Annotated in this window: 44 protein-coding genes and 3 pseudogenes (2 of these 47 cut by a window edge); 18 read left to right on the top strand and 29 right to left on the bottom strand. The window is 53.4% G+C overall.

Translation table 11 applies throughout. The annotated features are described in order from the left end of the window. Nucleotides 1-1234, bottom strand: partial view of an alpha-glucosidase/alpha-galactosidase gene (locus tag KI367_RS10405; protein WP_212949463.1) — the 5' portion only. 65 nt of this gene lie to the left of the window's left edge; 1234 of the gene's 1299 nt are visible here — the first part of the coding sequence; it begins with the start codon at nt 1232-1234; its stop codon lies beyond the left edge, outside the window. Between the two features lie 197 nt (nt 1235-1431). On the opposite strand from KI367_RS10405, the gene KI367_RS10400 reads away from it, so the two are divergent. Then, nucleotides 1432-2265, top strand: coding sequence for an AraC family transcriptional regulator (locus KI367_RS10400; protein WP_212949461.1), 834 nt, complete (start codon nt 1432-1434; stop codon nt 2263-2265). Nucleotides 2266-2328: 63 nt separating this feature from the next. On the opposite strand, the gene KI367_RS10395 is transcribed toward KI367_RS10400, so the two are convergent. The 3 genes from KI367_RS10395 to KI367_RS10385 all read right to left on the bottom strand — a co-directional run bounded on the left by KI367_RS10395 (nt 2329) and on the right by KI367_RS10385 (nt 3881). After that, the gene (locus tag KI367_RS10395; protein ID WP_036715146.1) at nt 2329-2676 is read right to left on the bottom strand and encodes a hypothetical protein; all 348 of its coding nucleotides are present in this window, start codon (nt 2674-2676) and stop codon (nt 2329-2331) included. Continuing rightward, a complete protein-coding gene (locus KI367_RS10390; protein WP_036715152.1) occupies nt 2673-3101 on the bottom strand; it encodes a DUF4257 domain-containing protein in 429 nt (142 codons plus the stop codon). The genes KI367_RS10395 and KI367_RS10390 overlap by 4 nt, the downstream gene beginning before the upstream one ends. 327 nt (nt 3102-3428) lie before the next feature. Then, nucleotides 3429-3881: an SRPBCC family protein gene (locus KI367_RS10385; protein ID WP_212949459.1), complete on the bottom strand. Its 453-nt coding sequence runs from the start codon at nt 3879-3881 to the stop codon at nt 3429-3431. Nucleotides 3882-4043: 162 nt separating this feature from the next. Here KI367_RS10385 and KI367_RS10380 point away from each other — a divergent pair, with 162 nt between their 5' ends. Beyond that, on the top strand, nt 4044-4853 hold the full coding sequence (locus tag KI367_RS10380) for an AraC family transcriptional regulator (protein WP_212949457.1): 810 nt from the start codon (nt 4044-4046) through the stop codon (nt 4851-4853). 9 nt (nt 4854-4862) lie between these two features. Here the strand turns inward: KI367_RS10380 and KI367_RS10375 are convergent, their stop codons facing one another. Both KI367_RS10375 and KI367_RS10370 read right to left on the bottom strand, forming a co-directional pair. Beyond that, nucleotides 4863-5117, bottom strand: coding sequence for a hypothetical protein (locus KI367_RS10375; RefSeq protein WP_212949455.1), 255 nt, complete (start codon nt 5115-5117; stop codon nt 4863-4865). Nucleotides 5118-5224: 107 nt separating this feature from the next. Then, nucleotides 5225-6823 (bottom strand): ATP-binding protein, encoded by a 1599-nt coding sequence (locus tag KI367_RS10370; RefSeq protein ID WP_212949453.1) that lies wholly within the window; start codon nt 6821-6823, stop codon nt 5225-5227. A gap of 201 nt (nt 6824-7024) precedes the next feature. Between KI367_RS10370 and KI367_RS10365 the strand changes: the two genes are divergently transcribed. Beyond that, on the top strand, nt 7025-7324 hold the full coding sequence (locus tag KI367_RS10365; RefSeq protein WP_212949451.1) for an MGMT family protein: 300 nt from the start codon (nt 7025-7027) through the stop codon (nt 7322-7324). Nucleotides 7325-7555: 231 nt separating this feature from the next. Here KI367_RS10365 and KI367_RS10360 read toward each other — a convergent pair whose 3' ends face one another. The 3 genes from KI367_RS10360 to KI367_RS10350 form a co-directional block, all read right to left on the bottom strand. Further along, nucleotides 7556-11371 carry a glycosyl hydrolase family 18 protein gene (locus KI367_RS10360; RefSeq protein ID WP_212949449.1) on the bottom strand — a complete coding sequence of 1272 codons (3816 nt, stop codon included), beginning with the start codon at nt 11369-11371 and terminating at the stop codon, nt 7556-7558. Between the two features lie 509 nt (nt 11372-11880). Beyond that, the gene (locus tag KI367_RS10355) at nt 11881-13353 is read right to left on the bottom strand and encodes a chitinase (RefSeq protein ID WP_212949447.1); all 1473 of its coding nucleotides are present in this window, start codon (nt 13351-13353) and stop codon (nt 11881-11883) included. A 638-nt stretch (nt 13354-13991) separates the two neighbouring features. Continuing rightward, a complete protein-coding gene (locus tag KI367_RS10350) occupies nt 13992-14624 on the bottom strand; it encodes a LysE family translocator (protein WP_036715158.1) in 633 nt (210 codons plus the stop codon). A 108-nt stretch (nt 14625-14732) separates the two neighbouring features. Here KI367_RS10350 and pdxR point away from each other — a divergent pair, with 108 nt between their 5' ends. Beyond that, nucleotides 14733-16127, top strand: coding sequence for a MocR-like pyridoxine biosynthesis transcription factor PdxR (gene pdxR / locus KI367_RS10345; RefSeq protein ID WP_212949445.1), 1395 nt, complete (start codon nt 14733-14735; stop codon nt 16125-16127). A 7-nt stretch (nt 16128-16134) separates the two neighbouring features. On the opposite strand, the gene msrA is transcribed toward pdxR, so the two are convergent. The 6 genes and pseudogenes from msrA to KI367_RS10315 form a co-directional block, all read right to left on the bottom strand. Next, nucleotides 16135-16770 (bottom strand): peptide-methionine (S)-S-oxide reductase MsrA, encoded by a 636-nt coding sequence (msrA, locus tag KI367_RS10340; RefSeq protein ID WP_036715159.1) that lies wholly within the window; start codon nt 16768-16770, stop codon nt 16135-16137. Nucleotides 16771-16847: 77 nt separating this feature from the next. Continuing rightward, nucleotides 16848-17363, bottom strand: a pseudogene (locus KI367_RS10335) (carbohydrate ABC transporter permease); the annotation flags it as partial. A 178-nt stretch (nt 17364-17541) separates the two neighbouring features. Further along, nucleotides 17542-18159 (bottom strand): hypothetical protein, encoded by a 618-nt coding sequence (locus KI367_RS10330; protein WP_036715160.1) that lies wholly within the window; start codon nt 18157-18159, stop codon nt 17542-17544. 168 nt (nt 18160-18327) lie between these two features. Continuing rightward, nucleotides 18328-19716, bottom strand: coding sequence for a hypothetical protein (locus KI367_RS10325; RefSeq protein WP_212949443.1), 1389 nt, complete (start codon nt 19714-19716; stop codon nt 18328-18330). 243 nt (nt 19717-19959) lie between these two features. Continuing rightward, entirely contained in the window at nt 19960-21057 is a 1098-nt protein-coding gene (locus KI367_RS10320) for a threonine aldolase family protein (RefSeq protein ID WP_212949442.1), read from the bottom strand. 245 nt (nt 21058-21302) lie between these two features. Beyond that, complete coding sequence (locus KI367_RS10315; RefSeq protein ID WP_212949440.1) at nt 21303-23579, bottom strand: Yip1 family protein; 2277 nt, start codon at nt 23577-23579, stop codon at nt 21303-21305. A gap of 164 nt (nt 23580-23743) precedes the next feature. Between KI367_RS10315 and KI367_RS10310 the strand changes: the two genes are divergently transcribed. Then, the gene (locus tag KI367_RS10310; RefSeq protein WP_036715623.1) at nt 23744-24472 is read left to right on the top strand and encodes a response regulator transcription factor; all 729 of its coding nucleotides are present in this window, start codon (nt 23744-23746) and stop codon (nt 24470-24472) included. Beyond that, a complete protein-coding gene (locus KI367_RS10305; protein WP_212949438.1) occupies nt 24462-25880 on the top strand; it encodes a sensor histidine kinase in 1419 nt (472 codons plus the stop codon). The genes KI367_RS10310 and KI367_RS10305 overlap by 11 nt, the downstream gene beginning before the upstream one ends. 178 nt (nt 25881-26058) lie before the next feature. Here the strand turns inward: KI367_RS10305 and KI367_RS10300 are convergent, their stop codons facing one another. Beyond that, entirely contained in the window at nt 26059-26772 is a 714-nt protein-coding gene (locus KI367_RS10300) for a hypothetical protein (RefSeq protein WP_212949437.1), read from the bottom strand. Between the two features lie 149 nt (nt 26773-26921). On the opposite strand from KI367_RS10300, the gene KI367_RS10295 reads away from it, so the two are divergent. Beyond that, on the top strand, nt 26922-27635 hold the full coding sequence (locus KI367_RS10295; protein ID WP_212949435.1) for a response regulator transcription factor: 714 nt from the start codon (nt 26922-26924) through the stop codon (nt 27633-27635). After that, nucleotides 27632-28993 carry a sensor histidine kinase gene (locus KI367_RS10290; RefSeq protein ID WP_212949433.1) on the top strand — a complete coding sequence of 454 codons (1362 nt, stop codon included), beginning with the start codon at nt 27632-27634 and terminating at the stop codon, nt 28991-28993. Before KI367_RS10295 ends, KI367_RS10290 begins: the two co-directional genes overlap by 4 nt. Before the next feature lie 107 nt (nt 28994-29100). Here the strand turns inward: KI367_RS10290 and KI367_RS10285 are convergent, their stop codons facing one another. Both KI367_RS10285 and KI367_RS10280 read right to left on the bottom strand, forming a co-directional pair. Further along, nucleotides 29101-30009: a polysaccharide deacetylase family protein gene (locus KI367_RS10285; RefSeq protein ID WP_036713326.1), complete on the bottom strand. Its 909-nt coding sequence runs from the start codon at nt 30007-30009 to the stop codon at nt 29101-29103. After that, nucleotides 29981-31303 (bottom strand): MFS transporter, encoded by a 1323-nt coding sequence (locus tag KI367_RS10280; protein WP_212949431.1) that lies wholly within the window; start codon nt 31301-31303, stop codon nt 29981-29983. Before KI367_RS10280 ends, KI367_RS10285 begins: the two co-directional genes overlap by 29 nt. Before the next feature lie 322 nt (nt 31304-31625). Here KI367_RS10280 and KI367_RS10275 point away from each other — a divergent pair, with 322 nt between their 5' ends. Continuing rightward, complete coding sequence (locus KI367_RS10275; protein ID WP_212949430.1) at nt 31626-35129, top strand: discoidin domain-containing protein; 3504 nt, start codon at nt 31626-31628, stop codon at nt 35127-35129. 143 nt (nt 35130-35272) lie between these two features. On the opposite strand, the gene KI367_RS10270 is transcribed toward KI367_RS10275, so the two are convergent. After that, nucleotides 35273-36907, bottom strand: a complete 1635-nt coding sequence (locus KI367_RS10270) for a putative polysaccharide biosynthesis protein (RefSeq protein WP_212949428.1) — start codon at nt 36905-36907, stop codon at nt 35273-35275. Nucleotides 36908-37099: 192 nt separating this feature from the next. On the opposite strand from KI367_RS10270, the pseudogene KI367_RS27820 reads away from it, so the two are divergent. After that, a pseudogene (locus tag KI367_RS27820) lies at nt 37100-37296 on the top strand (transposase); the annotation flags it as partial. A 2-nt stretch (nt 37297-37298) separates the two neighbouring features. Further along, nucleotides 37299-37615: pseudogene (locus KI367_RS27585) on the top strand (transposase); the annotation flags it as partial. Nucleotides 37616-38241: 626 nt separating this feature from the next. Here the strand turns inward: KI367_RS27585 and KI367_RS10260 are convergent. Further along, nucleotides 38242-39204: an acetylxylan esterase gene (locus tag KI367_RS10260; RefSeq protein WP_212949426.1), complete on the bottom strand. Its 963-nt coding sequence runs from the start codon at nt 39202-39204 to the stop codon at nt 38242-38244. Nucleotides 39205-39423: 219 nt separating this feature from the next. Between KI367_RS10260 and KI367_RS10255 the strand changes: the two genes are divergently transcribed. After that, the gene (locus tag KI367_RS10255) at nt 39424-40356 is read left to right on the top strand and encodes a hypothetical protein (RefSeq protein ID WP_212949425.1); all 933 of its coding nucleotides are present in this window, start codon (nt 39424-39426) and stop codon (nt 40354-40356) included. 118 nt (nt 40357-40474) lie between these two features. Here the strand turns inward: KI367_RS10255 and KI367_RS10250 are convergent, their stop codons facing one another. Then, complete coding sequence (locus tag KI367_RS10250) at nt 40475-41836, bottom strand: FAD-dependent oxidoreductase (protein WP_212949423.1); 1362 nt, start codon at nt 41834-41836, stop codon at nt 40475-40477. A 336-nt stretch (nt 41837-42172) separates the two neighbouring features. Between KI367_RS10250 and KI367_RS10245 the strand changes: the two genes are divergently transcribed. The 4 genes from KI367_RS10245 (at nt 42173) to KI367_RS10230 (ending at nt 45784) form a co-directional block, all read left to right on the top strand. After that, nucleotides 42173-43048 (top strand): CPBP family glutamic-type intramembrane protease, encoded by an 876-nt coding sequence (locus KI367_RS10245; protein WP_212949421.1) that lies wholly within the window; start codon nt 42173-42175, stop codon nt 43046-43048. Between the two features lie 11 nt (nt 43049-43059). Beyond that, nucleotides 43060-43821 carry a MerR family transcriptional regulator gene (locus KI367_RS10240; RefSeq protein WP_036713332.1) on the top strand — a complete coding sequence of 254 codons (762 nt, stop codon included), beginning with the start codon at nt 43060-43062 and terminating at the stop codon, nt 43819-43821. 99 nt (nt 43822-43920) lie between these two features. Then, a complete protein-coding gene (locus KI367_RS10235; RefSeq protein ID WP_212949419.1) occupies nt 43921-44733 on the top strand; it encodes an AraC family transcriptional regulator in 813 nt (270 codons plus the stop codon). A gap of 73 nt (nt 44734-44806) precedes the next feature. Continuing rightward, nucleotides 44807-45784 carry a proline dehydrogenase family protein gene (locus tag KI367_RS10230; protein WP_212949418.1) on the top strand — a complete coding sequence of 326 codons (978 nt, stop codon included), beginning with the start codon at nt 44807-44809 and terminating at the stop codon, nt 45782-45784. 202 nt (nt 45785-45986) lie between these two features. Here the strand turns inward: KI367_RS10230 and KI367_RS10225 are convergent, their stop codons facing one another. Then, nucleotides 45987-47657, bottom strand: a complete 1671-nt coding sequence (locus KI367_RS10225; protein ID WP_212949416.1) for a DUF4091 domain-containing protein — start codon at nt 47655-47657, stop codon at nt 45987-45989. A 632-nt stretch (nt 47658-48289) separates the two neighbouring features. On the opposite strand from KI367_RS10225, the gene KI367_RS10220 reads away from it, so the two are divergent. Next, nucleotides 48290-48691: a hypothetical protein gene (locus tag KI367_RS10220; RefSeq protein ID WP_212949414.1), complete on the top strand. Its 402-nt coding sequence runs from the start codon at nt 48290-48292 to the stop codon at nt 48689-48691. Between the two features lie 386 nt (nt 48692-49077). Here the strand turns inward: KI367_RS10220 and KI367_RS10215 are convergent, their stop codons facing one another. From KI367_RS10215 to KI367_RS10200, 4 genes are all read right to left on the bottom strand, one after another. Beyond that, nucleotides 49078-51300: an ABC transporter ATP-binding protein gene (locus KI367_RS10215; RefSeq protein ID WP_212949412.1), complete on the bottom strand. Its 2223-nt coding sequence runs from the start codon at nt 51298-51300 to the stop codon at nt 49078-49080. A gap of 46 nt (nt 51301-51346) precedes the next feature. Further along, on the bottom strand, nt 51347-51898 hold the full coding sequence (locus KI367_RS10210; protein ID WP_212949411.1) for a DUF1854 domain-containing protein: 552 nt from the start codon (nt 51896-51898) through the stop codon (nt 51347-51349). After that, nucleotides 51895-54189, bottom strand: a complete 2295-nt coding sequence (locus KI367_RS10205) for an ABC transporter ATP-binding protein (RefSeq protein WP_212949409.1) — start codon at nt 54187-54189, stop codon at nt 51895-51897. The genes KI367_RS10210 and KI367_RS10205 overlap by 4 nt, the downstream gene beginning before the upstream one ends. A 256-nt stretch (nt 54190-54445) precedes the next feature. Continuing rightward, complete coding sequence (locus tag KI367_RS10200; RefSeq protein WP_212949407.1) at nt 54446-55036, bottom strand: TetR/AcrR family transcriptional regulator; 591 nt, start codon at nt 55034-55036, stop codon at nt 54446-54448. 183 nt (nt 55037-55219) lie between these two features. Here KI367_RS10200 and KI367_RS10195 point away from each other — a divergent pair, with 183 nt between their 5' ends. After that, a complete protein-coding gene (locus tag KI367_RS10195; RefSeq protein WP_212949405.1) occupies nt 55220-55783 on the top strand; it encodes a hypothetical protein in 564 nt (187 codons plus the stop codon). Between the two features lie 135 nt (nt 55784-55918). Here KI367_RS10195 and fsa read toward each other — a convergent pair whose 3' ends face one another. The 3 genes from fsa to zwf form a co-directional block, all read right to left on the bottom strand. Beyond that, entirely contained in the window at nt 55919-56584 is a 666-nt protein-coding gene (fsa, locus tag KI367_RS10190; RefSeq protein ID WP_212949403.1) for a fructose-6-phosphate aldolase, read from the bottom strand. A 42-nt stretch (nt 56585-56626) separates the two neighbouring features. Next, complete coding sequence (gene gnd, locus KI367_RS10185) at nt 56627-57520, bottom strand: phosphogluconate dehydrogenase (NAD(+)-dependent, decarboxylating) (RefSeq protein ID WP_212949401.1); 894 nt, start codon at nt 57518-57520, stop codon at nt 56627-56629. Nucleotides 57521-57655: 135 nt separating this feature from the next. Next, nucleotides 57656-57671, bottom strand: partial view of a glucose-6-phosphate dehydrogenase gene (gene zwf / locus KI367_RS10180; protein WP_212949399.1) — the final stretch only. The gene runs 1487 nt beyond the window's last position; the window shows 16 of its 1503 coding nt (coding positions 1488-1503); the start codon falls outside the window, past its right edge — the gene reads right to left on this strand; the stop codon is at nt 57656-57658.

Raw genomic sequence — 57671 nt, 5'->3', positions numbered from 1 at the left:
CATCCAGCGACAGCTCGGCGGAGGTGTGCGGATCCAGCATCGCGGCATGGTAGATATGCTCCTTTTTGCCGGTTACGGCCGCTTCGATCGTGAGCAGCTGCGTATTGATGTTGGTCCGGTTCAGCGCCGCCAGCTGCGGAGGCAAATCGCCGACGTACGTCGGGTTGATGCCGGAACGGTCGACGAGGCACGGCACTTCGACGCAGGCTTCCTTCGGCAGGTTCGTGATGAGCCCGGTGTTCATGACGTTGCCGCCGATTTTGAACGGCACGTCGGTTTCGATCGCTTCCATGATGTAGGACGCATACTCTTTGGAACGTTTGTGCTCGATGTTTTCGCTGGCGAAAATTTTCTCGCGCATCTCTTTCCAGCCGTTGATCTGGTTGACGCAGCGGCGCGGGTATTCGTCGAGCGGAATGTTGTATTTTTCGATCAATTCGGGATACGTCTTTTTGATGAAATACGGATGGTATTCGGCGTTATGCTCGGAGGATTCCGTCACGTAGTAGCCGAAACGGTTCATGAGTTCGAAACGCACCATGTCGTGATGTTTTTCCTTTTGCTTCTCGGCGGCGCGGCGTTTGATTTCCGGATACAGGTCGACCCCGTCCTTCGATACTTCGAGCAGCCATGCCATATGGTTGATCCCGGCAATTTTTGCCTTCACCCCGGTCGGGTCCATGCCAAGCGATTCGAACAAGTGAGGCACGCACACCTGCACGCTGTGGCAAAGGCCGACGGTTTGGATGCCGCCCACCGTGTTCATGACGTTGGTGAGCACCGCCATCGGATTCGTATAGTTCAGGAACAGCGCGTCCGGGCACACTTCCTGCATGTCCTTCGCAAAATCGAGCATGACCGGGATCGTGCGCAGATTGCGGAAAATGCCGCCGATTCCGACCGTGTCGGCAATCGTTTGGCGAAGGCCGTATTTTTTCGGAATCTCGAAATCCGTGATCGTACATGGATCATAGCCGCCGACCTGGATGGCGTTGATGACGTATTTGGCGCCCTTCAGCGCGGCTTTGCGGTCGGAGTAGGCTTTGATGACGCAGGTGCTGCCAAGCGTGGCTTTGATGCTGTTCAGCAAGCGCTCGGAATCCTGGAGACGCTCCGGATCGATATCGAACAAGGCGAGCTCGAAGCCCTGAAGCGCCGGCGTCGTCATGACGTCGCCAAGCACGTTTTTGACGAAAACGGTACTGCCCGCACCGATGAACGTAATTTTGGACATGGAATGATTCCTCCCTTTCGCGATTCGCTTCAACTTGGTTTTAACTATACCTCTCCGCCCGCGGAAGCGACATGGAGCAAACAAAGCAAAACATGTCATAATCCCACTTCTGTATCCGTTTACAAAGTGAAAATAAAACGTTTGACCTGTTATAATATAAAGAGACAACGCATCTGAGATAAAGGAGAAGCTTTCTCATGACCCGTATCAACGACAACTGCACCGTCCCCGCGATCCAGGGGCAAATGGATTTGAATCTGCAGTTTTTCGGTTTGGAGGAATGTTTGCCGGGGCATACCTGGGGGCCGGGGCTCCGGGACGCGTATATTTTGCATTACGTCCATAGCGGCTGCGGCGTCTTCCGTACGCATGATACGGCATACGAGCTGCGGGCGGGACAGGGTTTCGTCATTTTCCCGGATACGCTTGTCCATTACAGCGCCGACGAAGCGAACCCCTGGACGTATTCCTGGATCGGCTTCACCGGACTGAACGCCAAATCGCTGCTGCAGCGGGCGCAAATCCATGCCGCGCATCCGGTGTTTGCGGAGCTTTCCGACAACGGCCTCGGCAGCTTCTATCGCGATCTGAAGGCCGCCGAAGGCGAGCGGGGCGGCGACGTCGCAAGCCACAGCATTTTATACCGCGTCCTTGCCGATCTGATCCGCTGCTCGCCCCAACCGGACGACGGACTGAAAACGCGCCACTCCCGCGAAGGTTACATCCGCAAAGCGATCGAATATATCGAAAGCAGCTACAGCCAAAAAATATCCGTGCTGGACATCGCCCGCTCGGTCGGTCTCGACCGGACGTATCTGTCAGGCTTGTTCAAGGAACAGTACGGCGTGTCGCTGCAGGCTTTTCTGCTGGAATACCGGATGAACCGGGCGGCCGACCTGCTGCGCAACCCCGAACTGTCCGTCAGCGACGTATCGCGTTCCGTCGGGTATATCGATCCGTTCCTGTTCTCGAAAATGTTCAAAAAGGTGACCGGCTCCTCCCCGCGGCAGTACCGGGAAACGAGATTGTAGTCCGGCCGTCGTCATGCTTTCCCCAATCCGGATTTTGCAACCATCTTCAAAATAAAAAGAGCCTTACCGGCCCGAATTCGATTTCACCAATTTCCCCATAAACGCGGTACGTCTGATGCTTTGCGGGAGGGCATAACTCTGATTTGCCGCCGTGTACGCCGAAAGCTTCGCTTTTTTTTCCTGGGGTTGGTTTTTTACCTGAGGTTTGCTTTTTTCCTGGATGCCTTTGATTTGCGGCTTATTCTGCTCGAGCTTGCTGACGTAACGAAGACGCCCTCTTTCAAGGATTTGCTCTGCCTGCTTCGTGTACAACGAGACTTCCAGCCTTGTTCTGGCATCCCTGATTTTTTTCTTCAGCCTGTTGTACTCGTTGATTTCGTCGTTCGTTAACGTGATCTTACCAAGGGTCATGTCAACTTCTCTCCTTTACGGTCTGGGATAGCAAGTTCAAACGTCATTTCATCGGAACCGTCCGTATCAGGAGCGCTGGACGCAATGATCGTCGGCAGCTTATCCTGGGAGGATATTTTTTCTTCGGCCGTCAGCTTGGCTTGTTTCGCGATAAAGCTGCCGCCGCCGAAGCCGGCGATCATCGCCACGTAAATATATTTCGGGAACTCGAGTCCAAGCGGAAGTGCCGAAATCAAGCCTGCGCCAGCCCCCAAAATGATATCCGATAGAAAGCCGATATGATAATTTTTCCTTCTGGATCCGTCGCTGAGTTCCAGTTCGATGATTTTGGGCAGTATAAGGGATCCGTCGTGGATATACAAACTTGACAAAAGACCGCCGAATGAACCTGACGCTATGATCACCGCGAAATCAGTCCAATGCATGATTGGATTCCCCCATATACCATTCTAATATGTAATGAGAAGCTGATTTGTGATAACGAGATGTGAAAATTGGCTGACATATCAGAAGGCGTCCTTAGTTCTGCTATTTTATGCACGGTTTTGCTTCAACTTGCAAGTTTTTTAGGTTTGTACCCATTTTTTGGATTGTTTTACTAAATTATTTAGATCTTTCTCTACACCTTATATGATCCAGGGCCTAGTTGCTATGCATAAAAATGCAAAACACCTCCCGAAGCGGGACATGCTTGTAAATCAAAAAAAAGCGGCTGCCATCCGCAGCCACCCTTGTCCGATTCGCTATTCGTTTTACCAGCCAAAATCAAGCGTATTTCCCGTTTCCGCCACCGTTTTGATGTTGCTCAGAATCATCCACCAATGGCCTTCGGCGTTTTGGAAGGATGGATGGTCGTCCGACCACTGATCGTTCACGAGCGTTAACTTCGTGCATTTGCCCACCTTGTCCAGCGTAAAGGTCACCCGCGAAGTCAGCTCCTCATGATTGGCATGATACGACGGCCCCGGATGCTCAAGATAACTCAACGTTTTGTTCGGCTCATATGCCAAAATATCCCCGTACACATGCACCGTTTCATCGCCGTCATTGCCCGGTCCGACGTAAGCAAAAGGCTCCCCGGCTTTAAAGCTGGACTGGAGCACGCAGTTAAAAAACGTTTTTTTCGTTCCTTCCGGCGCCACCAGCAGATCCCACACTTTTTCCGGCTCGGCTCCGATATAAAATTCATATTTCAGGCTGTTCATGCGTTCACGCTCCCTTGGAATTCGTATTCGTTATTCATTTGCCGCAAAATTCCCCAAACGGAAATTGTATGCTAAACTCATGATACCTTTGATAGAATGCCACGTATTGTAAAAACACGACAGGAACGCCTGTTCCATAAATTTTTTCAGGAGCTGATCGACATGTCTTCCGGTGCAATCAAACCAAGCATGGGAATTCTGAACCCGCAGGGCGGCGAAAAAAGGTTTGCGTTGTCCCGCCACGCCGCTTCGGAAGCGCTGGGCTTTTTCGTTAAACACTACTGGATCATCCGCTGGGATTGCCGGGACGAGGAGCCGTACATGCAGCACGTCGTCCCGAATCCCTGCGTCAATCTGGTCGTCGAGCCCGGTAAAACGCTTATTTATGCCCCGTCTCCCGGAAAATTTTCTTACCCGATCCACGGAAAAGGCGTCGTTTTTGGCATCAAATTCAGGCCCGGCGGTTTTTACCCTTTCCTGCGGCGGCCCGTGTCCAGCCTGCTGGATCAGCCGCTTGGGGTACGAGGCATTTTGGGCGCGGACGGATCCGAACTCGAAAAAACGATTCTATCCATGGACGACGATCAGGATATGGTCCGTACTATGGAAAAGCTGCTGCTGCCCAAACTTCCTCCGCTGGACGACGAGGTGCTGCGGATCAACCGCATCATCGACTTTATCGCGGACGAACGGGAAATTTCCAAGGTAGACCAGGTATGCGAGCATTTTCAGATTCATATCCGCAAGCTGCAGCGGCTGTTCGACCAATACGTCGGCATCAGTCCGAAATGGGTCATCCGCCTTTATCGCCTGCAAAATGCCGCCGAAACGATGGACCGAAGCCTTCCCGTTGATTTGTCCCGGCTCGCCGCGAAGCTTGGATACCATGACCAGCCCCATTTTATTAAAGATTTTAAAGCGGTCGTCGGCTGCACGCCCGATGAATACCGGCGGATGGTGCAGGATAGCTGAGGCTCCCGTTCAGTCCATGCTGATCCGCAACCGTTCTGCTTCGTCATGAAGGCCGATGCCGGCCAGCACATGCCCCAGCCTGTGTTGCAAGTCCGTCATGCCGTTCAGCGCATGCAGCTGCAAATCCCGCACGAGCGCCATCACGGCCGGAGGTTCGGCATCGTCCAAAAAACGGAAAATTTCCTCAGTCTCGAACCTTCCTTCAGGATCGACGTGAAACCGTTCCCCGGAAAACGGGGCATGCCGTCCCGGGGGCCGAAGCACATGCAGCCCGCCTCGAACACGAATCCAGGCATCGCGGTCCCGCTTTGCCTGCAGCTCCCGGACATATCGGTAGTTGCCCGTGGGAAGCCCCTATTCGACTTTCTGCATTAGTCCTCGCTCAGCGGCAAGTAAATATCCACGATCGTCCCTTTCCCCACTTCGCTGGCAATGTCCATCCGTCCATGGTGGGCATCGATGATTTTTTTGACGATCATCATGCCCAGGCCGTTGCCCTCCGATTTGGTGGTATGGAAGGGCTCGCCGATCCGCTGCAGCATCTCTTCGCTCATGCCGACGCCGTTGTCGGCGAAACGTATCCGTTGGTATCCCTCGCGGGTTTCAAGGAGTATATGTATTTTCCCGGCGTGAGGCAGAGCCTCGATCGCATTTTTTACGATGTTCATGAATACTTGCTTGATCTGATTTCGGTCGCAGCGGATGGGATGATCGGCGTGGACGACGCAGTCGACCGTGATGCAGTTCAAAGCGGCCTGAATTTCAAACAGGTTGAGCACTTCCTGAAGAACCGGGAAGCAACGATCCTTCCGGAAATGCACCGCTTGAGGTTTGCCCAGAATCAAAAATTCGCTCACGATCATGTTCATCCGCTCCAGCTCCGACATGATCAGGTTATAATGGCGCAGGCAGTTGTCCTTGCCGAGGAGCTGCAGCATGCCTTTGACCGTGGTCAGCGGGTTGCGGATTTCATGGGCGATGCCCACCGCGATCTGACCGGCGAATACAAGCTTTTCGGTATTGCGGAGGATTTCCTCCGTTTTCTTCATTTCGGTGATGTCGCGGATGCTGCCGACCACGCGGACGATCGTCCGGTCCGTGTCGTACACCGGAAGCACGTCCAGCATGTAACGGTGTTCGTCGTCCTTTACCGCCAGGCTCAGCTCGACCCCGATGGTTTCCTCATGACGCCTGATCGCTCTTTGAAAATAAGGGCTTATCAAATCGATGTTGAATACCGACGTCCCTGCATAATCGGTTTGCCCGTCCAAAAGCAGCATCGAGCGGCAGCGTTCGTTCATTTCGAGGATATTGCCCAGGCTGTTGGTTATGACGACACCGTAAAAATTCGTATCCAGCAAAAACTGGTTCAGCATTTGCAGCTGGGTGTTTTGCCTTCGCAGCAAAAGCTCGCGCTCCACGGAATCGGCCATCGTGCAGAGAAGCGCGAGTAAATGCGGATGGGCGAACCCGAGTTCCGTCATCAGCGAAATCGTCCCGACGATACGGCCGTCTTCGCTGCGGAATCCCGTGGAGTAACAAGCCAGCCTGTGCAATATGGTATGGTAATGATCCTGCCCCAGCAGCTGAAACGGCCGGCCATGGGTCAGGCACAGGTCAATGGAATTGGTGCCCGCATCTTTGTTGAACCGGACGCCTTCCTCGATCCCTAATTGTTTAACCGTTTTAATAATCGTCTCATCCCCGGCAAACTCCAGCACATATCCCTGATCGTCCGTTACGGTGATTGTGATGGGACTGCCTGAAATGGAAGATAAAAATTTGCCTATGAAAAAATGAATGACTTCGATGTACTCCTTGTACTTTACCAGCTTGGCGGCCAGCTCCGCTGGACTGTATCTCTGATTGAACCTCGGAGGCTCGCTCGGATCAAGTCCCGTATGTATGCAATATTGTTTGGACACCTCGATGGCGTGTGCATCATTCAATTGATATAAGGGCTCGCCCATGCAGCACACCTCATTTTGTTATATACTTTACCTAGTGATTGGATCGTTTGGAAGCGGATCATTTATTATAGTAAGAATTATTTGCCCACCCCTATATCATACCATTCAAAATGAATCCTTCACTAGAGGTTTTTTGATGTTGTCATAAGCATGTTATATTTTTGGAAGACGGGCCGGAGCTCCGGCTACAAAGGAGGAACGATGCAGCCATTTACAAAGGCCGTGATCGAGCAGATCCAATCCATACCGCCGGGCAAAGTCATGACTTACGGCGGCGTCGCCGCCGCTGCGGGCAGTCCGCGCGCCGCCCGGCAGGTCGTCCGAATTTTGCATTCCATGAGCGCCAAATACGATCTTCCGTGGCACAGGGTGGTCAATGCCAAAGGCGAGATCGCCTTGCGCGACGACGAGTCCCGCTTTTTGCAGCAGGCCCTGCTGGAAGACGAAGGGGTCGAAGTCGGGATCGGCGGCCGGATCGATTTGTCTGTATATGGAGCATAAAAGAATTCCTGAAGCGGCTTTATGTACGATCATGCAACGATAAAGCGTCAACCTGTCCCTACTGTACCGCAACGCGCGGTCTGTTTCGTATACTAGATTCCGGTCGATGAGCGATATGCCAAAACCGTTAATGTTAGGCGTCCGGCGATCCAATGAAAAACCCCCGCAAAGCGGGCATGACCAGCATGCCATTTCAAACTGCTTTACGGGGGACTTGCTGAATTATTTAGCTTAGGGTTCGTTTATAACCGGCTCGACGGGAACCGCCGCTGCATCCGTTTCATAAGGAATGCCTTTGAGCCCGTTCGAAAGCGCGGCCAGCAAACTTCCCGACGCATCTTGGCTGTATTCCCAGAACATCGCCCCTGCGAGTCCGCGGTCGAGAACGTATTTGGCCTTCGCCGCGATAGACTGGGGGTCGTCATAGGAAATGAAGGTGCTGCCGTCAAACAGATAAGGTGCATGGGCAGTCTCATCCCAATAGCGCGTATACCCGGTTTGCGCGTTGTATTTGGCCAAAATGTCCGTATAAGTCGGCGTGTCGGGCGAACCTTTCGCCTGTTGGCCCAGGCCGCCGGAACCGGCGTTTTCGACGTCGGTCCAAACATGCCCGTAAAACGCGGCCGCGATCACAAGCTTATCCGCAGGAATGCCGCTGTTCAAATACAGCTGAATGGACGCATCCACGCTAAAATTGCCGCCGTACAGATTCGTATGGTGTTCCGTGGACGCGCTCCAGCCTCCGGCAAAATCGAACGTCATCACGTTGATATTGTCCACGTATTTGGCCACTTCCCCGATCTCGACGCCGTTAAGATAAGATGGGCCCGCCCCGGCGGCGATCGTCAGCTCGTAATACCTTCCGTTTTCGGCACCCAATTGGTTCAGCTTCTCCCGCAGCAGCTTGAGGATCAGCGTGAAGTTTTGTTTGTCTTCGGGCCTTGCCTTCATGACGCCGTCCGCGCTTTGGGTCGGATACTCCCAATCCAGGTCGATGCCGTCCAAATCGTAACGTTTGATATAGTCTATTATGCTGGAGGCGAAAATCTCCCGGCTCTCTTCCGTCAGTACGGCGTCCGAAAAACCGTCCGCTCCCCAACCGCCGACCGAGTTCAAAATTTTAAGATGCGGATATTCCGCTCTCAAACGCTGCAGATAAGCATAGTTCTCCTCGTCGAAAGATCCCGCCATCGGCACGATTTGGTTATCCCGGATATGGGTGAAGGCATAATTGATATGAGTCAGCTTGCCTGCATCGATCGGGTTGGCCTCGGACCAGGCGACCCAGCCCGGTACGTAGGCGATCAGCTTCGGCCCGGCAGGCGGCTGTTCTTTGCTTTTGACTGTAAAATGAACGGTTGTTTTGGCGGTTTTCATGCTTTTGCCATGCGCCGCAATCACGGTCAGCGTGTAGCTTCCGGCTTTCGTGATCGGGGTTCCTTTTTCGTAGACGGCTTCGTTCAGGAAAGCTGCGCTAGCGGTTCCGGGCGCATCGTTCCAGTCTGCCGCGACGCCCGGATCATACTCCCCGCCTTCCGTAATGGGGCGAATGACCGGTGCATCCGGAACGGAGGTCGTGTCTTTTTCGTAAGGTTTGCCCTTCAAGCCGTCCGCCAGAGCTGTAAGCAGCGCGCCCGTCGTATCCTGGCTGTATTCCCAGAACATCGCTCCTGCCAGTCCGCGGTCCAGCACGTATTTTGCCTTTTCCGCCAAGGATTCCGGATCGTCATAGGACAGGAACGTGCTGCCGTCGAACAGGTAAGGCGCCTTGGCGTTTTCGTCCCAGTACCGGGTAAATCCGGTTTCCTCGTTATAGGCCGCAATCGTTGCGCTGTACGACGGCGTGTCTTCGCTGCCTTTGGCGCTGCGTCCCACCATCGGCCCGTCGCCGGTCACGTCCGTCCACTTGTGGCTGTAAAAAGCGCCGCCAATCACGATCTTATGGGCAGGCACTCCGTTTTTCAGCAAAACGTCGACGGATAAATCCGTGCTGATGTTCGTTCCGTACAGATGCGTATGATGGGCCGTATTTTGCACCCAGCCTCCGGCGAAGTCATACGTCATCACGTTGATGTTGTCGAGCAGCGGAGTGATTTTGCCGATCTCGACGCCGTTCAAATACCCCCAGCCCGCTCCGGCCGCGATGGTCAGCTCGTAATACTTGTTGTTCTCCAGCCCCAGCGCGTTCAGCTTCTCGCGGATCAGCTTGAGCACGAGCGTAAAGTTCTCTTTGTCTTCAGGCCTTCCCGTCACGATCCCGCCTGCATCTTGGGTCGGATACTCCCAGTCGAGGTCAATGCCGTCCAGGCCGTATTTTTTGACGTATTCGATGATGCTGTCCGCAAAGGCGTTCCGCGAAGCTTCGGTCATGGCCGCATCCGAAAATCCGTCCGCCCCCCAGCCGCCGACCGAGTTCAAAATTTTGAGGTTCGGGTTTTGGGCTTTCAGGCTTTGCAGGTACGCATAGTTCGCGTCATCGTTTTGGCCTTCGATCGGAATGATTTTATTGTCTTTGATATGCGTAAAAGCATAATTGATGTGCGTCAGCTTGGCGGCGTCCACCGGCTGCGCCGATGACCAATCCTTCCAGCCCGCCACGTAGCCGATCAGCTTAACCTCCGGCTTCATGGTGAAGTTGACCGTCGTGCTTGCTTTTTTGCCGCTGTTCTTGTGGACGGCGGTGACGACCAGCGTGTATTGTCCCGCCTCGATAATGCCGGTGCCTTTGACGTAGGCCGCTCCGTTCAGCGTGGCGCTGCTGGTCGTATCCGCGGCGTCGGTCCAGTTCGGAAGCACGCCCGAAGTATAGATCTCGCCATTGGCGACTCCGGTGACGACGGGCGCCTGCGGAACGGTCGAATCGCCGCCGGGGCTGCCCCCGCTTCCGCCGCCGCTGCCCGATCCCCCGCCGGAGCCGCCGGAACTTCCTCCGGAGCTGCCGCCGGGGGTGCTGCTGCCGGGTACACCCGTCTGGATAGATCCGGCCTGCGGACCGTCGACGCTTTGCGGAGCGGTTTGGAAGGAGGAACCTTTAGCCCCTTCGTTAAGGGTTGCTTTTTGGATTTTGCCGGAGCCAAGAACCTTGGCCTTCGCATTCAGCACCAAATGGGCGATGCCCGCATCGCTGCCGAGCTGCAGCGTATTGCCTTGTCCGTCCACGACGACGGAATCCAGCCGGCTTCCCTGGATGACCAGCTCCACCCCCTCTGCCAAAATGACCAATTTCCCTTCCACCTTCACGTTTTTCAGCGTTACGGTGCCGGGACCGGCTCCCTTTTCGAGGATAAGGTTCCCGCGGATGACCATATTTTGCAGGGTAATGCCGGAGGCGGATATGGCGGCATCCCCGCCAACCGTTTCGGTTCCCGATGCGGGACCGTAGGTGCCGGCTTTGTTATAGGTTTGGAGCGTCTTAGGCACGCTCACCTGCATACGGCTGATCAGCACCGCCCCTTCGGCCCGGGTCAGCGCCGATTGAGGGCGAATCGTGCCGTCGGGGTATCCGCCAAGCTTGCCCTTCAGAACCAGATAAGCGAGCGCCTGTCGGCTCCAATCGGCAATGTTACCGGCATCCTTGAACGCTTTGAGGACGCCCGGATCGCTGTCCGCTTCGGCCTTCAAAACCTTAAACAGCATCACGGCCGCCTCTTCCCGTGTAACCGGCTGATCCGGGCGGACGGAACCGTCGGCGTAACCGGAGACATAACCCGCCTCCAAAGCTTTTGCGGCTTCCGCATACTGCCACTGCCCGGATTTCAAATCGGGGAAGGAGGCCGCTTTCTCGGCCGTCAAATGAAAATACCGGTTGATCATGGCCATCAGCTCGATTCGGGTCAGCGCCCGATCCGGCTTCATGGAGCCGTCGGGATACCCTTTAAGCAGGCCTTGATCCTGCCATCCGGCAAGAAGCTGTTCCGCCCAATGGCCCTTGACGTCGGACGAGGCGGCTGCAGCCCGTCCCGCAAAAGCGAATGAAGATACGATGACGGCTGCGCAGACGAAGCAAATAAACCACTTCCATTCCATCCTGTTATGAAGCGCTTTCATAATGCACCCCTATCTATCCTTTTTTGGCCACGCGCCCTTTCTCCCCTCCTTCGTCAAACGCATATTCCACCTCCTTCGGCTTCGGAACGGGGGCGTATGGCATGAGTATTAAACCCGGCCGTTGGACCGGACTTAATCGCAGACGGTATGTTCCCTATCGGGCCGGCCCGACGGGAAAACTGCAGCAAGCAAAAAGTTTTGAGATTTTTCGTTGAAGTCACTTCGGCAATGGTGATTGCCCGTTAGGAAATATGCAAAACCGCCATAAAGATTTGTCAAGGAAAAACGGGATCGGCCGTCTTATGGCAGGCGGCGCAGCATTACGCGGCGTATAAGCTGTTCTCCGGGGAAGTTCTGCGGATCGCGAATGAAGATCGTTGCAGCCTCATCATACCACCCCGGTTCCAGCGCGAAAATCGGTTTCGGGATAAGTATCTTATTTCGTTGATTTGTATCTTCCTCATGCCGCAACCCCCGGCCTGTGCGGCCGAGGGTTGTCGGAAAAGGAACTAGGGCATGGAAACGAGGAATGGCTTCACCGTGCCCGCGAAGTTGTAATTGCTCGTTTTATCCCAGTTGATCGACCACGTCATGGCGCCGCGGATGTCGGGGTATTTTGCGACGGGTTTGTAGCTTCCGCAGCCCGTGCCGGTCGCCAGACAGTTAAGCGCATTGTTGACGACGGACGGGGATACATAGCCGCCGCCCGCGGCAGCCGGAACGGCGGGCACCCCGATGCCGAGCTGCGACGGGGCCACCCACTGGAGGGACAGATCGGAGAGCGCCGTCAGGAAATCGACCGTGCCCTGGGAATAACATTTGCCGTCCCGGCCCAGCATGCAGCCCGAATTGTAATACTGAACGTTAATGACGGTCGTGATGTCCTTCAAGTTGTTATACAGCTGCATATAAGTCGTATTCGGGCTCTGCATATCGATCGTCTGCGGTGCCATCGTCAAAATAAAACCGGAGCCGAACCGCTGCTGCAGCTGCTTGACGGCCGTGGTCAGGTTGGCCACGTTCATGCCGTTCTCCAAATCGATATCGATCCCGTCAAGGCCGTACGTCGTGATGATGTTGGACATGCTGTCGACGAAGTTGGCGATGTTCGGCGATGCGCTGCCAAGATTGACGTTTCCTTTTTCCCCGCCGATGGAGATGATGACCTTTTTGCCTTTCGCGTGTTTCGCCTGGATGTCGTTGATCAGGTCGGCGTTGGTATATCCGCCGAGGGCGTTCGACAGCGAGGAATCCACGTTAAACGTAACGCCCCCGGGCTTGGAAGGGTCCATATCGGCAAAAGCCAGCACGATGATATCGTATTGGTCCGGCACGTCGCCCAGCTTCAAATTGGAAGATCCGTTGATGAAATTATGCCAGTAACCGGTAAGCACATGCTTCGGAAGCTGACCGCCTCCGCCGCCGCTGCCGCTTTGCGTCGTTGCCGTCACCGCGGCGCTTTGCGGGGATACGTTGCCGGCGGCGTCTTTGGCGGCAACCCGGAACGTATAAGCCGTGCTTGCCGACAAGCCGGTCACCGTCGCCGTCGTGCCCGCAACCGTCATGACCTTCGACGTGCCCTGATAAACATCGTAGCCCGTGACGCCGACATTATCGGTCGAGGCCGTCCAGGATAGGGACACGCTTGAGGATGTCGTGCCCGTGACGGCAAGGTTCGTCGGCATCGTCGGCGCCTGGGTATCCGTCGTGCCTCCTCCCCCGCCTCCGGCCACAAACTGCCACAGCGCCGGCACGTTCGGCGGTTCCCAGCCGACCAAGGAAGTATGCGGCTGGATGGCTTTGTACGTGCTTCCGCTATACGTCACCGTATCATTAACCGCATAAGCGACATTGGGCGCCCAAGCCCCGCGGTCGGCCGCTGCGGCGATGGACGGCGCCAATCCGACGACGAGCACCACCATCATCAGCAGCGGCAAAAATTTGCGAATCAGCTTGCTTTTCGGGGAACATGCATTTCTCATCGATACGCCTCCTTCATTGGTTTAACTCCTGCTTCTCATGCTTCCGGTCGAACCGTCCTGAATTTGCTCCGGCCACCTCCTTTTCCTTAAACTCCTGGCTTTATGTCAAAGGGATGTAAGTAACCATGTCGGCACGGCAAAACCACGGAAAAACCCGGCCTGACCTGCATAAACGAAGGAAGAAACGCCGATTCCGTTTGCGGGCTGGAATGTAGATCCGCTAAAAAGTCGGGAAAACCAAGCTTGTCTCTCCTCTATGTTAGCGTTTTCAATTATGATGGAGACTTCGGAAACGTTGCTGGGATTCAGTAGAAGAACGTTGGGAGAGCATTGCTGCAAGCAGAAAAATGTCACATCGGGAGCAGAAAACCGGTATGATCGAGCTCAAGGGCTCGTGAGGATTTTTGAATAGTGTAGGTGAAAATTGGCATAACCATCATACCATTCCGTTCCGAAGATGAAAATCGTATCCGGAATATGTATCTGATTTCGTTGAATTGTATCATAATCATCTGCAGCTTGGCGTTCGCCTCGTTCATGCAGCCGCTTGCTGCGGTCCGACGGAGATTGGCGCGAGCATCCCGGCGAAACGCAAAAAGGCTCCGCCCTTCTTGGGGCCGGAAGCCTCTTGTTCAAAACTACAGCTGCAGGGACTGCACAAACCGCCAAACGAACATGCCCCCGAAATACATCAACGCCAGGCCCGCGCCAATCGAAACCCGCTTCATCCACTTCCCGTCGATCAGCCTCCGCGCATGCGTCACAAGCAGCATCAAAACCACGTCATGGATCGCAATGCCGCAAATGACGCCCGCGGCCATGGTCCAGAAATGGGCTTGCCCCGTGCTTCCCAGCCTGTCGGCCAGCAGCGTGCCGAATACGCTCAGCCAGAACACGATATTCCCCGGCGATACGGCGACCATAAAACCGTTCCCGTAGGAAGATAACCAGGTTTTGTCAGGGGACGCTCCTTCTCCGCCGGCATGAAAAGCCGATGCTTCCTTGATGCTGCCGTATCCGACAACAAACAAAAAGACCGCCCCGACGATCCACATCGCTTGCTGAATGACCGGAGCCGTCAAAAACGCCGATGCGCCGCAATACAGGAGGATCATCAAAAGCACATCCACCGTCATCCCGCCGAGTCCCACGCTCCAGCCATGGAAAAAGCCCTTTTTTAATCCTTGCCGAATCATCTCGATCGTGATGGGTCCAACCGGAATCGCTACCGACAGGCCCAACATGACGCTACTCCACCACAGCAGTTCCATGCACCCCTCGTTCATTGTTCAAGTATAGACCTACCATACCCGACAATTGTCATTTCAAAAAGGTATAGTTTATACTTTTCAAAAATGACAGATGAGGTGCAACGCTTTATGCAAGAGCTGATTTTCCACATCGACCCCGACAGCCCGGTTCCCCGGTACGTCCAGGTGTATCGGCATTTGAAAAACGAAATCATGCAGGGCCGGCTGCTTCCCGACGCCCGTCTGCCTTCCATCCGGAATCTGGCCGCTTCGCTAAACCTGAGCCGCAACACGACGCAGCTTGCATACGAGCAGCTCCTTGCCGAAGGTTATGTCCGCAGCGAAAACAAAAAGGGCTATTACGTGGAGCCGCTGCCGCTAAGCCAAGCCCTGCCGCCCGACCTTCGACAAGTCCGCTCGCAGACGGAGGAGGAAGCTCCGGCGGATCGGATCGATTTTCGCCTCGGGGCCGTGGATCCGGAACATTTCCCCATCGAAAAATGGCGGCTCCTGTCCAACCGCGCGTTAAAAGATTCCTCCATCTACACTTACGGGGACCGTCAGGGGGATCTTCTGCTCAGGCAATCCATTGCAGCCTATCTGTTTCAATCCCGCGGCGTCCGGGCAACCCCCGAGCAAATCATCGTCGGCAGCAGCACGCAGCAGCTGATGTATTTGCTGGGCGCGATTTTGGGCGGAACCTTTGATTCCATCGGCTTCGAAGAGCCGGGGTACGCGGGAGCGAAAGACGTGTTTCGCGAGCTGTCTTACCGGATCGAACCCGTCCCCGTCGGCCCGAACGGCGTGCATCTCGAAAGTCTCCGTCAGGTCGGGAGCAGGCTGTTGTACGTCACGCCTTCCCACCAGTTTCCGCTGGGGATGATCATGCCGATCCAACATCGGCTGGCGCTCCTGAATTGGGCCGAGGAGAAAGACGGCTATCTGATCGAAGACGATTATGACAGCGAATTTCGCTATAAACAAAAGCCGATTCCGGCCATGTTCAGCTTGAACGACAACGAGCGGGTGATTTACGTGGGAACCTTCTCCAAAGCGCTGCTGCCGTCGGTTCGTATCGGGTACCTGATTTTGCCGAACGCGCTTTTGCCGCATTATGAGAAAAAAAAGCTGCTGTTCGAGCCTTGCGCTTCGGGCATCCACCAGCGGACGCTGCATTATTTTATGGAGGAAGGTCATTTCGGAGCCCACATCAAAAAAATGCGCAGCATCTACAAAAGCAAGATGGCGAAGATCAGGGAAGCCGTGCGGAATTACGCTCCCCCTTTCGTCCAAGTCAACGACACAACCATGGGGCTGCATGTCATTCTGACGATCCAAACGGACCTGACGGAAGACGAGCTCATCAAAAAAGCGGCCGACCGCCGCTTGAAAGTGTACAAAGCCTCCATGTTCTATGAAACGCCCAAAAACGATGGCCGCGTCCAGCTTCTGCTGGGTTTCGCCGGCTTAACGGAAAAGGAAATCGAACGGGGACTGCAAACGCTGCTGCGGGAAGTGCTGTAAAAGCGGGCTACCAGCGAATGCTTCCGACGCAGGCCGCGATGCGCTCCCGTTCCTCTTCCGGCAACGGCCAGCGGCTGATGTCCTCCAGTACGCCGGATCGGTTGGCATAACCTTTGGCCAGGCCGTTCAGCCTAGCCGCCAGCGTCGAGCGGTCCATCTCGGCGATGGAGCCATACAGCGTCAGCAGTCGTTCCACCGCATGCGGGTACCGCTTCAAATAATATTTCTGGTGCCTCTCTTCTGCTGCATAAAAAACGGAAAACGGGCGTATTTCCGTCGCCGGCTCCCCCTTCCCCGAAACGCGCCGTTCTTCCAGCACCCGTTCGATCGCGTCCTTTTGTTCCGGACTCCGGTACAGCAGCATCGATTGGTATTGTCTTCCTTTATAACTGTTGATATTTTCCGGGCGGTGGCCGTTCCAGAATACGCGCAATATGTCGTCGTACGCCAAAACCGCCGGGTCGAAATCTACCTCGACGGTCTCGGTATGGTCGCCCATATGGCGGTATGTCGGGTCGCTCGCCGTTCCCCCGGCATAACCCGTTCTGGTCCGGACGACGCCGGGCAAGGCGCCGAAAAGCGCCTCCGGCCCCCAGAAACAGCCCATGGCAAGCGTGGCGGTTTCGGTGTGAATTTCGTTCATTGCAGATACCTCCCGGGCTCTTTTAGCCTTTAATCAGGTATCACTATATACCACTTGCGCAGAATCTCCAAACCCGGTCAAACCTTGATCGAACCCGCTACCATGCCTTTCATGATCCGCTCCTGCATCACTAAATAGATCACGATGGTCGGAATGACCGCGATCGCCATCGCGCCCATCGTCAGGCCGTAATCCGTGCCGAAGCCGTCGGAGAACAGGGACAGGCTGAGCGGCAGCGTTTTGAGCGACTGCGAATTGATGAACACGAGCGCGAAGGAAAAATCGTTCCAAAACCTTAAAAAGGCGAGGATGGAGATCGTGGCGACGATCGGCGTGCACAGCGGGAAAATGATCCGGCCGAATATCCGCCACCAGCCGCTTCCGTCGATCATGGCGGCTTCCTCGATCTCGCGCGGTATGGACGCCATAAACCCGATCGCCAAAAACACCGTGATCGGCAGCTCGAACGCCGTGTACGGCAGGATCAAGGCGCCGTAGGTATCGAGCAGGCCGATGTTTTTCATCATGAGAAAAAGAGGGACGAGCGTGGTCATGATCATCAGCAGTGAAAGCTTATGCTTCAGCGATCTCCCCAGCCATTGTTTCACATGGTCACCCCGCTTTAAGCGTTTTAATTTTCATCGGATAACATCATGGAATATTCCGGCATTTGTTTGATATATTACTTGACATTCGATAAACTGTAAACGCTTTCAAAGGATGCCGCCGTGGATAAACCATAGAAACCCGCGTCCGAAGGACGGGGCTTTATTAATGAACTTCCGTGCGGTGAAGCCAAATGTCTTCCAATGTATTCAGATTATGCTGCTTAAGAAAATCAAGTGTCCCCGTTTCGATCCGGTCGAGCATCGACAGCCAAGATGGATCTGAAAGACGAAATGACGTTTCCTCGGAGGGAGCCGCGGAAAGCCATACCGCATTCAGCGCTTGCAGCTGCTCGATGATCGGTTTATTTGCTGAACCGAGCGAATCATTTTCAAGCTTCCAATCATAAAAAAGACGCGCAATTTGAATGGCGGTTAATGAGCTTTTGTCGTACGTATAGTCTTCATGCCTGAATTTGAATCGGACCGCGAACTCCCGGTAATCCAGAATAATATGGTTTATTTTTTCATGGTTCGTCATAAGGGCATGGACTTGTTCCTTCGTCATCGTTCCATTTTTTAAAATCTCTCGGTACAATGCGTCATCGCTTCGAATCGTCGTCTCAAGCAGCTTCATATCCTTCTCCAACCCGGCGGAAATATGTTGTTCATACATGAACTTGGCCCTGTACTGCGTGATGGAGAAAATGGACAGGATGATGATCGCCGCCAACATGACGAAGTGGGGAGTAAAATGTCGGAGCGTCCGGTACGTGAGTTTCATTTCATTCACCTCGGATCGGTGGTTTGTTCACTTGTTATACATACAAAACATAACGAAGTTTCCATCTGAATACCATAGCCGTTTTAATATTCTATACAACAGGTCGCTGCATCGTGAATCAACAAAAACGGCGGCAATAATACACCGCCGTTTTCATCTATTATCCCCTTAAGGCTTCACGCTATAAGTGAAAGAAATATCTTTACTACTTGAATCATATAGCGAACCCGTAGCCCCATAATATACGTCCCACTTTACTTTCATAACACCATTAGCCGTTGCAGAAGTTCCTGTAGTGCTGTCATACTGTACAGTTGTCTGAAGAACCATATTATGACCTGTATTTGCACCGTTAATATCCGTATATCGATACATATCATAGTTTTTGGAATTCGCCCCCTCTACAACTGTAGGGTTTGAATTTAATTTTATGTTGGAAGATCCTAGCGTAACGGTTTTATCGGTTCCTGCATCCACGATCGCATTGATCCACCCCTTTATATCACTTATTGATGGAGCAGCCGGTAATGCAGTAGACCATAATTTTTCTGCAATTTTAAGTGTTAGCGATGACCCTGTTGCATAACTGCTTAATCTACCATCAGTCATTGCAAAAACGATCGTCGACTTCGCTCCAACACCGGTGGACAGTTTGACATTCCGATATCTGAACGGATTATCGATACTTCGGTTTGTTACCCCATTAACCGTTGTATGCTCAGCTATTTTAAAACTGTTTGTCCAAGTCGACTGGTTGGTAACATCCAAGGCCTTCCATGAACCATATGGCAAAGAATACGTTTGTACAAAGTCGGAACCAATATAAAATGACTGATAATATGTGGTGCTGTGGGTCCAATCGCTAAAATAGCCCACAGCCGTAGGTGACACCTCAGTTGGATTTACCCCCAGCATTTTCTTCATCTTATCATCTGTAGGAATATTACGTTTCTCATAGGGTTTAATAACGTTGATAAACCAGAAGAAATCCTTTGTTGTATCGATTGCTTCGTCGTTTGTGACGGTTACATGCGCTAATTGTTCAGGTAGCTCCATTTCGAGAAGGATGACATTATCTTCTTGGTCCGTCAAGTAAAGTTTTAAATGTGGCGTTTCCGCCAAGTTGTCATTTGTAATTACTTTATCAGGGGCTTTGTCGTTATAGATTTCGAATAAAAGAATACCAAAATGGTTCCCTTTATCTTCAATATCCCCCACTATGCTATTGATTGAATCTTCTTGCTTGTAGCCTTTGAAAAGTTTGCCGGTAGCATCCAATTCTTTAACTTGGTTATTGTAGTTTATTTCAGCTTTAAAGCTAAGATTAGCATCTTGAAGCTGAATATCATGGATGTTAGCGGTTACATTCTTATCTAAATTAGTAATTGCATTGTCTGAACTTGAAGGTGTGCCATAAAGCTGATTAAAGGTAGGGATTGGCAAAGCTACACCCTTAGCAATAACTTCTCCATCATCAATACTTTGCGCCTGTACTGGAAAGCTTAAGGTTATCATGAGTACTGCTGCAAGAAGAAAACTCGCTATTCCTTTCTTCATGGTATTCATCTCCTTCATTGGCTTTTTCCTATATTCGAACAATACTGCTTTATAGAATTTTCACCTCCATTTTTTAACGATACTACTGTTGTTTCTACTTAATAGAACACTATTAAACCTACAATAGTTACATAATTTATTCCTATATACCTAATTTATTTTATTTTGGGATTATTTTCTTTACTGAACAAAGCAAGCAGCCCCGGTCGCCATTGTCCAAGGCTGCCCAAAATTTACGCTAAACTAATTCACTGCTTCTTCCATCAGCTCTCCCAACAAGCGGAAGGCCTCCTGGATTTTCTCCTTCGGCACGTTTGCATACCGGTCCCCGATGCTGATCTCAAAAAAGCACGACCCCGCTTCCGTTCCGCGCAGCCAGGAGGATAACCCGACGCCCGTCGTTTCGGTGATATTTGCCAGGATCGGGGCGATCTTCTCCTCCGGGAGCCTGAAATGCACATGGAACATGTTCGATACCGGCACTTCCGGCCGGGTAGACACGCCTTCGCAGGCGTTGAACAGAGCCGCAAGCTCCTTGGCTTCCCCGTAATACCGCGCCATGCTGCCGATCCGCCGGTCGAAATAGTATTCCGAGCTGACGATATACGGATACAGGCTGATCAGATCGCCGCCGTGGCGTCTCTTCCAAATTTTCGATTGCTCCGTAAACGAGGCGTCTCCCGCCAAAATCGCTCCCGCGATCCCGCCGATTCCTTTATAAAAGGATACGTACACGCTGTCGAACAGCGCGCAAATTTCCGCAGCCGATTTATTGTAGTAAGGGGTAATCTCGAACAATCTCGCCCCGTCCAAATGCAGCCGGATTCCTTTTTCCCGGCAATAGGCGGAGATCGCCTCAAGCTCCCCGTACGGCGGCAGCTGGCCGCCGATTTCGCGCTGCGGCAGCTCCAGGAGCAGACAGGATATCTCGCCTTCCATCTGCCGCACGTCGTCCAGCGTGATCAACCGTTCTTTGTCCGCAAGCAGAACCGCCTCAATATGATGCAGCTCCTTCATTCCGTCCTGCTCGTGGATTTCCAAATGGCAAAGCGGATGGTAGGCCACGCGTTTGAGCCCTTTTTCGTCGCACCAGATGCGAAGCGCGATTTGCTGGGCCATCGTCCCGCTCGGAAAAAATACCGCAGCCTCCTTGCCGAGATAGGACGCCATTTTATCCTGAAAATCCTCGATTACATTCCCCTTGCCGTACATATCGCTGCTCATGGAGCTCGGAACCTCTTCAAAAGCTTGCCGGAGCACCTGAACATCACGCGGCCCGTGGCCGCCCAGCGGATAGGCCGCCTGCTCGAATGCTTCCATCAATGTTTTACCGCCGCTCATACGATCATCCCCCCGGTATAGCGTGCACCATCGTCGTTTTACGGCCGACATGTCTTTTTATAACCTTGCTCCGCCAGCCTGGCGTTGGTCCCCGCAATCTCTCTCCGCTAAATCGATCAACCCGCCGACGGTTCCTATTCGTTACGCATCGACGCCCAATGCCGGTTGATACATAGCTATCTACTAGTTTACTGTAAAACTTCGCTTGCGGCTAAGGCCGCATGCATAAATAAACTCGCGTATCGTCATTCGGAGCCGCTCCGGATACCGATATCCCGGATCAGCACCGTCCCTTGATCCGTCTTATCGAACGCAAAGACGATTTTTTGCAGTTGCTCCGGCTGAAAACTTGGATTGATTTTCTTGAAATCGGCCAGCCGGAAGGCGAAGTTTTGAAACACGGGCTCTTTGATCGGCAGAGCGGAAGCAAACGGCCACTTTACGATTTTGCCTTCGAACATCGGCAGCAGGCTGCCGGCGCTGCTCAGCGGCAATTCCGCCCGGCTGCCGTTTTTGTCCTCGACCCTGATGGTTAAATCGACAAGCTCGTTTTTGCCGGAAGCTTTTTTCTTGTCATCCCGGTCCGCCATCGAAAAGACGATGGCGCCGTTCGGCCGGATGCCGGACTCGCCGCCAGGCAGAACGACTGTGTAGGAGGGGAGTCTGGCGCCCGGCGCACGTTCCCAGCTAAGACTTACGGCACCGTACTCCGCGGGGGCAAACTTCATCTCGACCTTCTCCTCCTTCCATTCCTTCAATCCCTCGCCAACCAGCCGTCCGCCATGCAGCGTCGTCGTGCCGGGATCGGCGTCTTCGTCGAAACTTGCGACAAGGGCCGTTTTCGAATCCCAGTAATTACTGATATACATCGTATCGGGCAGCCATTCCCGGGCATGGCCAAGATCCCGAAAGACGGCGCCGTATTCTTTCTTTTCATGCAACGTCGCCTCAAGGAACGAGGAAATCAGCACTTTGGCTGCCTGAAGCTGTTCCTCCTGGGGGATAAGCTGCGCGATATTGTACAGTTTGTTGCCGAGTCCCGCGCCATCGGTCCGCCCCCATACCGTGTTGAATTGCCCATGATTTGCTCCGTGCATGTAAACCGACGATTTGAAATAATCGCCGCTTCCCGTGTAGCGAATCCGGCTGAACTGGCTCGCCCCGTCGAACGAGCTGACATCCATGTCATGCGAGCCCTGCAAAGCCAGGTAATTGACGTCTTTCAGGACAGTCGGTTGCCCCGCAGGCTTGTATTGCCCGTCCGTGCCCGCAATCGATACGACCGAACGTATGCCGAAGTTGTAGCTGAACTTGATGTTGGCATTCTCCGGATAGGCGGACAGCCTGTTATAAGCCGCAGCGACCGATACTGCCTCTCCGCCCCGGGAATGGCCGATCAATGCGATCCGGCTCATGTCCGCCTTGCCGTAAAACGGGTTGCCCTTCGCTTTATTCCATCCGTCCCATACCTTCAAATGCTGCAGCATAAGCCAGCCCCGGGCCGGATTTTCTTTCTCCAGCACATTCAGCATAAACAAGTCGTCGTACGGGGACGTGTTCAGGAAGTTTTCGTCGATCGACACGGCGATGAATCCGCGGCTTGCCAGCAGATTCCCAAGATATGCGTATCCGACATCCGAATACTCGGTCGCCACATGATTGCCATGCGCGATCACGACCAAGGGGAATGGCCCGGCGCCGTCGGGATACCAGACATGCCCGTTCAGAGGCATCGCCTCCGGCCCGAACCCGAACGTATGCGTTCGGATCGAAGACCAATTTTTCACGAAGGCCGAACCGTCCACCTGCCGGGTTACGAGCGAATCCTTTGCGTTGAATTCCTTCCGATAGCTGTTTGCGCTGCCGTATGTCAATGTTTTGACGGCAAAAGGGCCGGGTTTCGCCGGATTTTCCATCGCTGCTGGGTAACGGTCCGCCGGTTTCATCGTTTTCAGCCGGTACGGTTTTGCCAACTCCGCGTTCCCGCCGCTTGCCAGCCAGCATCCGCCGACGGCGATGAAAGCGATCGCGGCGAGCGCAGCGGATACGGCCGTCACTTTCGCGATCGTTTTGGCTTTACGGTAAGCTCCCGTGACCCATCGAAACAGAATCGCTCCCAACAAGGAGAAGGCGGCAACCATCGACAAAGCCGTGGCCAACATGAGCTGCACCGGGCCGATGAAGCTGACAATCAACAGGCAGAATGAAGCCAGTGCGAGCCAAACATAACGTGTCGGCATCCGCTTCGCCCAGTGCAGCAGCCCTGCCAGCACACCGGTAATAAGGGCGACCGCGAGCATAAACAAGACGACGCCGGTCAAGTAATCGCCCAAACCACGCTCCCCGATGAGAAAATACCCCTGCATGAAAAAAATCGGGCAAACAAGGGCGGCCAGTAGTATCATCGCTCCTTTCCAGCCCGGGGCAAGCGGCGCAAAACGCTTGTTCCGGGTCATGATTTGGGCAAACCACGCCAACCCTTTCACCGTCCGTTTAGTGGATTCAAGCTCCGTATTCGCCATATAACAACCTCTCTTCCTCATCAATTCGATGGCCAAAACGTTTGGCATGGCCTAATTGTAAGCACCGTTTCTTTCCGACGGCTTTCCCTTTTCTTAAAATAACCTTACAACGCAGGAATTCGGCTGACAGGCTTCGAACAGTACGGGTACAGGGAGGTGGGATGGTGCGCAAGACGATTTTGCTTGTCGACGACGATCCGGATATTGCGGATATGTTAAAGATTTTTCTTGAAAAACATTTTGACGTTCTCGAAGCCAAAGACGGACACGAAGCGATGGAACTGTTCTCGCGGGCCGCGGTCGATTTGGCCGTGGTCGATATCATGATGCCGCACCTTGACGGCTACCAGCTGCTGCAATGGATACGCCGGCATTCCAAACTGCCGGTGATCGTGTTGTCGGCCAAAAGCGAGGACACGGATAAAATTGCGGGGCTCAGTCTCGGCGCCGACGATTTTATTACGAAACCGTTCAGCCCGCTGGAGGTTGTGGCGCGCATTCAGGCGCAGCTGCGGAGAACGTATGAATTTAACGATTCGGCTCCGGCTCCCGCGCCGGCCGAGGACGAGCCGGCCGAAACGCGGTTCGGCGAGCTGGTATTGGATCATGAGGCGTGCATGCTGTACAAACGAGGCGAGCCGGTTGCGCTCAGCGCCATCGAATATAAGCTGTTGAAGCTGTTTATGGGCAGGCCGGGCCGAATCTATACGAAAAAACAAATTTTCGAAAACGTATGGGAAGACCCGTATATCGCCGACGACAATACGATCATGGTCCAGATCAGCAGGCTCCGCGAAAAGATCGAGGACTCCCCGCGCGAGCCCTTTTATCTGAAAACGGTTCGGGGACTCGGGTACCGGTTTGCTAAACGGGAGGAGCTCCATGCGAGGTAAATCGACGTTGTCCGGGATGCTGCTCCGGAACTACATTTTCTTTTCGCTGACGGTTGGGGCCAGCGTTTTGCTGGTTCTGCTTTTTTTCGTCGAGCGTACGAGCGAGCGGATGCCTTCGCAAGGGGCATCTCCGCTGCAAGCCGGAGAAATCGTTCGGCCCCATACGGATGATATGCCGTTAGAGGCTGTTTTAGCGCTCCATGGTTGGGTGGAGATTCTCGACGAAGGGCTGCGCGTGATCGAAATCAAAGGCAGCAGAGCAGGCGTACCCTCTTCCTACACGGAAGAGAAACTAAACCGATTATTTCACGACGAAAAGCAAAATCCGTATTATACGTCGATTGCCCCGTTCCGCAACGATGACGGACAACTTCGTTACGCTTTGGTCAGGCTGCCGAAAAACAACGTAAAAATAGAGATGGCCCCTCTCGTGGAAACAACGGAGAACCAGGCGATTTTCTGGAAGGCTTCGGCGGAGGCAGGACTCCTGTTCCTGGTCCTGTTCGGGTTTAACGTTTTGGTATATAGCCGGTTGACCGCTGTCCGGCTGACGAATCCGTTAAGCGCCATCGCGGCGGGCATACGGAGCGTGGCAGGCGGGCTGTACCACAAAAGGCTCCGATTTAAGGCAAGCTTTGAGCTGGTGCAGATTCAGGAAAGCTTTAACGCGATGGCCGAAAAGCTGGAACAAACCGAGTCGGATAAACGCCTGCTGGAGGAAAGCAGGCAGCAGATGCTCATGCATATTTCGCATGATTTGAAAACGCCGATCACGGCAATCCAAGGCTACGCCGAGGCCCTTCAGCTCGGCATGGTCGAGGATGAGGCGAAAAAGCTTCGGACGATCCGCCGGATCCACGACAAGGCGGAGCTTGTGGCCGAACTCCTTGAAGATATGTTCGAGCTTTTCAAGCTGGAAAGTCCGGACTACCCGGTCATCAAGGAAGCGCTCGATCTGGCGGAATTTCTTCGCGAGATGGCGGTGGACTATTACGATCCGTTCGAAGAGAAGCAGTTGCTCTTCGAGTGCGATATTCCGCCGGGGGAGGTGATCGTGCCTTTTAACGATAAGCTGCTGTACCGAGCCGTCTCTAACCTGCTCGCCAACGCGCTGAAATACAATCCGCCGGGAACGCATGTGCAGCTGTTACTCCTCGACGGGCACAAGACAGTGCGCATCGAAGTGTCCGACAATGGCATCGGCATTCCGGACGCATTGCGGGACAGCGTATTCGACGCGTTCGTCCGCGGCGACGCCGCGAGGAAAAGCGACGGCGGAACGGGCTTGGGGCTGACGATTGCAAAGCATGTGGCAGCGAAGCACGGCGGCAGTCTCGCGCTGGATACGGGCGGGAACCGGACTCGGTTTGCTTTAACGCTGCCGAAGATCGACAGCCGCGTGAACTGACGCCCAAAGCCATGCCGTTTCGAATGTCTGCGCCCGGATGGCAACATTGTAGGCGCATTCCGCGCAAAAACCCCTGCTTCGCCGTGAAGGCAAAGCCAGGGGTTTTTTACGATCTCCTTGAGTATGTTACAGCATGTTTTATCTATCCGAGTTGTTGAAGAGAGGATTTTCCCGATCCTTATTTCGCCGCCGCTTCCTGCTCCGCGATGGCCTGCTTGAACTGCTGCAGCAGGTCGGCCAGCGCAGCCCGGATGGCATCCGCATCTTTGGATTCCTCAGCCTTGGCCAGCGCAGCCCATGCTTTCGGGAAAGCGGCGTCCGCTTCCTTCGCTTCCGCGGCCATCATCGTAACCGTAAGGGCCCCGCGTTCCGCCTGATCCTCCGCAACCGGCTTCGGATCTTTGGACGATGCGTCCAACTGGATTGCGGGAATGACTGTTTCAAAGGTAACCTTTCCGCCCTCGGCTTCCTTTTCGATGACTTTGATCATTTTCACCGCAGGAACCGCCTTCGCTAACGGGGCGGACGGCTCGGCATCGCCGGATTTGGCTTCGGCTTCGGCGACTTTCACCGCCACGGACAGCTTGTCGATGCGGATATCCTTGTCGCTGACCGGAAGCGCCGTTTTTCCGAATTGCGCAAGCGTTTTCCGCCAGTCCTCCACCGTTTCGGGCGCGTATTGTTTCGCAAGCTCAAGCGGGTCGGTCAATCTGGAAATGACGATGTTTTGCGGCTTGCCGTTTTCGCCGACCACGGCCGCCGTGGCCTGGATTTTTGCGGCCGGTGCCTCGGGCTTTGGCGCGCTGTCGGCATGGGTGATCGCCGGCGCGGCAACAGCGGACAACATGGCGGCCGACAAGGCCGTCTTTTTAAGTATGTTTTGCATCTTCATGGTTCAACACTCCTTTTATTGGTTTGCACGTCCCAGTGTACCTAAAAAGGATGGCAAAGCATGGCTTGATCGATGGAAAAACGATGGCATTTTCCATTGGAGGCCCGCCCGTTGGTATACTGGAGGAAGAGAAACGGGAGGATTTGAACATGAATAACCAATATACCATCGCCGTCGTGGATGACGATACGAATATACGCCTTTTGGTCGAAGCTTTTTTGCAAAAGGAAAACTACCGCACCGTCGGGCTGGCTAGCGCGGAAGAAGCATGGGAGCTGTGGCGGAGCAGTCCGCCGGATCTGTGGGTGCTCGATATCATGCTTCCCGGCATGGACGGGTATGAATTCTGCAGACGAATCCGCAGCGAAGCGGAAGTGCCGATCATCATGATTTCCGCAAAGGACAATGAAGTCGATAAAATCCTGGGCCTCGAACTCGGCAGCGACGATTATATGGTCAAGCCCTTCAGCCCGCGCGAGCTGGTCGCCCGCATCAAAAGACAGCTGCAGCGCTGGTACAAACTGAACGGTCCGGAAGGACAGCCGCCATCTTCCCCCGTCCGGGTCGGGCTTGGCCGCCTGCAGCTGCTGCCGGAAGAGCGCCGCGTCTTTTGGGACGGAGAGGAAGTGGATCTGACCAGCAAAGAGTTTGCGATGCTGCAGGTTTTTGCGGAAAACCCGAACCGCGCCTTTACGAGGGACGAGCTGCTGACCTATGTATGGGGCGAAGATTATTTTGGCAGCGACCGGGCGGTAGACCATTTGATCAAACGGATGCGCAAAAAAATAAGCCGGCTTCCCATCGAAGCGGTATGGGGGCATGGTTACCGGATGAGACATGATGGAGGCGATCAATCCCTATGAAACTCGTTCACCAAATCAATCTCGCGTTTGGCATCGCGCTGGTTCTGGTGCTGGTCGTGGCCGGATTCGTCCTGCATTACGTGCTGCTCGACCATCTGATCGGCGCGCAAAAAGAGGATTTGAAAGCGATGAGCGTCGAAATGACGACCTCGCTGAAGATGGAAATTCTCCCCCTCGAGAGCCGTGCCGCCAAACAAGGAACGATGGCAATGCCCGTCACCCCCTCGAAGGCCGGCATCAGTGCCATTTTGACCGACAAGACGGGCAGCATCATCGCAATGTCCCCATCCCCCCTTGAAATGAAACGCATGCAGCCTTTGGCGGCGGCCGTAAGCAGTACGGAAGCGAAGAGCGCGCAAAAAATCCTCGACGGCTTCGATAAAAACTACATTACGGTCGATCAGCTGACCCCTCAGGGGAAACTGACGCTGTATACGCCGATGAGCAAAATCCGCATGATCGAACAGGCTTTGCTGAAGCGGCTGCTGATCATTTTCGGCACGGCGGGACTCGCGATGTTTCTCTTCAGCCTATTTATTACGAGAAAACTCATCCGGCCGTTGATCCGGCTTCGCGATGAGCTCGCCAAGGTCAAGGAACGCCGTTTCGCGGACGTTACCTTCATCAAAGCCGGAGGCGAAATCGGCTCGGTCGCCGCATCGGTCTACGACATGGCCAAGGAGCTGAACCGCTTCAACCATGTCCAAAAGCAGTTTTTCCAAAACGCGTCCCATGAACTAAAAACGCCGCTCATGTCCATCTCCGGGTACGCGGAGGGCATTCGCGACGGCGTGTTTGAAGGGGACAACGTGCGGAAAGGGCTCGATATCATCATGAACGAAAGCGCGCGGCTCAAAAAGCTCGTGACCGAAATGACGCTGCTGGCCAAGCTGGACAGCGAAGAGGACGTGTTCAAAGACGAGGAGATTTGCGTGCGGGAGCTGCTGACGGAGACGGTGGAGCGGCTGAATCCGCTGCTCGTCAAAAAGGGCATCATCCTGCATACGGAGTGCGGAAAGCTTCATGCCGGCACGCTGCGCGCAGACCGCGACAAGCTGCTGCAAGCCATGCTGAACGTGGTCTCCAATGCGGTGCGTTATGCGCGGCAGCATATTTACATTCATGCCGAAACCCGCGACGGGCGAATCGTGATCCGCGTCAGCGACGACGGGCCGGGTATTCCGGAGGACCTGCTGCCCTATCTGTTCCACCGTTTCGTGAAAGGCAAAGACGGCGAATCCGGCCTGGGCCTCGCCATCTCCCGCGCAATCGTCGAGCGGTGCGGCGGCTTGATCCGCGCAGGCAACGCCCGCGGCGGCGGCGCGGTAATTTCGCTGCAGTTTCCCGGAGCCGGGTAGCTGGAAATCGATTGGAGGATGCATCGGCATCCTCCTTTTATTTGTGGGTATATCCAAGAGCCTCCGCAGCGGATCAACGGTCGCTTGGCTCTATATCGTGCCGCTTCTTATCGCAGCAGCTTCACAAGCCTCAGCCCGGAACGCAGCCGCGGCCGCTTTAAATGCTCCTGCACGTACCGGTAACCGGTCAACTCGACATCGGCGTCGCGCAGGGCGTAAGCAAAGTCGTCATCAAAAGGCAGGCGGTATTCCCACACTCTTTTTTCATAATTCGGGATATGCTCCTGCATCCAGGGATCGGGAACGCCGGGATGAATGTACGTTTCGCAGACGCCGTCGGGCAACCGGTATAACTTGGCGATGATCGACTGCTTGAAGCTGTCGTACGTTTCCCCGTCCTCGACCGCAAAAGGATGCGACAGCAAGTAATCGGGAATCGGCACGCCGAAGGCGTCGGCCAGCGCCGCCACTTGGGCCACCGGCCGTTCGATGCCCTCCAAGGAACCAAGCAGCGGATCCTCCTTGTAAATGCGGCGAAAAAAGCGCATCGGCAGCTTCCAGCGCGATACCTTCCACAACGTCTGGGGGAGCAGGCTGCGCCCGGTTTCCATGCCGTACAGGCTCCCCATATGATTGTCGACATGGCTGACCGCAATGCCGGCCTTTCGCGCCAGCCCGTACTGCGCGTCGATTTCTTTCATGACCGCCCTCGTAGCCGCGCCCTGCTCGAACTCTTTTACGGTGCGGTATTGATATCCGCTGTCGTCATGCAGCGACCGGTCGCCCGTCAGGCTGCGCCAGCGGAGCGCCTCGAATTCGCTTGTCATCGTCAGATGCAGTCCGACATTGGGCTGGCGCCGTTTGGCGGTCCATGCGGCCGCTTCCTCGAACCCGGGAGCCACCGTCATGATCGTCGCCGACGATACCTTCCCTTCCTCCAGCAGCGCCATAATCGCTTGATTCAAGGCCGGGCTTTGCCCGAAATCGTCACAATTGAGGATGAGTTTTTTCCCCATGCGTTACATCCCCTCTCCGATGCGTCGTAAATTCAAACCGGGTCAGCAGCGATATCGCGATCGAGATCAGCAGCAAACAGAACGGCACCGCGCTGATCAGCACGCGAAACGTCATTTCCGGATTCGGGCCCGGTTTGTCGCCGCTTTCATACCCGAACACCAGACCTACGACCAAAAACGCAGGCGCCGATATCAACCCGCTGGAACGCGTAATGAATCCGGCGACCGCGGTATAGATGCCTTCCCGGTGCAGCCCCGTTTTTTCGGCGTCTTCGTCGATGATCCGCCCGCTCACCATCGCCGGGGTCACCAAAAAACCGGCCAGGCCGAAGCCGACGGCGATGCCCGCCAGCAATCCGCTGACCAGGTTAAACCCGAACCAAAGCGGCAGCACGGAAACGGCATAAACGGCGAGCGACAGCCTCCATACCTTCACCCCGTCCAGCTTGCGGCATATCCAATACCAGACGAACACGAGCGGGATAACTGACACGAATACCGCGGCCATGATGAGCGTCACCTGCGCGTCGCTGATTTTCAGCACGTATTTTGCGTAAAAAGGGATGATCGAGCTGATCAAGCCGTTCACCGTCTGGGCAAATGAATTCGAAATGTTAAACAGCCAAAACTTTTTGTTGCCGAGCGTTTCCCGAAACGCGGCCACCAGCTTTAGCGGTTCGCCGGCGCTGTATTCCTCGCGCTCCCGGACCCCCAGCATGCAGACCAGCATCGCAATGCCGAACACGAAGGCGTAAATGATCGACATGTTGGTAAAATTGAGCGCATTAAAAACGATTGGCGTGAGCGCCGAACCGATCAACAGCGCGACGACTTGATAGCTCTGCTGGATCGCGGAGGCTTTGGCACGCAGCCGGTCGCCGTGGTACAGCTCGGGGAACAACGCCCCGTAATTGACCCACAGCACCGTCGAAACGGCTTCGAACAAAACCAAGGCCGTCAGGAACCAGGCGAACAAGCCGTTCTGCGACAGCCCTCCCGGCGGGGAAAACACCATGATGAACGTGAGCATAAACAGCGGCATGGCGCCGAACACCCAAGGCCGCCGCCTTCCGAGGCGGGTGTGGGTCCGGTCCGACCAGTGCCCGAACAGCGGGTTGTTGACCGCATCCCAGACGAGAAAAATAGTGCGGGCCAGCGTCGCCAGTCCGATGCCGAGACCCAGCTTCTCCACGTAAAAAAAGCTGTAATATGAGCTGAACGCCTGGCTCGGCACCATCATGGCAAACATGCCGAGGGCGAAGATGTACGGCGAATTGACCCATTTGCGCTGCATGCGCGATTCCCCCCATACCGTAAAATAACTTGTTTTATCTTATTCAACGGCCGGGAGATATTACCTTCCTTGCCAGGAAGTCTTTATGATCCGCAGGGCTTGGACGGGAAGCCGTTTCCGTAAGGCTGGTCCCCCGTATTAAATTTGCATAAAAACGAAAATTCCTTGCCGATGTCATCAACTGTATATTGCCGGTAAAATCAACCGCGTTATATTATTAAGGCGGATTTATCATCCAAGTATCTCATCATGAAAGGCAAATTCCCTGCAAGTTTTGCTGTGTATGGCTTTTCCATCAAACAAAACCATTATGGAGGGACAAATGAAGAAAACAAAAATGAAAGCCTTTTCAATGTTGTTGGCAACCGTCCTGCTGATGCCTGCCGTCCACCCGACCGCGGCGCTCGCGAAACCTGAAGTTCAGGACATGTCCGCCGCCTCAAAGGACTTGCCGCCCCCGGCGGCCGGAGAACACGATACCGAAAAACCTGCCGGCGTCACCGACGACGTATACGGACAGGATCCCGGCGGATCTGCAAACGGGCCGCAGGCAGGCGAAGCCGGTTTGGCCGCAACATCCACATTCGGCGGAACCAATTTGGCGCTTCACCAACCCGTTTTCGCTTCCGGCAACGAAGTCGATTATCTGAATCCGGAGCTGGCCGTGGACGGAAAAGGAAACACAAGATGGTCCTCCGCCTTGCAGGATGACCAATGGTTTTACGTCGATCTCGGCGAACCCCGGGAAATCGACCGCGTCGTGATCCGTTGGCAAACCCCTGCCGACTCTTATAAAATCCTCGTATCGGTCGACGGCGAAAACTGGGAGAACATCCGGGCCAACGACGGCATCATCTCCTGCAAAGGCGGCGTCGAAACGATCGACTTCGCTTTGCGCGAAGCGCGCTACGTCAAATTCCAAGGCGTCAAACGGGCGCCTGTGGAAGGCACGCTGTACGGGTATTCCTTCTATGAATTCGAGGTTTATCAGCTGCACGACCTGCAATCGATCATCGACAACGTCGCCGCCGCGTTAACCGTCCGGCCGGGGCAAACGCAGCTGGACTGGTCGGCGGCTGGCGTGCCGGAAGGGTACCGGGTCAGCTTGTACGGAAGCGACCGCCTGCCGGTGATCGGCATGGACGGCCAAATCCGCACGCCGCTGGTCGATGCCAAAGTCCATTTGATCGTGCAGGTGGAAGACGGGAAAAACCCGGACCGGAAGCTGCTCTCGGGGAACATACCGGTCGTGGTGCCGGGACTGCATAAGCAAACCCCGGACCGCAACACCGAGCCCGACGTCATCCCTTCCTTGCAGGAATGGTACGGAGACAGCGGCCGGTTTGCGCTCAAAAAATCGTCGCGCATCGTCGTGAATCCGCAGGACGAAGCGGCTTTGCGGAACGCGGCCGAGCTGACCCGCGAGGATTTGCTCGACGTGACCGGATACGATCTCAAAGTCGTGGCCGGCAAACCGAAAACAGGCGATTTGTATTTGTCCATCGATCCGTCCCTCGCGTGGCTCGGCGAAGAAGGCAACCTGTTCCGGGTCGGGGACTACGTTTCGATCTCCTCCGTTTCCGCCAAAGGGGCGTTTTACGGCACCCGGACCGCGCTGCAGATTCTCAAGCAGCATCCGGACCGCACCATCCCGAAGGGGGAAGCGAGAGATTATCCGAAATATGCGCAGCGCGGATTGATGATCGACGTCGCGCGCAAATTTTACACGATCGATTTTCTCCGGAGCTACGTCAAATTGCTGTCCTGGTACAAAATGAACACGTTCCAAATCCATTTGAACGATGATGTCGGCACGCCGTTCGCCGACGGAACGAACGCCGCCTTCCGTTTGGAAAGCACCACCTATCCCGGACTCGCGAGTCCAAACGGCCATTATACGAAGCAGGAGTTCAAAGACCTGCAGCGGCTTGGCATGGAATACGGCGTCAACGTCATTCCGGAGATCGATACGCCGGGGCATTCCGGCGCGTTTATTTCCTACAATCCGGCGCTCGGTGAGAGCCGCAACCTCGATATTTCCAAACCGGAAACCGTTCGGTTCGTGAAATCGTTATTCGATGAATATTTGGACGGAAGCGACCCGACGTTCATCGGCCCGGACGTTAACATCGGCACGGACGAATACCACGGACCGGATGTCGAGGTTTTCCGGGGGTACATGGATACGCTGATCAAGCATATCAACAGCAAAGGCAAACGTCCGCATCTGTGGGGCGGGCTCACCCAATACAACGGCGTGACCCCGATCAGCACCGACGCGACGATGGATATTTGGCATGAGCCTTACGGTTCGGCGCAGCAGGCGGTCGATCTCGGCTACGACGTCGTCAATGCCCAAAACGTATACATGTACATCGTTCCTACGTTATACGGCGATTATTTGAATTCCCAATTCATCTATAACGAGTGGGAGCCGGTCAAATGGGAAACGACCACGCTTCCTTACGGGCATCCGCGCGTCAAAGGTGGCATGTTCTGCTTATGGAACGACGTGTCCGACGCCAACGGCTTATCGATGGACGATTCGCATGAGCGGCTGCTTCCCGGCATTCAAGCCGTATCGGAAAAAATGTGGACCGGAACGCGGGAAGACCGATCCTTCCAGAAATTCGAGCAGCGGGCGAAAGCCATAGCCGACGCGCCGAACGCCGACCTGTCCCACAAGATCGCCGTAGATAACGATGAAAACAGCGTCATTCAATACCTTTTTGAAAACCGGTTCAAGGATGAATCCGGCAACCGCTTCGACGGCAAGGGCGTCAACGTCGAAACGGCCGACGGGAAATACGGCAAAGGCGTCCGCCTGAACGGCGGGAAAAGCTACATCCAAACGCCGATCGAGTCCCTAGGTTTCGGTTGGACGGTATCGATGTGGATCAAACCCGACCCGGGCAACCCGGACAATGCCGTACTGATGGAATCCCCTGCCGGTACGCTCAAGCTCAAACAAGGCGCTTCCGGAAAGCTCGGGTTTACGAAAGAGCATTACGACAGCACGTTCAACTATGCGGTTCCGGAAGACAAGTGGACGCATATCACGCTGAAAGGCGACAAAAAAGGCGTGACGCTGTTCGTTAACCTGGACGAATATGTGGAAAGGCTGGAGGAACAAGCCCCGAAACTGCATACGCTCGTGCTGCCGACGCTCCGGATCGGAAGCGATACGAACGCGTTTAACGGCATGCTGGACAACGTCATGATCTACAACAAGCCGATCGATCTGCTTAGCAGCGACAATTTGGCCCTTCATAAAGCCGCGGAATCGTCCGAAACCGAATTCCCGTATTACTCGCCCGACAAAGCCGTGGACGGGGACCTGTCCCCGCTCTCCAGATGGTCGAGCGCTTACGTGGATGACGCTTGGTTTATCGTCGATCTCGGCGAACCGAAAGACGTCAGCAAGGTCGTCATCAAGTGGCAGGGAGCCTACGCGGAGAAATACCAATTGTTCGTATCGACGGATAAGGAGAATTGGACGAACGTTTCCGGCGGGGATGGAACTATTTCCTCCAAAGGCACCCTGGACATCATTGCATTCGATCCGCAGGAGGCGCGTTACGTTAAATTCCAGGGCATCAAACGCGCCACCGTATTCGGAAACTCCTTCTTCGAATTCGAGGTGTACGGCCCGGATCATATTCAGGAATACAAGCAGTTGATTGCGCAAATGGATGAGCTTCTGCAGCAGACGAACAACGGAAATCTGCATAAACTGCTGCTGCAACTGCTGAACCGCTATCCGTATGATGCCAACCGCGAAATGCGTCCGATACAAGATCTAATTGACATGATTCAAGCCAATTGAACGACGGGGCAGTCCTAAACCATCCAACAGATGTGAACTGCCCCCCTATCAAGTAGACATTGCAAGCGGCCTTTGTCCTGATTTTCATTGGACTAAGGCCCTTTAATTTTCCTGCAACCTTTCACAATTGGTAAAGTTTAATATTATTTGCGCTCAACCGATTTAGACAGCTGAAGCCTCATAAATGGTGATATGATTTTGCGCAAAGGAGTAGGAAAGTCTTTTAGATCATCTTGCCGAATAACTCGCAGCAGAACCAGAAAGATTGGATAGAGGGCAACTACCACTATGCCAACGGTACAACAAGTCAGGAAGAACACAATGCGATCAGGTAAAATCGACACCATTTGTATCCCTGCTAGGTTTAGACCATACCCTATTCCCGAAAGAACTATTATAGTTATTAAGAATCCAATCCAACGTTTTCCCATAATAAAGAACGGTACTATTTTCTTTATAGCATATAAGTTCAAAATAGTAATAATGAAAAAACACAGTCCAGTTGCAAATATAATTCCGTATATTCCTAAGAAACATGATAGAATGTAACTTCCTGCTACCTTTGCTGCAATACCAATCGCAACATTCACCATAGAATAGTTCGGTTTACCTAAACTTAGTAGGATTGAATTACTGATCATCATGGTAACTTGAAAAATTGTCATGAGTGTTAAAAGACCGACGATATCGCTGCCATCTAAACTTTTAAACAACAGCCCGTTAACGGAATAAGAAGCCGTACTTAGTGCAATTACAATCGGCATACTTGTCAGAATTGCAATCCGCATCGCTAACGTAACCTGATTTCGAAGATGATCTTCATCTTTTCGAGTAAACGCAGCAGAAATTACTGGTATCAGGGATGTACTGAGTGCTATTGCAAGAATGGGTGGAATCCCAGCTACCATCTGTGCACGTGAAGTAAGATATGCTAACATCTGTTCCGCCAATACTTCTCCAATTTGTCCAATCAAAAGTATCTTAACAATTGAACCATCAATGAAGTTTACAGCAGTAACAGCAAGGGAAGTCAGTACTATAGGAATTGAAAGCTTGAAAATATCCAAATAGATCTGTGTATAAGGTATAATGGTTTCTTCGTGAGCAGATACAACTGAAGAGTTTACTTGGTCCTCTTTATGTCTTTTCAACAAATAATATAGCATGACTCCAAAAGCACCAATACTGCCTAGAACGCCGCCAAAGGAGGCACCCGCAGCCAGCCATTTATCGGAGTATCCCATTCCCAGCATTACAAAAGCCAGTCCAACGGCTGTAATCACCCGTAAAATTTGTTCAATTATCTGAGAAATTGCAGAAGCTGTAATATTCCCTCGTCCTTGAAAGTATCCACGCATTATCGCAGTAGCAGGAAATAAAAGCAGAGCAGGTGCTATCGCCCGAATCGCCAGAGAAGCTTCAGGTACTTTTGCAATGTACTCCGCATAGAACGGTGCCGCTAAATATAAAAGGAGTGTCATTAACACGCCAGATATTGCCGAAAAGATCAACGCTGCACGAAATATCCGACTTACCTCTTGGGGCTTATTTAGAGCATAGCGCTCGGATATCATTTTACTTAAAGTACTAGGAATTCCTGCGGAAGCTACTGTTAGCAACATCAAATAAAGATTATTAGCAAGTCCGTATGCAGAGTTCCCAGTATCCCCAAACACATGCTCAAGTGGTACACGTTGAACAATGCTAAGTACACGAACCATCAATGTGGCCACTACAAGAATCAACGTACCCTTAATAAAAGACTCTTTCTTAGACAAGGAAGTTACCTTCTTTCAATACGAAAAAAATGAGGGCATAAAATATTTTGTGTAAATAGATAAATAGCAAAAGGAAGACCTTTTCTTGTAGAATTGAGCTACCACACAACAATCCATAGAAAAGAGGTCTTCCCTATGAATCATTTTAAATCAGATTTAGTCCAAGCTCGTCACAAAACAGGATGTGACTAAGTATTCCGCAAGCACCTGGAATCAGCTATGAATCGCTTGTTAGAAACGGAATTAACCGCCTTCTTGGACTATGAAAAGTATGACCGTATCTGGAAACTTTAGAAACGGTGGCTACACACCGATTACGGAGGCCTAAAGCTAACATTCCTAGAGATCGCAACGGAGAGTTTAAGCAGCAAACGTTGCACCTTATAAGGCTGCTCTTGAGAACTTCTGCGATAAATGGAAAACTGTCTATCCTAAAGTCGTTAAATCTTTACGTGATAACCCATAGCTTCCCGAATTCAATTTGGAGAAGTATCTACTCAATGAATCTTATAGAGATTTTTCAACAAGCAGATAAAGAAATACAGCAAACGTAAAGAACAATTCCACTCGAATCGACTCGAAGAAACCCTAGAAAAATTCCTGGTGGCACAGTTTGAGGACTATAACCAGCGCTTCACTACACGTTGCCATATGGGTTTTGATCTTGCACGTGCTGAACTGCAGGCTATGTTCACAACCAAGGACTAAAACCGTTGCACCTACAAGACAAGGAAATCTTCATTTACACAAAATTCTTGACACTACCTCTTAGTTCCTAACTTAGAACGATGATAGTGAAGGCACTTTCTATAAATATATACAACATGGTCAAAAAAGTAAAATATGCAATAATTCCCCGTAACTCTGCTAACAACATTAGCATATTAATACAAGCAGAATACGTTTATTGTCAACAATAATTCCCGAATGTTCAGCAATGGAATAATGACAGTGAAATAATAATTCACTGTCATTACTGTTCTATTTCACTTTATAGTTAATGAATTACTAGTTACTTAATCTTGGGAAGTTCCAATGCTAGCACTGATGGAATTATTGGATCAATAAAACGGAGGCATGAGTAACCAAAACCAACGCGCCCAAGCATCAGCCCGTCCATTTCTACGCGAGGATCCAGACCACCAATCCAACCTTGCTCTTCCTGTTCTAATAGTGTGGAGGCACTTGCTAAAGTGCACGGTCATACAGGATTGTTCTAATCACCAGATATGAAAAATCCCCTTCGTTCAACAAGATTAAGCCGATTTTAACGGTGTCTTAGTTCTCTTGTTTACTAAAAGAGGATTATTCTAGGGTTCCGTCCTTATTGAATCTTAGAGATCCTTCATGAATTGAATGATCTTATCGTTCAGCCCGGGCAAGCCTTCATGCCCGAAATCCGGGAAAATCTCCAGCTGCACGGGTGCGGTAATTTTGTTGATAGCGGCAAATTGGGTCGAAGGCGGGCAAACGATATCCATCAGCCCCACCCCGATCAGGCAATCGGCCTTGATGCGCGGCGCCAGGTTTTGAATATCGATGTATCCCAGCTTCGTGAAAATTTCGTCCTCGCGCTTGTGCTGCGGATCGAACATGCGGAAGTATTTTCCGAGTTCTTCGTAAGCGTGTTTGCACAAATCCATTTCCCAGGTTCTGCGGTAATCGCTCAGGAACGGATAAACCGGCGCCGCTTTTTTGATGCGCGGTTCAAGCGCAGCGCAAGCGATCGTAAGCGCACCGCCCTGCGACCAACCCGTCGCCCCGACGCGGTCCGCGTCGACCTCCGGCATGTTCATGACGATCGAAGCCAGCTGCGCCGTATCGAGGAAAATGTCCCGGAACAGCAAACGGTGCGGATCCTCGTTATCGAGTCCGCGGATAATATGGCCGTGATGCGTGTTGCCCGATACGCCGCCGGTATCCTCGGACAGGCCTCCTTGCCCGCGAACGTCCAGCGCCGCGATGGAAAAGCCGAGCGCCGGATACACCATTTTGTCCATCCAATCGCCGCTATGTCCGGTGTACCCGTGAAAAAGCAGCACGGCCGGATGCGGTTCGGCGCTCCCTTTAGGCCGAACGTATTTCGCATGCACTCTGGCACCGCTTACACCCGTGAAATATAAATGGAAGCATTCCGCGAACGGAAGCTGGAATTCAGCCGGGACAAGCTCGACCTGCGGGTCTACGGCGCGCATCTCCTCAAGCGCCTTCTCCCAATAAGCGTCGAAATCATGCGGTCTGGGATTGATCCCTTGGTATTTTTTCAGCTCCGATAGGGGCATATCCACTAGCGGCATTGGTCATCACCCTTTTTTATTTGATTTAAGCAGATTCGCACTCCCGTTGACAACCCCTTTTTTTCCAGATGCGATCCGGCCCCCGCCTTTCGTCCCCTCTTTTGCCCGGTGCCGGTTGCAGCGCTCCCGATTCCCCCAAAAGCAAAACATAATATATGTGTCATTTCTCGCCCCATTGAATAGGCTATATCATCAAATTTGATCTGGAGGTTCTATCTCATGACGACAAGCAGCTATCCCTTCGGGCCCGCCTTCCAGCACATACATCCGGTTCCATTCGCCTATTATCCGTTTGCCTATACATTCCGCGGCCCGTTTGCTCCATCGCCTTATTTCTGTCCCATGCCGGAACGGGTAGTTCCTTACGGAGGCGGGTTCACCGGGTATCCGGCCTATACGGGGTATCCAGCCTACCCGGCTTACGCGCCGTTCCCGGCCGCTCCATACCCCGGCATCCCTTATGACGCGCCTTACTCAGCGATGGACCCTACACGGGTCGAACCGACTTCCAAAGGCTTTCAGATTAAACTTCAGCCGGAGACGGAGACGAAACCCGCCGAAGTAAAAGCGGAAAACGTCCAGGCGGAACAGGTTGAGCCCGAAAAGGCCAAACCGGAAAAAAGCCATACGGGCGTCAAAATGAACACCGGCATCGAAGTTGGCGGCAAACACGGCGCCGGCTTCCAGGCAGAAACCCAGGTCGACAAACATGGCATAAGCAACCAGGTCAGCAGCCACGTCGGCGCGGAGGAATACGGTCTGAACGTCCAGGGAGGGGCGAACCTGGATAACAAAACAAAAGGCTTCCAATTCGAAACCGAAAGCAATCTCGGCGGCAAATACGGCATTCAGGTGCAGGCCGAGGGCCATGCCGGTCTGAAGCAAGGGATCGGACTGAGCACCGAAGCCCAAATCGGGGGCGAACACGGCCTCGGCGCCCATGTGAAAGGCCAGCTCGGCGGCGGTCAAGGCGCAGCCTTCAGCACGGGAGCGCAGATCGGCGGCGATCACGGCCTCGGCGCCCACGCGGGTGCCCAAGTAGGCGGGGGCCAGGGCGTAAGCTTCAAGGTCGGCGGCAACGTCGGCAGCCATGACGGCCAGGTCGGCTTCCAGGTGGGAGGCAAAGAGAAAAAACAACATTCGGAGGATTAAGGCTTTCGCTTTATCGTCCGCAGATGTTTGCGTTCGCTTACTCCTTCAAAACGGCGTAAAAAAGGCCATCGGCGTCATCCCTAAAGATGACCCGATGACCTTTTTTCGTGCGGTCAGGTCAAGCGTGCTGCAGTTCGCCCGCTACGAGCTTCGGCAGCGCGGCGATGCCGGCCGTATTCAAGAAGTTCCAAGGCTTGTTGAAATGAGGCTGGAAGAAGAAGTCGACGAAAGCCAGCTCGTCGATCGTCATCCCGTTCTGAATGCATACCGACAACGTGTTCATCGCTTGCGTCAGATCGACCTTGGACATGATCTGCGCCCCCAGCAGACGGCGGTTCTCTTTGTCATATACGACTTTCAGCATCACCGTCTCGGCCGTAGGCATAAATTCCGGACGGTATGCGTCATTGACGGTCACCGCTTCGGCATGGATCTTCTCGTCGGCTGCGGCGCCTTCCGTCAGTCCCGTCGAAGCCAGGTTGAGATCGTAGATTTTGAGGCCCGACGTGCCCTGCGTGCCCAAATATTTCGTCGTTGGTCCCATCAGGTTGCGGGCCGCCAGCAGTCCCATCCGCACCGCATTCATAGCCAGCGGAATGTAAGCCGCCTTCCCGGTCGGATTGTAATGCACGGCGCAGCTGTCGCCGGCCGCAAACACGTCCTTTTTGCTCGTTTGCATGTATGGGTCGACGATGATGGCGCCGCCTGGCAGCATATCCACCTGGCCTTTCAGCAGTTCGGTATTCGGACGGAAGCCGATGCAAAGAATGACCATATCCGTTTCGATTTCGCCTTTGTCGGTGATGACGCGGCTGACAAGCCCATCTTTGCCTTCAAAAGCTTTCACCGTTTGCCCCAGCGCCAGCTCGATGCCATGACCGCGGAACGCGTCTTCGATCCGGCTGCTGAACTCGCTGTCCAAATACCGGTTCAAAATCCGGTCCGCGCTGTCGATCAAAGTCACCCGCTTCCCGCTTTGCTCGAACGCCTCCACCAGCTCAACGCCGATGTAACCCGCGCCGACCACCGTAATGCGGTTCGCATGTTTCGCTTTTTCGATGATGGTGTTGGAATGTTCGTAGTTTTTGCAGAGCAGAATGTTGCCGAGCTCCATGCCCGGAAGCTTCGGAATGACCGGCCAAGAGCCTGTCGTGACGATCAATTTATCGTAGCAGTCTTTGAATACCTCTCCGGTCAGCAGGTTGCGCACCTGCATCGTTTTTGCATCGGTATCGACCGCAAGCACCTCATGGCGCATATGGGTCACGACGCCCAAATCCGCCAGCTGCTGCGGCGACGAATAAAACAAGCCTTCCGGATCTTTCACGACGCCGCCTACATACAAGGCAATGCCGCAGGATAAAAACGAGATGTTGTCGTTGCGTTCATAAACGGTAATTTGGGCATCAGGGTAAAGCTTGGCTGCATTCGCCACCGCTGCCGTTCCGGCATGGGTACATCCAATCACTGCAATTCTCATCGTAATTCCTCCTCGAATATAATCGGTAAGTCCGATGGTTCTTCATCTAAAGAAATTTAAAAGTTCATGCCTGTCGTGAAGCCGCTGCATTTTAACCTTCGAATTGTAATGTTTAGTTGTGATTTATTTCACATTTACAGTATACTGTGATTTTTTTCACAAATCAATAGGTTCATGCACGAAGTTCATAATTTGTTCATTTTTTCACAAATAATCCGACGGCATCTTCGTTTCTCCTCAAGAAGCGCTCGCATTATTTAACGTCTTGATCCAGACCCCTCTTGACCCTGACCTATAGTAGAGGGTTTACAATAGCGCCAAGGAGGGGAAAAGTTGATGGAATCAATGAAAACTTCGCCAACCGGCGCGGAAACCAAAACGTGGATAACAGCCGTCCTCCTGGGATGGTTGTCCCTGACAATCGGCTTGTACGCAGCGACAGCGGCCGGCCGATTGCTCAAACTTGCAGGTGCGAATGTCATCGTTGTCCAATTAAGTAAAGGAGGAATTATCAGTTCCATTAGCCTTGCGGCCGTTTATTATATTCAAACGAGGCTGCTGGGCAGAGCTTGGAGCGATATTGTTGGCGATCGCCTTCGAAAAGGAATCGTCCATCTCCTCATCGGAGCGGGTCTTGCCGTCGGCCTTGCAGGCTTCGGATTCATCATTGCGTGTTGGCAGGGATGGATCGGCATTGCGCAATGGCATCTCTCTCCGGAGCTCTTGGGGAGCATCGCGGTCAACATCATGTTCGCTTTCCTCTACGAGGCGTTGCCGGAAGAAACCGTGTTAAGGGGTTTTGCGTACGGCACGCTGAGATTGAAACTTCCTGCCCTTGCCGCTTTCCCGCTTCAGCTTGCCATGTTCGTGCTCGTTCCGGTTGCGGTTGCCTGCCTGCAGCGGCTTAGCGGAATGGGGATGGCCACTCAGATGAACGCCGAATACGTAATCCTTCTGCTATGTTTCGGGACCGCGCTGCAGCTGCTCAGAATAGCGACCGGCAGCTTCTGGGCCCCCATCGGTTTTCATCTTGCGTATCTTGAAATTTCCAGGTTTGCCGTGCTGCAGAGGGAGCAAAGATTGTTTACGTATCATGAAACGATGCCTGGTACGGGGGAATTGTTTATATTGTTTTTTATGACGGTCGTGGTTGCAGCCCTTATTCTTGCGTGCATGCTTACGGTTCGCCGAATTCGCGCAAAAAAGAGGTGAGGTGAAAAATTTTGTATACGGTCGGGGAACTGTCCAAAAAAACCGGCATTTCGATCCGAACGCTGCATTATTATGAAAAAATGAATCTGTTAAAGCCCAAACGCAGCCCGGACAATCAATACCGGCTTTACGGTCCGGGGGATGTCATGCGTCTGCAGCAAATTGTGCTCCTTAAGCGAATGCGGTTTCGGCTTCGCGAGATCAAGGAGATGTTCGATCAACATTTTGAGCGGCAAACGGGCGACGATTACGACATATGGGTCCGCGTCATCGAGCGCCAGATCGCGGAGCTGCAAAAAGAGAAGGAAGAAATCCAAAAGGTCGAGCATCTGCTCCAATCATCGCTTTATGCCATGAGGGCGACCAAGGAAGTCCGGATTGAAGAGATGCTCGGTTTTATCCGTGAAATCGAAAGACAGCCGGACAGAAAACGGCAGATTCGCCGGCTGTTCTTTACGGAAGAGGAAATGGAAAAGCTGCCGTCCCATGAACCTGCCGATCCGCTTGCCATGGAATGGGCCGATATACTAAACGAGTTGCGGGCGCAGCTCAACGATTCTCCCGCGTCCGGGCGCTCCCAACGTCTGGCTGCCCGTATAGCGGCTTATGCCGAACAATTATTCAAAGACGACGAGGCATTGGCTCTAAAATATTGGGATTACATCAAACCGGAGCCTGGCGAAGCCGCCAAAATCTACGGCATGGACCGGGAGGTCATGATTTACATCGAACAGATCCTGGAGCAATACTACACAGGAAAAAGCACAAGCTGAGCCAATACATTCTGCTCGAATGATGGACTAACTCTCCTTACGTTCAAGGAGTCATCTTGCTTGTAATTATGGGGTCGGACACCGGATGGAGAGAATTCTATGACGAATGTAACCTTTTATAGAAACGAACATTTGCCTTTCCTGGAGGCCAAACGATGCACGCGAAGCGATCTGGCCTATCAGAAGCATTTTCATGAAGAGTATTCGATCGGCTTGATCGACGAAGGCGAAACGGAAGCCTGGTGCGACGGACACGCGTATCGGGTAGAGACGGGCAGGGCGATCAGTTTTCCGCCAGGCATGCTGCATGCCTGCCGCCCCGCCTCCCTCGATTCATGGAAATATAAAATGTTGTTCATCAAGCCGGAATGGCTGGACCAACTGGAGCCGGCCATGGCGGAACCGCTGCGCATCCCGTTTTTACTGGAAGGGCACAAAAATCAATATTGCCGCCGCTTGATCAATCAGGTGGCGGACGCTCTCGCCGGGGCGGACGAACCGTTGGCCGCCGAATCCGCTGCCGTTGAGTTGATTTATGCGCTCGCCAGCCGAAATACGCTCGATCTGGAGCATCCATCAGGACCCGGGTGCGAACAGCCGCACATCCGCCGGATTCAGGAATACCTTCATGCCCACTATCATGAGCGGATTACGCTCCAAAGGCTGGAGGAAGCGGTGGGGGTCAGCAAATTCCATCTCATACGCCTTTTCAAGAAAGGCACGCACATGCCGCCTCACGCCTACCAAAACCTGCTGAGGATCAACCATGCGAAGGCCGAACTTTTGAAAAGGCGGCCGATCGCGGATATTGCTGCTGAGACCGGGTATTACGACCAGAGCCATTTTTCGAAGGCTTTTTTCAAAATCGTCGGCGTGACGCCCCAACGGTACGTCTCCACCCGGATGCCATAGAGCAATAATTTACAATACGAGCCTCCCGAGCCTTTGTATACTTTAAAGGCATAAAGAAAAGGAGGCTTGCGATATGAACCATGAACCCGACTGGGAGCGGCGTCTGGCGGACGCCTTAAAATCGGTGGCAAGACGCCCGGACGTGAAATCATTTGTGGAGCAAACGCCTTGGCTCTATCAGCTTCTGCGGCGCGCAGCGAGGCAGTACGTCGCCGGCGAGGAACGCCGGGACGGCCTGGATGCCGCCGGCAAACTTGCGGACATGGGGTACAGGACTTCCCTGGAATACATCGGCGAAAATACGATAGATCGGGCGGTATGCCAGGCGGCTGCCGAAGAGCTGAAAACGATCATCCGGGAGTTGAACGGAGCGGGCGATCGGGTTTGCTTCGACCTGTCCCATATCGGTCTGTCGGTGGATACGGATCTGGCTTATCGTCTGTTGACCGAATTGGCCGAAGAAGCCTTGAGGGTCGAGGCGGAGCTGTTGATCAGCATGGAGGAGTCTGCCAAAACGGATCGCATTTTGGACGTCTACCGGCAGGCCGCCTCCCGCTACCCGAACATCGGCATCACGCTGCAAGCGCATTTGCACCGCACCCGGCAGGACTTGGCGGACCTAAGCCATTCGCCTCGCCGCATCCGGATCGTCAAGGGGGCCTTCCGGGAGCCGGAAGGACAAGCTCTGCCCCGCTCGGCTGCACTGAACGATCGTTATCTGGAGCTGGTTCACGACGCGATCCGACAAGGCCACCACGTATCCATTGCGACGCATGACGAGCAAATCATCAACGAGGCGATCCGCCGCGGATGGCTCGACGCCGGAAACGCCGAATTCGATATGCTTTACGGCTTCCGCCCGGGCCTGGCCGCGAAGCTGAGGGCGGCCGGCTTCCCCGTGCGCATCTACATCACCTATGGACAAGAGTGGTTTTTGTACCTTTGTCACCGGATCGCCGAATATCCGCCGCATTTATACCGGGCCGTCGCGGACATGGCCGGCGGGGAAGCGGCCGACCCTTGCCTTGCTTACGAGCTTCAAACCCAATGACGGATACAGGAACTTGCGCGGCTTAACCCTAAATCCCCATGCGGTAAATCCGGCCGCCAAAAACGTTACCGCGAGTTGAAGGCTGCGCAACAAACGCGAAGAAGCACCGCTTAAGCCCCAATAATCGGCTTAAAGCGGTGCGTTCTTTTCCAAAACCTGAATCAGGCTGCGGTTTTTTAATCGGAAGTTCCCATGCTGCGCATTAAGAAATGACCGCGCGGTTGCCGATATGCTCCTTCACCTTTTCAATCATCCACTCGCGCTTGGACAAAATCCATTCGGCGTCCTTCGGATAGCTGCTGAAGGTCATCGGTTCCTCCAGGCCCTCTTCCAGCGCGGCAAGAACGGCATCGCGGCCCAGCCATTCCTCCAGCTGGCGCAGCAGGCGCAGGTCTTGAAGCGCTTCCTGCATGACCTCCATGCGGATGGACTCGATCGGCCCATCCTCGCCCGGATACACGAGGAAAGCATCGCCCGAAGGGAAGCCTCCGCCGGCATCGGTTACGCGGAACGGGTCGATGACTTTTTTCGAATATTGCGTATACCAGAAGTTATATCCCCACTGCAAAAATCCGGCGTTGTCGAATTTGTACAGCTGGTATCCGAGAATCCGGTTGCGGGCCGAAGGCATGCAGAAAAACCGGTTGGCGACGTTTTTGTACTGCGAACAGCAATAGTATGTCCACAGCGGCGTCACGTTATTTTCAAGGAATGGTTCGATATGGTTGCTGGCCGGGATCGGCGTCTGCACCAAACCTTTTTCGTAAAAATCATAGTCCGACAGCGCATCGATCACCGGGAAACCCGACAGCAGCTCGTTGACCATCTGTTTGGCGCTGGCATAATATTCGATATGCTCCAAGCTCGGCTCGTCGGAAATATGGAAATAGCTGCGGTTTTCAATGCCGTTTTCATGGATCCAGTCTTTCAGCTGCGGCAGCAGCTGCTTCAGGAACGTATGGTACTTTTCGCCGGAAGCATCGGTTTCCCAGCCGAAAATGCGTTTCGACTCACCGTTCACGACAGCCATGATTTTCGGCGCATGTTTGGCCCCCCATTGCGTGAACAGATGCGAAAATTCGAAGTATTCGATGCCGCATTTTTGGCACAGATCCACCCAGCGTTTCAGCCGGTCAAAACCGAAGCGGTATTGGCCTTCGCCCGTCATCTCGACGTCCACCAGCTGCACCGTCGGGCGCTCCCCTCCCACCTCGGTATCAAGCGGCGGGGTAAAAAGCGGCGTCAACAGCATGTTGATGCCATGATCGGCAGCGGTTCGTATGTACTGCTCCAGCAGCTCCCAATGCCGTTCGCTGAAGACTTCCACCCCATATTGGGTCGCCAAGCAATCGGCGTGGAACCACTGCGTATGCAAAAGCTGCTGCTTCGGCAGCTCGGCCCCGATAATCTCCAGCTCGAAGCGTTCTTCCCCCAGCGTCTCTCCAGTTTCCGTTGCAAAACGAACCGTGATCGGATATACGCCCGGTTTGGCCATGCCTTTCGGATCGACCGTAACCCACACGGAACGCCATTGCCCGGGATAAGCTCTCAGCTCCCCGTCTGTAAGCGGTAACAAAGGATCGGGATATAAACCCGGCGTGGACCGAAGCACATTGTCGTCATGGTCGGAGTAAATAGGCAGTTCGGACGGTACCAAGCCGACGCTGCGCAGGGTGACCAGATCCCCAAGCTCCGATTCGGCCTTGACCTTCACCGCGGGGATCAAATGCGGCGAGCGATAGGCCACCTGATACGAAAACACTTCGTTCAGAAGCGCGGAGCCTTTGGCTTTGCCGGCCGCGGCCTGCAGCTCCTCATCGGGAAACACTTTCACTAAAGAATGGAGAATGCGGGTTTCAAACTTTTGCGACATACTATCCTTCCTCCCTTATATTCCGGAATTTGCAATTCGGGCTGCTAGGGATCTTGGGGCAGCTTTGCAAAATCCGCGCTCTCATGACTTCCAGTTTACCTGATGGCAGAAGACATTCAAGCCCTAATTTGAAAAAAGACTGTCTGTACGTGGTTATTGTCCTGCTCCCCCTTCTTTTTCCAGATAAAAGAACCATGGTCTCGCTTAATCCAAAGGCTATAAGGAACGCTATTCTACCTCAAAAAGAAACCCGATCTGACTTTCGTATTTTGTGCTGTAGGCACTCGGAAGAAATACCTTGCACCTGCTGCTTGATGATCGACTTCAATGACTTTCATCTATGGGCGTCTGAACAACAAGGGGGGGACAATCCCCTCACACTTGATCGGATCGGACAGATTGAATTTGCATAATATCTAAAGTAGCTGATTTTTTGTACTTCCAAGCTAAACCTCGACGGTTTCCTAAAAAACAAACTTTTTCCCTTTTTAGTTGTTATACATTTTGATGTAATAATAATCCAAAATAGGGAGGAATAAAATTAGAAAAGAGTCCGTTCATTTCTTATCGCGTTACTTCTTTGCTTTACTGGTTCCGCAGTGGCAGTCGCTGAAGATGGGAATAACCAAACAGTGAGTAATCAAGATCTCTTGAAAAAGTTGGATTACTCAAGAAATCCTATTCAAGGTGTAGGTCCTTGGAATTTTGAACGTGGTACATCCAGTTCTCTTTGGAGTGCAAACGATAAAACAGGCGGAATCGGTTTTGAGCTTCAGCTTAGAGAAGATACTGGAATGGTAAACTCCACCGGCAAGCAATACAAAGAAGAAAATCATAGAGGTTCGGTATTATATAGAGCTATAAGAAATAATAGCATATTTACTTATGGTGATTTATCAGGACACTACATTCACACTGAAACAAAATATTCTGGTTCTCTTGGTGTAGATGCAAAGGGAACAGGAAGTTTTTCAATCACTGCAAACGTCAAACAAGACCCAGCAATACAGACCGGGATTTCTTGGCAATATTGACACCAGGGAGATGAATGATTATTGCTAATTCTAATCATATTTTTATTGATCATTGCCATAATACTGCTTATTAATATTAACAATAAGATCCCCCCGCGCCCACCACGTGATTACGTAGCTGAGGCAATGGAGCGGGATAAAAAGAATAAAGAGCACAAAGAGAATCAAGAGAAGAAGAGCTGACCTTACACGTTTGCTCTGATTGAATTTTAAAATGGGCTATCCTATAAAAACATGGGGGTGTTCCAAGTCTCTTTAGACTTTTGGGACACCCCCTATTTCTGCTCTCACCTAAGTCAAGCGTAGCAACCATGGAATCGGCTTAAAAGCCTTAGCTCCCATTTCTTGTGCACTAATTATGCCGTTGAGCCAAAAGGTCATCGCATCTACACCACCGACTCTACGGCCGCCTCCGTTTTCGCCTTCGCCATGTTGCGCTGCGCGGTAATGAGGTTATAATAAATGCCTTTTCGTGCCACCAGTTCGGCATGGGTGCCGATTTCCGCGATTTTGCCTTTGTCGAGCACGATGAGCCTGTCGGCGTGGCGCAAGGTCGACAGCCGGTGCGCGATCGCCAGCGTCGTGCGGTTCCGCGTGACGCGCTGCAGCGCCTCCTGAATGGCGGTTTCCGTATCGATGTCGAGCGAAGCGGTCGCTTCGTCCAGAATGAGAATCCGCGGATCGTTCAGCACCGCCCGGGCGATGGCCAGACGCTGCCGTTCGCCGCCGGAGAGGTTGCTGCCGTTCTCCTCCAGCCGCGTATCGTATCCGTCCGGCAAACGAAGGATAAAATCATGCGCATTGGCGATTTTCGCCGCCTCCAGCACCTCTTCGTACGTCGCATCCGGCTTGGAATAACGGATATTGTCCAGGATGGTGCCGCCGAACAGGAACGTCTCCTGCAGGACGACGCCGATTTGCGAACGCAGGTGGGCCTGCTCGATCCGGCGGATGTTGACGCCGTCGATCAGAATCTCCCCTTCGTTTACGTCGTAAAAACGGGAAACCAGGTTGATCAGCGTCGATTTGCCCGAACCCGAATGCCCGACAAGGCCGATCATTTCCCCGGGTTTCACCTCGAAGTTCACGTCCTTCAATACCGGCTCATACGATTTGTACCCGAAATAAACGCCGCGGAACGTAATCGTCCCCCGGATCGAATGTTTGACGGAACTCTCCGAATCGATCACCTCCGGCTGCTCGTCGATCACCGAAAAAATCCGGTCAATCGAAATGATCGCGTTCGACACCCATCTCGGCATGAACATCAGCCAGGTGATCGGCCCGTAGATCATGGCGGCATAACCGCTGAACTGTACGAGCTCGCCCAAGGTCATGTCCTTATTCAAAATCATTCCGCAGCCGATCAGGAGCACGAGATACTGCCCCATCTGGATCAAATAGTTCGAAATCGGCGCCAAAATGCTGAATACCTTTTCGGTCTGGATCGTCGCCGCAGCAAACTCGCTGTTATACTGCCGGAAACGTGTGACCTCCCGCTCCTCCTTGCCGAAAGCCTTCACCACGCGGATGCCGCTCAGCACGTCATGCAGGAAGGAATTGGCCTTGTCATAGACCCGCCACTGCTTGCGGAACAGCTTCCACAGCACGCCTTTCCATATGTAACGCTGCAAATAGGCGACCAGCGGAGCCGGAAGCAGCACCACGAAGGCAAGCCGCCAATCGGCGGAAAACAGCAGCACGCTCGCGGAGACGAGGATGATCAGCTGAAAGATCGCCGTCGTGGCGAGCTCCTGCACGAGATTGCGGATCCGCTCCGTATCCGACGTAATCCGGTTCATGATATCTCCGGCCCGCTGCGACGTCAAAAATCCGAGCGACAGGCTTTGAATCCGCTCATACACCAGCTTGCGCAGATCCGCGGCGATTTCCGAGCTGACCCGCGCCATAATCCGTCCTTTGACGATGCCGAGCCCTTCGCCGCCGACCAGCACGAGCAAAAGGCCCGCAATGCCCAGAAGGAACATCGGAACGCTGGGCGACTGACCCGCCGGCGGCTGCAGCGCAGAATTGACCAGCAGCTTTTGAAAATAGGGTCCGGCCATCGATATCGCCGAAGCGGCGATAATGACCGCCAGCCCGACCGCAAACGTTTTGGAGTGGGCCAGCGAAACCGACAGCAGCCGCTTGAGGGCGGCGGCTTTGTTCATGCATTTCGGGCATACCCTCGTTCCGGGAACGAGCTGCCCGCCGCAGGTCGCGCAGATCGGCTCATCCTCATCGTTGTATATCCGGACCTTGCGTTTGCGGGATATGTCGTTCAAAATTTGCGCGATATATCCGTATCGGGCCGCATGTTTCATCGACAGCCGGGTCAGGATGAACTTGGTCCCGGCTTCGTCCCCTTCCAATACGGCGCTGCCGATCAGCGGGACCACCTTGTATTCTTCGGCGTCCGCTATCGCCCGGCTTTCGATGACAACCCCGTCCTCCAGCAGCGCCCAGCGGTGTTCGCCGACGACAAAATAGTTTTCCGTCCGCCTTCCGCCATACGTCAGATCGGCCGGGACGCAATATAGGATGGACTCCCCGACGGCCTGCCTCGCGGCGAACAGCTGCTCCTCGGGCAGCGTAAAATTAAGGTTCATGGATACCTCCGTCCTCGCACTCGGTTGCTTGCAGGCCTTTCAAAGCCTACATGCATACTTCGATCATCCGGTATTCCTTATCGCTCAAACAGTCCAGTTCGGGAATGATGAACCGGTTGCCGTCCACGTCGACGACGAGCAGGCGGTTCGGCGTCATCAGCTTGACGTTTCCGCCGCCGCTCCGGACCGTAAACCGGCACAGCCCCGACGAGGTTTCCGCTTCCCAATAGGAATAGCCGAATTCCTCCTTCACCGACAGCACCTTCGTGATTTCCGGGGCGAAATACCGCAGCTGCACCTGCTCCTCCAGCAGCTCCTGCGTTTCCTTCGGGAACTCGTCCAGGGAGCGGATCATGCCGACTTCTTCGTTTTCCGCGGTCCGGACCGATAAGTAGATCCGTTTGTTCGTATGGGGAAAAGAGCAGTGGACATAAACGCCCGCATGCAGCTGATCCCCGATTTGTACGTTTAACATCCGTCCTTCCGTGCGGATAAACGTCGTATCCGCCGGCGACAGGTACCGGATTTGGGCCGCGTCCGCCAATCCGGCGCCGCTTTTTTCAGGTTTCTGTACCGCGCCCGTTTCGTTTCGGGTCATGCCGTAATCACCTCTTTCATTTTCAGCGCTTCGTCGTGTTTTTGCACCAGGCCGTAATATGCCCCTTCTTTTTTCATCAGCTGCTCGTGGGTTCCTTCCTCCACGATGGTTCCATGCTCAAGCACGACCAAATAATCGGCGTTTCGGAGCGTCGATAGCCGGTGTGCAATCGCAATCGTCGTTCGGCCCCGGATGAGGGTATCCAGTGCCTCCTGGATTTGCAGCTCCGTTTTCGTATCCAGGGAAGCGGTCGCTTCATCCAGGATCAAAATTTTCGGATTATGCAAAATCGCCCGCGCGATGCTGAGCCGCTGCTTTTCGCCCCCTGACAGGTTATGCCCGCCCGTGCCGACGATCGTGTCGTAGCCTTCCGGCAGCTTTTCGATGAAGTCATGCGCTCCGGCGATCTTGGCGGCATGGACCAAGTCCTCCAGCGTGCAGTCCGGGTCGGCGTAGGCGATGTTTTCGGCGATGCTGCCCGACATGACGTACACGTCCTGGGATACGATGCCGATATGCTTGCGCAGCGAAGCCATGGACAGATCCTTGATGCGGATGCCGTCGATCCGGATCTCTCCTTCATTAACGTCGTAAAGCCTTGGGATGAGGTTGACGAGCGTCGATTTGCCCGCCCCCGAGTGTCCGACGACCCCGATCATCTGGCCGGGACGCGCATGCAGGGATACTCCCTTCAAAATAGCCTTGTTCGGCTCGTAACCGAAGGTGACGTTTTTGATCTCGATTTCGCCCTTCATGTCCGAAAGCTGGACGGCATCCGGCTTTTCCGCAACGTCCGGCACCGCGTCGTGAATCTCGAAAATCCGCTGGGCGGCGGACATGCAATACGACCACCAGTTGACGATGTTGTTCATGAACTGGATCGGACCGTACAGTAGCAGCATGTAGTTAATAAAGGTCATCACTTTCCCGAACGTAAAGTCGCCCTGCATCACCCTCCAGCCGCCAAAAGCCCAAATCACGATGCCGCCGACCTGCGTTAATATGTTTAATACCGGAAACAACGTGACGCCCATTTTGTTGAACGACTGTTCCGCCTCGGAAAAGGCGCCGCTGGCCCGGCCAAAACGGGCATTCTCCGTCTGCTCCTTCCCGAAAGCCTTGACGACCCGCGTCCCGCGGATCGTATCGCTGATGATGGCATTCATCGCCGCGACCCGTTTATGCCTGCGGATGGACAGGCGCCACAGCTTGGGAAACGCTTTCCGAACAAGCCAAAACACGAGCGGAAGCGGCAGCAGGCACAGCACCGTCAGCTTCCAATCCATGATGAGCAGCACCGTGACGATCCCGACGATGTTCATCGCGTTTACGACGAAATAAGAAATACCGTCCACGAAAAAATACTGCAGCTCGGTTGCGTCATTATTGACCCGCGTCATGAGCTGCCCCGTCTGCTTTTTCTCGAAAAAGCTCAAGGAAAGCCGCTGCATCGCCTGAAACACGCTCGATTTCAAATCAAAGGCGATGTTTGCGGCCATCTTCGCGTTAATCACCCCGTAGAGCACCCCGAACAGCAGCGACAAGGTCCGAAACACGATGATCAGCAAGATGACGAGCCCGATTTTGCCCGCAAAAGCCCCTTCTCCGCCGAGCGCCTGGTCGAACAGCAGCGTCCCCTGCAAATAAGGGATGACGAGCCCCGTTCCGGAACCGAGCAGCATAAACAGCACGATCCAAAACATCGAAGCCTTGTACCTGCCCGCAAATGACAGCAGCCTCCCGAATACCGCATGTTTTTTCATGCATTTGGGGCAAACCTTGCGCCCTTCCTCGGGGTAGATCATGCCGCATTTCGGGCACGCGGCGCGCTCGTCGCCGTCCTCCGTCTCCTGTTCCTCCGGTTCCTCGTTTTTCTTCACCTTGGCAAACATTCCCGCCAGCCGCGCTGCCGCCCTCATGTGGCCGTTCGTAAAGGCGGCGATCGCCCGTTCCTCCGGCGCCTTCAACACCACCATGCCGGACGCGACCAGGTTGACGATGGTCAGGGACTCGATTTCCCCGATCGGCAACCGCTCGAACGCCCACCTCCGCTCCCGCGGGGCGGGAGGCTGTTTCGCGCGCGTACCCGCGGCATAACCGCCGTACGTCTTCTCCTGCAAAGGCTCCTCCAAGCTGGCCAGGATCCATACATGCTCGCGGGTAAGCAGCACGTACGTATCCGAGAATTCTCCGTCCAGCGTCCGGTCGCACAGCATCCAGCACAAAACGCCTTCCGGATCGGCGCCATGCCGCTGAAGAACCTTTCCGATTTCTTCTGGAAGCTTATCCATTTGCCCTCCGACTTTTTGGATTAATGTGGATTTCATTTGTTTTAGGTACGAATTATAATACACTCTTTACCGATTCCAATAAAGGGAAAATTTTCTTTAAACGCAAATTATCTTTACAGCCGGTTTTCGTCCGAAAAAAAGCAGCGGAAAGCCTTGGGCGAAAATGAAGCCTCAGACTGCCGCTGCCTTTATTCCGCTATCCGATTGGTCTGCAAGCGCATAAGCCAGCTGCTGCATGTCCCTGCTCCGCCATGCCCTATTTTTCTCCGACCAACCCATAAAAAAACAATTCCATCAACCGGTCCATATTCCTTGCGATGCTTTCCTGTTTCGAAGCCTCCCAATGCCGTCCGAGCTCGTTTTTGTACATGGTAAAGTACAACATGACCGTCTCGTCCGTGTGGTCTTTGCGAATATATCCCTCGTCTTTCCCCATGGCGACAAACTTCATGAAAAATTGCATCATTTTCTGCTCGCTGTAGTCCTCCAGCATCCGCATCAATCCGCTCGCCTCAAAAAACGACGCTTTCTGAAACTGATCCGTTAAAATTTTTAAATTTTTCGCCTCCAGCAGCATGATCTCTTTGGCCTTCTCTGCAAAGGCACGCCCCGAGGCCAAAATGTCCTCGTATTGCTCCAGCTGTTTGTCCAGCCAATCCTTAAACATGTCGGCATACAGCTGCTCTTTGGTTCCAAAGTAGTTGTAAATGGTCGCGGGGGAAACCTTCGCATGTTCGGCGATTTCGTTCACGCTTACCTTCTGAAAACCGTATTTGGAGAACAATTCAAAGGAAGAGCTGTAGATCTGCTCCATTTTGTTCCGTTTCCGTCGTTCGAATCCGTTCATGTTTTGCACCTCATTTGTAGTGTAGCGGATGTTTTGGAGCAATACAATGAAACCAGTACAACATTTATTGCCATTCCCGATCCGAAAATTTATAATATTTTTGTAGTTATTCACTATATATAGTACAAAACCTTGTTCAAAAGGGTTCTTTCAAACCTAAAATGAATGGGAGCGTGCTCGTGCATGAAACCACTTCGGATGCCTTCATTTTTGCATGACGTGTTCGGCGAACGCCAAAGCCTCGGTTCGATTCTAACCGTCCTATTGTTCGGCGGATTGCTGACCGCCGCGTTCTACCTTAGGTTCCCCGGCCTCGGAGAGCATTTGCCCGTATGGCGCGTCACCCTTGCATTGCTGCTCGTTTTCGATGTGTTTTCCGGATGCATCGCCAATTTCACGGCCTCGACAAGCAACTTTTATGCAGCACGCAAAACGAATCGGCTCGTATTCATTGCGATCCATGTTCACATCGTTATCATCGCGCTTCTATTGGATACGGATATGGGGGTTTCGATCGGGGTTTGGGCGTATACCGTCGCCGGAGCGCTCGTCGTCAATGCGCTTATCGGGAAACCCTCGCAGCGGTTTGTCGCCGGCTTGCTCCTGTCTGCCGGACTCGGCTGGGTACCGATGCTGCCGAATCTGCAGCCCCATATGCTCATCGTCAGCTTATTGTTTATGCTGAAAGTGTTATACGGATTTGCGGTCGACCATTATGGGCATGCCAGCCGCGGCACGGGAAAATAAACTTGCGCGGCACTCGAATCCCCTGCGCCCGCAAAAAAGGCCTCCCTCAAGCCGATGCCATTCGACTCGAGGGAAGCCTTTTATTTTAGGATTCGCGAAATCCTTACTTATAATATAGCTAGTAATATAGCTAGCTTATTTCGTTGCGTTTTTCCAGTCGGCAGCAAACTTCTCGATGCCTTGATCCGTCAGAGGGTGCTTCGCAAGCTGCGCGATGACGCTGAACGGAACGGTCGCGATGTGAGCGCCGGCCATGGCTACGCGGGTAACATGGTCCGGATGGCGAACCGATGCCGCGATGATTTGCGTATCCAGGTTGTGGACGCGGAACAGCTCGGCGATTTTCGTTACGAGCAGCACGCCGTCTTCGGAAATGTCGTCCAAGCGGCCCAGGAACGGGGATACATAAGTTGCGCCTGCGCGTGCAGCGAGGAGCGCTTGGTTCACGGTGAAGATCAGGGTAACGTTCGTTTTTACGCCTTTTTTGGAGAGGTAACGGCAAGCTTCAAGACCAGCCAGCGTCATTGGAAGCTTGATCGTGATATTTTTGTCTCCGCCGTTGATCTTGATGAGCTCTTCGGCTTGCGCGATCATGTCTTCTGCGGTTTCGGCATCCGGAGTTACTTCGGCGGATACGGACTCCACTTCAGGAACGGCCTTCAAAATTTCTTCGATGCGGTCTTCGAACTTCACGCCTTCTTTGGCTACGAGGGAAGGGTTGGTCGTTACGCCGGAAAGCACGCCGATTTTGTAAGCTTTTTTGATGTCCTCAAGATTGGCAGTATCGATAAAAAATTTCATGATGCATAACCTCCATATATGTTTATTGTTTAGGATCTGGAATTAGTTCTTCACTACAGCGTGGCCGCCAAATTCGTTGCGAAGCGCTGCAACGACTTTACCCGTAAACGTGTCGTTTTCCAGGGAACGGTAGCGCATCAGCAGGGACATTGCGATGACCGGAGTGGCAGCCTGCAGATCCAGAGCCGTTTCCACCGTCCATTTACCTTCGCCGGAAGATTGCATAATTCCTTTAATTTCATCCAATTTCGCGTCTTTGGCAAATGCTTTTTCCGTCAATTCCATCAGCCAGGAACGGATAACGGAACCGTTGTTCCATACGCGGGCCACTTTTTCGTAGTCAAAATCGAAATCGCTCTTCTCAAGCACTTCGAATCCTTCGCCGATAGCAGCCATAAAGCCGTATTCCACGCCGTTGTGGACCATTTTCAGGAAGTGGCCGCTGCCGGCTTTGCCTGCATACAGGTATCCATTTTCAACCGCCGTGTCTTTGAAGATCGGCTCGACATGGTTCCAAGCTTCTTCGTCGCCGCCGATCATGTAGCAAGCGCCGTTGCGTGCGCCTTCCATGCCGCCGGAAGTGCCCACATCAAGGAAGCTCACGCCGAATTCCTTGAGCTTGTTGTATCTTGCGATCGATTCTTTGTAATGGGAGTTGCCCGCTTCGATGACGATGTCGCCTTTAGCCAGCAGCGGAGTCAGTTCGTCGATGACGGAATCCACCACGGAGTGCGGCACCATGATCCACAAAATTCTTGGCGTTTCCAGCGCTTCAACCAGCTCTTTCAGGCTGGACGTGCCTTTTGCGCCTTTGCTTTCCAATTCTTTGACCGCAGCCGTATTCAGGTCGTAAGCCACGACGCTGTGGTTGTGATCCATCAAGTTTTGTCCCAAGTTCAATCCCATTTTACCCAATCCGATTAATCCGACTTTCATTTGTTTTCCCTCCACACCATATTTTCTATTTATTGGACTCGACCGATCTTTTGACTAATCTTGCATCGTGTCAGGAACCGGTCTTGAGCCCATGTTTTGTTTGTTTGAATCTTGTACAGTATGATTCCTAAAAAATCAGCGCTGAACCGCC

Source organism: Paenibacillus cookii (assembly GCF_018333375.1).
Classification (GTDB): domain Bacteria; phylum Bacillota; class Bacilli; order Paenibacillales; family Paenibacillaceae; genus Paenibacillus_AQ; species Paenibacillus_AQ cookii.
Note: the sequence above shows the minus strand (reverse complement) of the source record. Positions and strands in the feature narration are given on the sequence as shown.

Coding starts and splice junctions, on each gene's coding strand:
- KI367_RS10215 (WP_212949412.1), bottom strand. CDS start 51,300: ATGAACCTTAATTTTACGCTGCCCGAGGAGCAGCTGTTCGCCGCGAGG.
- KI367_RS10245 (WP_212949421.1), top strand. CDS start 42,173: ATGGAATCAATGAAAACTTCGCCAACCGGCGCGGAAACCAAAACGTGG.
- msrA (WP_036715159.1), bottom strand. CDS start 16,770: ATGAACGAAATTCACACCGAAACCGCCACGCTTGCCATGGGCTGTTTC.
- KI367_RS10280 (WP_212949431.1), bottom strand. CDS start 31,303: ATGCAGCGCAAATGGGTCAATTCGCCGTACATCTTCGCCCTCGGCATG.
- KI367_RS10380 (WP_212949457.1), top strand. CDS start 4,044: ATGTCTTCCGGTGCAATCAAACCAAGCATGGGAATTCTGAACCCGCAG.
- KI367_RS10200 (WP_212949407.1), bottom strand. CDS start 55,036: ATGAACGGATTCGAACGACGGAAACGGAACAAAATGGAGCAGATCTAC.
- gnd (WP_212949401.1), bottom strand. CDS start 57,520: ATGAAAGTCGGATTAATCGGATTGGGTAAAATGGGATTGAACTTGGGA.
- KI367_RS10320 (WP_212949442.1), bottom strand. CDS start 21,057: ATGAGCGGCGGTAAAACATTGATGGAAGCATTCGAGCAGGCGGCCTAT.
- KI367_RS10355 (WP_212949447.1), bottom strand. CDS start 13,353: ATGAGAAATGCATGTTCCCCGAAAAGCAAGCTGATTCGCAAATTTTTG.
- KI367_RS10225 (WP_212949416.1), bottom strand. CDS start 47,657: ATGTCGCAAAAGTTTGAAACCCGCATTCTCCATTCTTTAGTGAAAGTG.
- KI367_RS10390 (WP_036715152.1), bottom strand. CDS start 3,101: ATGCATTGGACTGATTTCGCGGTGATCATAGCGTCAGGTTCATTCGGC.
- KI367_RS10235 (WP_212949419.1), top strand. CDS start 43,921: ATGACGAATGTAACCTTTTATAGAAACGAACATTTGCCTTTCCTGGAG.
- KI367_RS10305 (WP_212949438.1), top strand. CDS start 24,462: ATGCGAGGTAAATCGACGTTGTCCGGGATGCTGCTCCGGAACTACATT.
- KI367_RS10290 (WP_212949433.1), top strand. CDS start 27,632: ATGAAACTCGTTCACCAAATCAATCTCGCGTTTGGCATCGCGCTGGTT.
- KI367_RS10205 (WP_212949409.1), bottom strand. CDS start 54,189: ATGGATAAGCTTCCAGAAGAAATCGGAAAGGTTCTTCAGCGGCATGGC.
- KI367_RS10400 (WP_212949461.1), top strand. CDS start 1,432: ATGACCCGTATCAACGACAACTGCACCGTCCCCGCGATCCAGGGGCAA.
- KI367_RS10255 (WP_212949425.1), top strand. CDS start 39,424: ATGACGACAAGCAGCTATCCCTTCGGGCCCGCCTTCCAGCACATACAT.
- KI367_RS10370 (WP_212949453.1), bottom strand. CDS start 6,823: ATGGGCGAGCCCTTATATCAATTGAATGATGCACACGCCATCGAGGTG.
- KI367_RS10350 (WP_036715158.1), bottom strand. CDS start 14,624: ATGGAACTGCTGTGGTGGAGTAGCGTCATGTTGGGCCTGTCGGTAGCG.
- KI367_RS10315 (WP_212949440.1), bottom strand. CDS start 23,579: ATGGCGAATACGGAGCTTGAATCCACTAAACGGACGGTGAAAGGGTTG.
- KI367_RS10285 (WP_036713326.1), bottom strand. CDS start 30,009: ATGGGGAAAAAACTCATCCTCAATTGTGACGATTTCGGGCAAAGCCCG.
- KI367_RS10295 (WP_212949435.1), top strand. CDS start 26,922: ATGAATAACCAATATACCATCGCCGTCGTGGATGACGATACGAATATA.
- KI367_RS10395 (WP_036715146.1), bottom strand. CDS start 2,676: ATGACCCTTGGTAAGATCACGTTAACGAACGACGAAATCAACGAGTAC.
- pdxR (WP_212949445.1), top strand. CDS start 14,733: ATGCAAGAGCTGATTTTCCACATCGACCCCGACAGCCCGGTTCCCCGG.
- KI367_RS10360 (WP_212949449.1), bottom strand. CDS start 11,371: ATGAAAGCGCTTCATAACAGGATGGAATGGAAGTGGTTTATTTGCTTC.
- fsa (WP_212949403.1), bottom strand. CDS start 56,584: ATGAAATTTTTTATCGATACTGCCAATCTTGAGGACATCAAAAAAGCT.
- KI367_RS10330 (WP_036715160.1), bottom strand. CDS start 18,159: ATGAAACTCACGTACCGGACGCTCCGACATTTTACTCCCCACTTCGTC.
- KI367_RS10230 (WP_212949418.1), top strand. CDS start 44,807: ATGAACCATGAACCCGACTGGGAGCGGCGTCTGGCGGACGCCTTAAAA.
- KI367_RS10385 (WP_212949459.1), bottom strand. CDS start 3,881: ATGAACAGCCTGAAATATGAATTTTATATCGGAGCCGAGCCGGAAAAA.
- KI367_RS10195 (WP_212949405.1), top strand. CDS start 55,220: ATGAAACCACTTCGGATGCCTTCATTTTTGCATGACGTGTTCGGCGAA.
- KI367_RS10300 (WP_212949437.1), bottom strand. CDS start 26,772: ATGAAGATGCAAAACATACTTAAAAAGACGGCCTTGTCGGCCGCCATG.
- KI367_RS10365 (WP_212949451.1), top strand. CDS start 7,025: ATGCAGCCATTTACAAAGGCCGTGATCGAGCAGATCCAATCCATACCG.
- KI367_RS10260 (WP_212949426.1), bottom strand. CDS start 39,204: ATGCCGCTAGTGGATATGCCCCTATCGGAGCTGAAAAAATACCAAGGG.
- KI367_RS10210 (WP_212949411.1), bottom strand. CDS start 51,898: ATGACCCGAAACGAAACGGGCGCGGTACAGAAACCTGAAAAAAGCGGC.
- KI367_RS10325 (WP_212949443.1), bottom strand. CDS start 19,716: ATGAAGAAAGGAATAGCGAGTTTTCTTCTTGCAGCAGTACTCATGATA.
- KI367_RS10250 (WP_212949423.1), bottom strand. CDS start 41,836: ATGAGAATTGCAGTGATTGGATGTACCCATGCCGGAACGGCAGCGGTG.
- KI367_RS10275 (WP_212949430.1), top strand. CDS start 31,626: ATGAAGAAAACAAAAATGAAAGCCTTTTCAATGTTGTTGGCAACCGTC.